The organism is Ferrovum sp. PN-J185 (genome assembly GCF_001581925.1).
Lineage (GTDB): Bacteria > Pseudomonadota > Gammaproteobacteria > Burkholderiales > Ferrovaceae > PN-J185.
Genome location: NZ_LQZA01000002.1, coordinates 230,687 through 280,534, shown reverse-complemented (window position 1 = coordinate 280,534; position 49,848 = coordinate 230,687). Strand labels below are relative to the sequence as shown.

The window sequence follows — 49,848 nt, the reverse complement described above, 5'->3', positions numbered from 1 at the left end:
TTGTCGCCTTTGTTGCCACCGGCGTTGTTATTGCCGCCACCATTCTGGTTATTGGCTTGCTGTTGGCCACCGTTGCCGTTGTCACCTTTGTTGCCCCCGGCGTTGTTATTGCCGCCACCATTCTGGTTATTGGCTTGCTGTTGGCCACCGTTGCCGTTGTCACCTTTGTTGCCACCGGCGTTGTTATTGCCGCCACCATTCTGGTTATTGGCTTGCTGTTCTTCTTTATCTTTCTTATCAGATTTTTTGGCTTTATCACTACTACCTGGAGCAGTTGATGAATCAGATCCTGATTGATCACTCGATGATGATGAACCACTACCCGTGTCATTACTTGCAACTTGGGTATTTCCTGAATCACCACCGCCATCAACTGATTGAGTATTACCTACCGTTACATTACCAGTAGTTGATCCCGTATTACCCATTCCAGGGATCGTACTTGGTGTTGGTATATTGGTTTGCGATGCAATATTTCCACCTGAGAAGTGGTTAGCTATACTGCTGTTTGCAGCGGTATTGTCTGTATACTTGATCCCTGATGTGGCTAAATTGCTTTGTGCATCAGCATTAAGGGTACCTGCTCCCTTTATATTTACTGTTAAAGTAGATCCGGTCCCTAAAGGTGCTATGCCTGAAGTTTTGGTATTCATGGTAATGTTGCCATTACCTGTAATCGTCAACTGTTGGTTCTGTCCAGTACCATTATTTCCTAACTGAATTTGTCCAGTTGTATAACTTTGTGAACCTTGGGTAGTGACATTGCCAGCAATAATTACTTGACCATTGTAGTTAGACTTACCGGATAATATTTGACCAATATCAGCAGTTGCCTGAGTATCTTGCCATCCTGTACCAACTGTTAGGCTCTGTAATGCTGCGTTATTACCCACATTACCCATAAAGGCAATCATTGGTATTACAACAGAACTGTTTGTGGTTGCTGCTACGTCAAGTACATGAGCACCAGCTGTTGTGTCATTTACTGTGCCGTTAAAGTACACCTGTGGGTCTACAGAGATAATCGTTCTAATAATACCGTTTGTGCCATTATCTCCAATCACCACAGAACCATTATAAGTTTGTGCATTTAATGTGGTGATATCAGCATTGATATTAATAGTCGCTGCACTAACCACTAATTGGTAAGGTGAGATAGCTACTACATTGCTGTAATTACTATATAAAGTGCTTAATGGAGAACCTACCTGGCCGTTAAAGGTTACTGAACCATTATTAGCCGTTACGGTAATGGAGCGTTCTTGGGTCTTACTGCTTGCACCAGAGGTGAGTGTACCGACTAAGCTGATATTACCGTTTTGACTGGTTATTACTATTGGCGTGATGGTGCCACCTGATACATCACCACCTAATAAACCAACGTTTTCATTAAAGTTAACGTTTTGTGAGGTAGTAATATTGTTTTGAATATAAGCTGTATTCGAACCATTAATGGTTAGACTTGTAAGAGGAGCAGCTGTACTACCTACCGTACCATTTAGGTTAACTGTAGAACTACCTGAATTGATTATTAGATTGTAAGCACCGGTAATTGATCCTGCTACACTTAAACCATTTACAGCACTAACAGTACTATCTCCAGTAAGTACTAGACCACCAACTGAGCCAGAAGAACTAGTATTACCGTTATATACTACACTAGAGTTATTTACTCCTGTCCCTGCTACGCTGATTATATTTCCTATCGTATACCCATTTACGTTTAAGCTAGAACCACTTGCTACTGATACAGAAGCATTTCCCAACGCACTGTTATTACCAACAACTAACGTTCCACCACTCACCGTTGTTCCACCACTATACGTATTGTCTCCCGACAAGGTTAAGTCTCCCGATCCTTGTTTTACTACAGCACCAATTCCTGATATGACTCCACTCATAACGAGGTTTTGCGCCACCCCAACAAGAGAAACTATAGGATAGCCACCATATGGATTTCCTGTGAACTGCGAAGTTGTTGTTGAATTCGTAGATGTCTGATTGAAACCTGTATTTGCTACATTCTGTCCACCTAAAATTAATGTATAACTTCCACCTGCAACAATATTTGCATTACCCGTTAACGTAACTGTATTAGTTGTACTGTTAAATGAGGAGTAGTTAAATGTTCCTACAGTGCTACCACCCGATGTCAAAGTAACGCTTACATACGGAGCCATTTGTGATGCTGGGTTAATATATGCTGCAGTATTATTAAGCTGTAACGTTAATTGAGTGACATCACCACTACTTCCAGCAGTAAATGTATATTGAGGATTAATATTACTTCTAAAGAGATTATTATAAAAAGTAACTGGATTACCTACAGTATTTAATAATGTAAATGTTCCTGAATTACTATTAATGTTAAATAATAACTCTCCACCATTAAGTACAACACCACTAATACCTGAATTTATACTTGCAACGCTATTAACCGTTAACACACCACCATTAACCGTCGTTCCACCACTATAGGTATTAATACCGCTTAGTACCACTGTACCTGTATAGGTACTTGAGCCATTTATCGTTAAGCCATTTGCACCTGTTATTACACCAGACAAAGTTAATGTGTCTGAACTCGGTGCATTGATCGTTGCCGCACCACTTAAGACTATTGGATTACTTAATGCAATAGTACTTGCTCCAGCTTGTAATGCTGTAGCGTTAGCTAAGGTTAAAGTTCCCGTACCCAACGCACTGTTATTACCAACAACTAACGTTCCACCACTCACCGTTGTTCCACCACTGTACGTGTTGGCTCCACTTAACGTTAATGTCCCAGTACCCGTAACTTTTAACGAGCCTGGGTTACCACTGGAATTTTCAATAACAGAGGAAATTGATTGCGGACCAGTAACATTAACAGTTAAAGTACCGTCATTGGCTATTGCGCCACCGGTAATACTATTATTAGTACCACTTAGATTGATTGTATTAGATCCATGAAATGTCCATGATCCGTAAGTGTCTCCTGCCCCTACAGCAGAGATAGTGGCATTACCTTGAAGATTAATTGTACTACTGCCGCCAGGCTCAGATAAAGTCTGCCCTATACCACCAGTGCCAATCTGCGTATTTTCAAGCGCACCACCAGATGATATTGTTACTGTAAGTCCTGTTCCATTTAACTGGTTATAACCACCTCCAGATATCGCTAATACACCATTGTTTTCAATAGTTATATTTTTTGTGCCATTCATTGCACTTGCGCTAGATCCATCAAGGTTAACTGTTCCATTACTTACAGTCAGCGAACCAGTAAAAGTGTTTCCACCAGACAGGGTCAGTTGTCCGCCCTGTACAGTCAAGCCAACCACACCACCACTGCCTATATTGTCTTTAATCACTCCAGCAAAGGTAGTCGTTCCTCCCGCTACACTTAATGTTGATGTGGTACTGGCTTTAGAGTTATATATCTCATCACTCGCTCCACCTGTTAATGAGGCAAACGTCTGATTATTCCCATACAAGTCTAAATTGGCTGTGCCGCTCATCACTAAGGCACTCGCACTAGCAATCGATCCACCTGAACCCAACTGCAACGTTCCTGAGCTAATACTTGTGGTGCCTGTATAAGTATTAGCATTCGTTAATGCTACCGTTCCTAACCCTGATACGGTAACACCATAATTCGTTCCGGAGATCACTCCAGATAAAGTTAAGACATCACCAGCATTCGTTGCAGAGAGCGTACTATTACTCGTTAAGGTGATATTCCCTGCATAACTACTGGTCGTATCTCTAACCGTACCACCAGATAGTGTCATTGGATTCGCTCCAACAGCCACATTCTGTAAATCAAGTATTGCTCCACTATTAACCTGAACAGTGCCCGTCGTCGCTCCTAAACCACTATTGTTAGTAATGGTAAGAATACCTCCATCAACCGTCGTGCCACCACTATACGTGTTGGCTCCGTTTAAGGTGAGGTTACCAGCACTCAATGTCAGCGTGCCGCTTCCACCTATGTTGTTTGATACCACTAATCCGCTACTAGGTAAATCAAAGACTAGAGAACTATTATTGGTTACCGCTCCACTTCCTAAGGAACCAGCGTTTATTCCATCACCAATCTGTAACGTACCGTATTGAACAGCTGTGGTTGTAGATGTGTTGTTACTGTTATTAATTACTACTGTACCTGTATAGGTACTTGTTCCATTTATCGTTAAACCATATGCACCTGTTATGCCACCTGATACGGTTAAGGTATCTGAACTCGGCGCATTAATCGTCGCAGCACCTGTTAAAGCTATCGGATTACTTAAACCAATTGTTGTCGCTCCAGCTTGTAATGTTGTGCCATTAGATAAGGTTAATGTTCCTGTACCCAAGGCATTATTATTACCAACAATTAATGTTCCTGCATTAACCGTGGTGCCACCGCTATACTGGTTGCTGGAATTATTTAATGTCAGATAACTACTACTCTGCTTAGTGATTGATCCTGATCCAGTAATTAGATTATTAACAACCGAACTGCCATTAGTTACAAACAGAAGATTACCATTATCAACAATCTCCCCCGTACCTACCGTTCCTGTTATTCCGCCCGAAATACCAATCTGTAGCGTCCCAGAGTTAATAGTGGTAATACCTGTATAAGTATTTGTACCAGTTAAAATGAGTGTTCCCGGTGAGCCTGCCACTGCACCTGTAAAACTCAAATTGGTTGGTCCACTAATGGATCCTGATATTTGGTTAGCAGAATTTGATGACGTGATATTGATAGCAATTAAGTTTGTACTAATTCCACCAATAGTTGTTTTTCCACTACCACTATTAATAGTTAATGAACTTCCAGATAGCGTTCCAGTTACCGTACCAAACCCAAAGGCAGCAATCCCTGAACCACCATTTCCACCTGAGGTAGCTTGACCACCAATACCACCGCCACCGCCACCGCCTGAGTTAGCTGTTGCTGAATTACCGTTCACATTGCCAGCACTTTGACCACCACCACTGCCAGCACCACCACCGCCACCAAGACCACCCGCGCAAGTGACAGCATTAAATGTACACATCCAATGGCCGCCGCCGCCACCACCACCATAGACTGTTGATGTACCTAAAAGTGTTGAGGGTATACCGGAACCACCGTTACCACCATTGTATTGAGGGCTTGCTTGACCCACACTAAGTGCACCACCACCACCACCACCACCCGTTTCATTTTGCGCAGACCCTCCAGCATTACCATAATAGGTTAACTGTGTACCTTGAAGTGGAGTAACAGCAATATTAGGAGTACTCGTCGCTGTATTTACTGTGCTACATACAAGTGTGCAAGGAATACTGATATTAGAAGGCATATATACATAAGCTGAGTTATATCCTGTACCACCATAATGGGCTGAACTATAACCATTACCTCCACCACCAGAACCGCCTCCAAGACCGGTTGAATAAGTGCCGTAACTACTACCAGTTCCCCCTCCACCGCCACCTACAGCAATTTCACTGACTATTCCGCCAACAATAGAAGTATTGTTACCATTAGCACCTTGACTGTTTGGTGAACTACTACCCAATCCACCCGCACCAACAGTTATAGAATAAGAAACACCACCTACTAAATTAAGGGTACCAACACCAACACCGCCGCCGCCACCGCCACCGCCGCCTTCATTACCATAGTTGGCACCCCCACCTCCACCACCTGCAACTAATAGAGTATTATAGTAGTTTGTAGTATTACCATTGGGTGTGAATATATAGCTATTACCGCTATATGAAAAACTACCAATATTTCCTATACTTTGAGGTGTTGAGGTTAAAGTTAGTGTCGTGTAGCTTTGCCCGGCATTGGTCGAGTATTCAAATACACCCGAACCTAAAAAGGCGATCAAATCGTTATTGGTTGGCTCTATTAAATTGGCGCTGACATTACCAATTATCAAAACATTGCCGTTATTTGTAGAAGTAAGATTAATATTTGTTGCGGTCAAAACGAGATTACCACCAAACGACTGATTACCTGAAGTTGTAACTGACCCACCTAAATTGACATTACCAGTACTAATAGCTGTTGCGTTTGTATAATTAATTGAAATTGAAGAAAGCGGGACTATTGCACCAATACTCCCGGTAAAGGTTACTGTTCCTGTCCCGTTACTAATGGTTAACGCTTGACTATTTGCTGTTGTTCCATCTACGTTTGAATTAAAAATTATATTATTGTTATTGGTGGTTAAGCTTGTATCCCCGGCTAACGTTACATTACCGTTATAGCTCGTCGTCCCACCATATGCTGTGAGAGTTAAAGCACCTCCAATATTTATTGCCGCACTAATTGTTATATTGTTATAGGCAGAAAGCGTCAGGTTTCCACTCCCAGTAGAAGTAATTGACGCACTAACTGTAATGTTTCCACTCCCAGAACTAGTGGTATTTGAACAAGTGGCGTTTGTACAAGTGTAACCTGACGATGTAGTTTGAATGGTTACGTCGGTATTATTATTTAATGCAGTTTCTATACTTGCGGCTGTTGTTGCATCAATAGTGATATCTGTTGGATCCAACAACCACATCCCTCCTCGACCTGCGTTGATGGAGGCGAGTAGGTTAAGGGTGTGACCTGAGGTTTCGATGTAGCCACCATTAGTTATGTTGGTGGGATCCGTTTGTTGAGCGTTAAGAGTGGTAGTGCTATCTAATGTGGTAATGGCTGAGAAGGGAATCAGTTTATTGATTGCATCGTTACCAATCTTGATGGTCCCACCTTGGGTTAAACCTTGGGCATTAATAATGGTGTTGTTGGTTAAGCTCGTGGAGTTAGCACCTGAGATTAAGATTGTTCCACCGGGTCCTGCTTGACCGTTAGTTTGGATGATACTATTTTGTAGGGTGATGTCACCGGTGTTGGAGGAGAGACTAATCAGGCCACCGGTTTGGCCGTCTGCGTTGAGGTTACTGTTACTCAAATTAATGGAGGGGCTGTTACCCAACTTGATGGTACCACCTAATCCATTTCCACCATTGGTTTGAATATATCCTTGAGAGCTGATGGTGCCAATGTTATTTGTACCCAGGGTAATACTGCCACCATTGAGACTACCATTAGCTGTTAATTGAGAAGCTGACTCTAGGTTCAAGTTACCACTGGTGGTGGTAATCGTAATACTCCCTGCTGAACCTTGGGTGTTGTTGGCAGTGATCACACCAAACAAATCGAAGGTACCGGCAAGGATATTAATGAGAGGGTTGTTACCCATCCCATTTATTGATCCGTAGCTAACAAAGCTTTGGCTTGATGTCACGCTAACTTGGTTAGCGTTGATTTGGCTACCGGCATTTAATAATACTTGAGCAGCTTGGATGTTTACATCTAATAGGGTACCGGTAATGGTACCGTTATTAATAACAGCGCCATCAGCAACTAAGTTAAGGGTAGATTGTGATCCTGAGGTTTTTTGAATGACCACACCTGAATTAATAATAAGGTCTCCTGCACCAGTGCTACAGGTTCCTACACTAGAGCATCCTGCGGAATTCACTGATAAAGTCACACTACCTGTGTTTAATGCTTGAGAGATGACAGAAGCTGCTGTGCTATCAATGGTTAAGTTATAGGGATCTAGTACCCAGTTACCATTCGTACCCTGCGCGTTTTGTGCTGAGACATTAATGTTCGCTTGACTACCGATGGTGAGTGATCCGTGTGAGCTGGTTTCTACCACGCCACCGTTACCACCATTGACTCCACCCTGACTCTTGATTGAACCATTCACTGTGGTGTGGGTTTGTGACATGACGTACACAGAACCACCGTTACCTTGGTTGGTTGAGGAAGTATTAACAGTTGATCCAGCGTTTAAGGCGATGTTGTTACCAGTGATACTTACCTGACCACCATTGCTATTACCTTGGGCTAAGGTTTGTGATTGGTTATTGAGGTTAACGTTATCGCCATCAATAACAATGCGTCCACCCACTTGGTTTAGAGCAAGATTACTAACACTCACCTTACCGCCTTGGTTAATCACCTCTCCCACTAATTCATTCGCAGCACGGGCGGATAAGATAATTAATCCACCTGGAGCAATCACTGCATTGTGGTTCTCCACTAACGCATTAATATGACTGGGGGTAGCGGTAATCGATGCTAAGTGATTACCTGAATTAAAGTTAAGAGTAATAGTATTGCCTGCAGCCAGAACCACTGTTCCCATCTGAGCAATAATGATGCCGTTGTTTCTGACAGCGGGGGCTAATAAGGCCACATAACGACCAAGGCCTGCAGTGATGTTTCCTTCATTCACCACAGAGCCTGTTGTTCCATTCTCACTGTAGGTGGCTTTACCCTTCATGTAATCGCTATCACTAATATTATTAGTGGTTGCCACTAAGGCCCCAACGTTTACACTGGCTGAAGGACTAAAGTACACACCCTGAGGATTAACTAATACCACTTCACCATTGGATTTGATCTGACCAAAGATCTGACTGACATTAGGGTCACTGATTCTATTTAAGGTAGAAGACTGACTATTGGGTTGATTATAAGTCACCGTGGCATTCTGACCCACGTTATAACTGTTCCAATCAATCACAGCACGTTGACTGCTCTGATTAATGGTCATTGAAGCACTATTGGCTCCCACACTCTGACTAATCACAGCATTCCCTGCAGACACCACTCCACCCCCAGGCAAAGCCGTCACAGCAGGGGCTGCGTGGGCGCCTAAACTAAACAAGCTCGCTATTGTTACCAGCAGCTTAAATTGTAAGGGTGGTTTGATCAAAAAAACTCCAAATACTTTTTTAATAAATCTTATTTTTATTGTTTTGTGAATTATTGCAAAAACAACAGGGAGTTTTCTTACAAATCCTTACGAGAACCAAGAAAAATAGCAAATAATTAAGATTTTTTGATTATTTAAACTTACCAATAACTTAAATAACAAATAAAAATATATAAAAAACAAAAGGTTAGATATTATATTGGATATATATTTAAAATATTTTTTAATTTTTAAATATAATTAAAATTATGGTGAATTCAAACATGAAGTGCAATTTTTAGAACCGGTAGGTTAAATGGGCAGTATGCGGTAGCATTTATACCCCTTTAACCGCCAAGTCGAAATTGTACAGATGACATACACCCACCTTACCCAAGAAGAACGATACCAGATTTATGCCCTTAAAAGGGCAGGAATTACTCAAAAAGTGATTGTCCGAATACTGATGCGTAGTGAATCTACCATTAGTAGAGAAATAAGCAGAAATAGTGGCCTGAGAGGATACCGTCCCAAACAGGCTCATCACAAGTCTCAAAGAAGACGGGTAGCAAATGCCAGAACAATCACCACTGAAGACTGGCAATGGGCCCAATCTAAGCTCTTGGAGCAATGGAGTCCTGAACAAATTAGTGCTTTTGTGGATATTAGCCATGAGACTATTTATCAGCGCGTTTATCAAGATAAAGAGCAACATGGGATACTGTGGAAGTGTCTACGTTGCCAAAAGAAGTACAAGAAGCGTTATGGTTTGTTAGAACGCCGTGGAACCATACCCAATCGACTCTCTATTGAAGAGCGGCCTATTGTAGTCAATGATCGAAGTCGTATTGGCGACTGGGAAGGAGATACGATCATAGGTAAAAATCATAAACAAGCATTGGTGAGTATAGTGGAACGACAGTCTAAACTAACCCTAATTCATAAAGTAGTAAGAAAAACCGCTGATGCCGTTAGTGGCGCGATAGTTGAGTTATTAAACCCACATAAAAACAAGGTGTTAACTATTACCGTAGATAATGGCAGAGAATTTGCGGGGCATCAGGAAATCGCTCAACAATTAGAAGCCAACGTGTACTTTGCACACCCCTATGCATCATGGGAGCGCGGAACAAATGAGAATACCAATGGCTTAATGGCTCCACACCAAAAGAGGGGGCACCTTAATCGAATTAGTCTAAACTAAATCCTTGATTTTGCGATCAAAAAGGAGATTAAAGTGCCCAAGAACAATCTTATCCTAAATTTACCTGGTTTTTCCATAGTAAAAGTAAGTGGTTATCAACCTTTATTATTAGATGTGAAATATAACCGCTTAGCCCGCTGTAGCCACTGCCACAGTAAACAGGTACGTAAAAAGGCATCCTATATACGAACAGTTCATCATGAACTAATAGGCCATAGGCGCAGTATATTAAGGTTTAAAGCCTATAAGTTGTACTGCCATACCTGTTGTCGTTATGGTAACCAACAATTCCCAGGTATTAATAAATATCAACGTGCTACCTGGCGAGCTCAGGCAGCAGTATTTCATGACCATAGTCGTGGTGTATCTCAAAAAGACTTGGCTGAACGCTACAATAAAGGCAAAGCCACCATAGAACGTTGGTATCAACGTCACTACCAACAACAGCATGGAGAGCTCTTAACTAAGGTCTGTCCATTAGTGCTTGGTATTGATGAACACTTCTTTAGTAAGAAAGAGGGGTTTGCTACCACGCTTTGTGATCTACGAAAGCATAGGATCTTTGATGTGGTTCGTGGCCGTAGTGAGGGGGACTTAAAGGGCTATTTGCATCAGTTACCCGGCAAGGAGCAAGTTAAGGTCATCTGTATGGATTTAAGTAGTACCTATCGCTCTATTGTTAAAAAGTACTTCCCTAATGCATTAATTGTTAGCGACAGGTTTCATGTGATTCGTTTAATTCAACATCAGTGCATGATGACGTACAGAGAACTCTGTAGTGAGATAAAAAGCAATAGAGGGATCTTGGCGTTATTGAGAACAAGGCCGGACAACCTAAGTCAAGATAAAAAGGCCAAAAGAGATCTGTTCTTAGCTCAACATCCAGCTATTGCAGCTATTTATCAATTCCAACAACAACTTCATACGTTGTTAATGAAAAGGGCTTTAACGCAACAGGCGTGTCGTGAAGTGATTCCTGTATTCCTAAATATGCTAACTGAGTTAAAACAAAGTGCTTTTAAACCATTATCTGCCTTAGGTAAAACACTCAGTTCATGGAAAGAAGAGATTGCGAGAATGTGGCGTTTTAGTAAATCTAACGGTATTACAGAAGAGTTTCACCGTAAGATGAAACTGATTCAGAGAAGAGCTTATGGATTTAGAAACTTTGAGAATTACAGAGTGCGTGTTAAGGTGCTCTGTGGATGATTAAAACTGCCCCCTTAAATGGGAAAGAGCCTTAAAACTGCCCCCTTAAATGGGAAAGAGCCGGATTAGGTAGAGTGTCTGTTATGTAAGTTATTGATTTTATTGGTGCCGACAGTAAGAATCGAACTCACGACCTTCTGATTACAAATCAGCTGCTCTACCATCTGAGCTATGCCGGCCCTGTAAAACGCATATGATACCTGATTACTTGATGATTGTCAGGTTAGGCCTTGGTTTTTTATTGGGTGATGCTACTTCAACCTCTAATGTTGATGCTATTTCAGCCGAATTATCCAACTCAATATCCTCTGAGTCGTCAGGCTCGATATCAAAGAACATACCCTCACCCGTCTCTTTTGCATATAACCCAGAAACAGACGACCAAGGTACATTAACTTCTTGAGAAACACCACCAAAACGCGCATTAAATTGAATCGAGTCATTACTCATTTGCAAACCACGGGTCGCATTTTGACTGATATTTAACACAATCTGTCCCTCTTTAACAAACTGTATAGGTACCCGGGTTTGCTGATTAACGGTCACATGAATTAGAGGCGTGAATCCGTTATCACAACACCATTCCCATAGAGCTCGCGCAAGATAGGGTTTGGTTGATGTGGCCATACTTATTTCCTCATTGCTTTTTCTGCTGGCGTCATTGAATCAATAAACGCTTGTCTTGCAAACAATCTTTCTGCGTACTTAAGTAGTGGAGCAGCACTCTTTGGCAAAGTAATATCGTAATGCTCTAAACGCCATAAGAGTGGAGCAATAGTGACATCTAACATGGAAAATTCTTCACCAAGCATGAATTTTTGCTTAACGAATACTGGTGCAATTTGAGCTAAGCTATCACGAACTGAGGCTCTCGCCTTATCAATCAATTTAGCGTTACCACTTTCAATAATAGATACTTGATTAAAGAGTTCTTTCTCAAAACGGAATAAGAACAATCTAGCACGGGCACGCATCACAGGATCAGCTGGCATTAATTGCGGATGAGGGAAACGCTCGTCAATATATTCATTAATAATGTTGGATTCAAACAGAATTAAATCTCTTTCCACCAAAATAGGTACTTCATTATAAGGATTCATAATGCCAATATCTTCTGGCTTATTAAATAAATCAATATCAATGATCTGAAAATCCATACCTTTTTCGTATAAAACGATACGGCAGCGATGGCTAAAGGGGCACGTGGTGCCTGAATACAATGTCATCATAACTATTATCTCGTGTGCTAGGCGTTAAATTAATGAATGTCTTTCCAAAACTCTTTTTTCAGAGCATAGGAGAGGGCAAAGCCCAAAATTAAGAAGATTATGACACCATAACCCATATGAATTCTAGTCTCCCGATTGGGCTCGGCCATAAAAGACATATAGTTTACAAGATCATAAACGAATTGATCATACTCTGCAGCGGTTAATTTACCGGGTTTTTCTAATACTAGACTCTCTTTAGTTAAGTGTTGACGATCCGCATTAGGTGCCAATACTTGGGTACCCTGAAGCGCATAAAGAACATGGGGCATTGCCACATTAGGGAAAACCACATTATTCCAACCTGATGGGCGCGAATCATCTTGGTAAAATCCTTTTAAATAAGAATATAACCAATCAGCGCCTCTGACTCTTGCCTCAACGGATAAATCAGGGGGGGCTACGCCAAACCATTCTTTTGCATCTCTGGAACTAAAAGCCACTACCATACTGTCGCTGATTTTTGAGCCCGTTAAAATGAGATTTTTTTCAATCTGTTGCTTATTTAAACCAATTTTTTCTAATAAATCGTAACGAACAAACTTTGCACCATGACAGGTCACACAATAATTAATAAAGTGTTCAGCCCCTCTTTGTAAGGACGCATAGTCTGTTCCGTTAATACTAATATGTTGAAGCGGCACTTCTTCCTCAGCGTGAGCAACAACTGTAGTGACGCTTAACATCACTAGATAAATGAACGGCACTATTTTTTTTATCATCATCAGCCCCTCATTAAGTCAACCGTTCAGGCACAGGCTTTGTTTTATCCAAACGACTTATCCAAGGTAACAGGAAGAAAAAGCCAAAGTACACCACAGAACATACTCTAGATACTGGATTAACATACCAAATAGTGGGGTTTTGCGTGCCCATATAACCCAATATTAAAAAGGCAATAAAAAACAAATATAAAGCTGTTTTGTAGAGTTTCCCACGATAACGAATGGATTTCACTATGCCACGATCAAGCCAGGGCAAGAGCATAAAGATAGCAACTGATAATCCCATGGCTATTACGCCAAGTTGCTTTTGAGGAATAGCACGCAAAATGGCATAAAAAGGAGTGAAGTACCAAACCGGCTCAATATGTGGCGGAGTTTTTAATGGATCGGCTGGAATAAAGTTGTTGGCCTCCAAAAAGTGGCCACCAAATTCCGGTGAGAAAAAGACAATGGCAAAGAAAATAATAAAAAACGCCATCAATCCCATTAAATCTTTCACCGTGTAATAAGGGTGGAAAGGAATACCATCTAAGGGAATACCCGTATTCGGATCTTTTACTTTCTTGATTTCAATGCCGTCAGGATTATTGGAACCCACCGTATGTAATGCCACGATATGTAAAAACACGAGAACACATAACAATAAGGGGATGGCGATAACGTGAAAAGCAAAAAAACGATTGAGTGTGGCATCTGCAATCACATAATCTCCACGAATCCATAAGGCCAGAGGTGGGCTTAAGGCATCAATGAGAGAAACGATAACTTGCGCTCCCCAATAGGACATTTGTCCCCAAGGTAATAAATAACCAAAAAATGCTTCAGCCATAAGACAAAAATAAATGGCCATACCTAATAACCAAATTAGCTCTCTTGGCTTTTTATAGGAGCCATACAACATACCACGAGTCATATGTAAGTACACCACCACAAAGAACATCGATGCACCAGTGGAATGCATATAACGTATTAACCAACCATAATCCACATCACGCATGATGTATTCCACCGATGCAAAAGCTAATTTTGCATCTGGCTTATAGTTCATGGTCAGAAAAATCCCTGTGATGATTTGCATCACAAGAACAATGGTGGCTAGAGAACCGAAGTAATACCAAAAATTAAAGTTTTTAGGAGCGTAATACTCCGCTAAATGATCGCGCCAGACTGAAGTCATTGGAAAACGATCGTCAATCCAGTGCTGTAACCGTGATAATGTGGCTCTCATAATCAAGCCTCTCCCTTGTCATCACCTATCATAATTTTTTTATTGGGCAAATACTTATATGGCGGAATTCTCATATTAAGGGGCGCTGGAACAGATTTAAACACCCTTGCCGACATGTCATATTTCGAACCATGACAGGGGCAAAAGAAACCACCAGGCCAATCATTCCCCATCCCGTCCGCTGCTCCTACTTTCATTTTACTGACAGGAGAACAGCCCAAATGAGTGCAAATACCTACCACCACTAAAATCTCAGGATGGGTATTAATAGAGCGATTAATATTTTTACAATACTCTGGTTGTTCAGAGCTATTGGAATCAGGGTCCGCTAGAAAATGAGCATTTTTATTTAATTGCTCCATCATCTGCGGCGTACGATACACTATCCAAATAGGTTGACCGCGCCACGCTTGAGTAATCATCATGCCAGGCTCAAGAGAAGAAATATCAACTTCCACAGGAGCACCCGCTGATTTGGCTTTAGCACTTGGCAACATACTGCTAACAAAGGGAGTAGCTATAGCTGTAACACCAGCAGCGCCCATGGCTACTGTTGCACTGACCAGAAACTGACGTCGGCCAGAATTGGTATTATTATGATTCATGACAAATTACCTATTTCGGCTAATATAATACCGATGACTGTTTTTATTTTAACAGATCAAGATATAAACCTTAAGCATCTTTTGTGAAAATTTGAGAAAATATTCAACAACTTAAGAATCAATCTAAACTAATATTGTTATTCAAAAATTTATGAAAAAACTTTGGCTGGTTTTTGCGCAATCCGTTACCGTCTGTCTCGGTATTATTTTTGTTGTGAGTTTATTTCGTAATGATTTGATTACACACACTTCTATCTTAACAACAGTTGATACGGCCTCTCGCACCAAAGGTACTCCTCCTTATTCCTTTCGTGTTGCCGCCAAAAAAGCCATGCCCTCTGTGGTCAATATTTTTACCACCAAAGAAGTCAGTAACCCCCACAGTTCAGTTTTTCCCAATAACCCGGAATTAAAAAAATTCTTTAATGACAACTTTCCTCCTCAACCAGAGAAACAATTAAGCCTTGGTTCAGGGGTCATTGTCTTAAATAAAGGCTATATCCTAACCAATGATCATGTTATTGATGGCGCACAAGAAATCCAAGTGGTTCTCTCAGATGGGCGTGTTGCTAAAGCTGAAGTCGTGGGGACTGACCCTGAAACGGATCTGGCCGTATTAAAAGTTAATCTACCTAATCTCTCTGCCATTACTTTTGGTGCCTCAGATCAAGTGAGTGTAGGTGACATTGCCATTGCCATTGGTAACCCTTTCGGGGTGGGTGAGACTGTCACAATGGGAATTATTAGTGCACTAGGGCGTAACCGCTTAGGTCTTAACACTTTTGAGAATTTCATTCAAACCGATGCAGCGATTAATCCCGGTAATTCTGGTGGCGCATTGGTTGATGCCAATGGCAACTTAATTGGCATTAATACTGCCATCTACTCAAAATCAGGGGGCTCCCAAGGCATAGGTTTTAGCATTCCTGTGAGTACTGCAAAAAATGTCATGGAAGCTATTATTGATCACGGTGAAGTGGTTCGGGGTTGGATTGGGGTTGAAGCGCAAGACTTAACGCCTGAACTGGCTGAAACATTTCACCTACCCAATACTGAAGGGGCGCTGTTAGCAGGAATTTTAAAGAATGGACCAGCTGATAGAGCAGGGGCCAAACCAGGAGACATCTTAATTGAAGTGAATAATCACCCCATCAGTGACTCAAAAGACATGTTGAACCAAGTGGCTATGCTAAAACCCAAAGCCGCAACCACCATAAAAGTAATTAGAAATGGTAAACCACTCACTCTCAACCTAGTGGTTGATAAACGACCCAAAGGGCATATTAAGAATCTAGAGGAACAGGATGGTCCTTAGACAAAGGGGTCATCCTACTCGCAGCAATGATCCCCACTTCATAAAGTAGCCACAAGGGTAGAGCTAACAGAGTCTGCGAAATGGCATCAGGTGGGGTAAACACAGCGCCAATAATAAAGGCCCCCACAATCACATAACGTCTTGCACCACGCAATTGAGTAACAGACAATACGCCAAATTTAACCAATAACACAACAGCCACTGGTGTCTCAAAGGCCAAACCAAAGGCAATGAACATATTAATCACAAAGCTTAGGTATTTATCTATATCCGTCATGATTTCCACACCCTGAGGGGCGGTGTTGGCTATAAAACCAAACACAAAAGGAAAAACACCGAAATAGGCAAACAACATGCCACAATAAAAAAGGAGCGTACTACTAAATATGAGAGGAAGCGCTAATTTCTTCTCGTGTGAATAGAGTCCAGGCGCGATAAACCCCCATATTTGACTTAATACGTAGGGTAGGGCGATTAAAAAAGCTACAAGTCCTGCCACCTTCATCGGTACAAAAAATGGCGTTGTCACTTCAGTGGCAATCATATGGCCACCCGCCGGCATCTTTTTCAGTAATGGCAGTGCAAGCCAAGTATAAAGACGGTTTGCTACCGGCAATAGACATAAAAAAACCACGAATACAGAGGCCACTGCACGTATGAGCCTAGTACGTAATTCAATTAAATGCGAGATAAACTCTTGAACGCCGCTATTTTCTTCTATCACGATGCCTCCGTGGGTGGCGTTTCATCAAGTGAGAGCGCAAACTGTGCGCTTTTAATGGGTTGACTTCTAGTGGGTGGTTTTGCCCTAACACTGTAAGGATCTCCGGCCACCCCCACTATGGCGACGGTAGCAATACCAGTAAAAGAGTGCTCACTAATTGATTCTACGATAGGCGTATCCGTTACAGAATGAATGGTGTTCTCCTGTTGCGCTACTGGAGAATTCAGAAAATCTGCTGTCTGTTGCTGTGATTGATTGAGAATGCCCTGCGCTTCTTGATGCGCTTCTTTGATTCTATCTTGCACTTCTTTTAATTGGGCTTTTTGTAATTCATTGTCAATTTCATCTTTCACTGTGGCGGCATAGCGTCTAAAGCGTCCAAATAAAATACCTGCCCCACGCGCTACACGTGGGAGCCTCTCCGGACCAATGGCAATCAGTGCCACCAGAGCCACCAGTGCAATTTCAGAAAAACTATAATTGAACATGAACTAGATGAATACCCAACAATGGCCTTTAAGAATGCTCTTTGGTTTTATTGGCCACATCCTGTTGAACGCTATTGGCTGCTTTTTCTTCAAGTGGCTTTTTCTCTTCAGAGGCTGCAGTCTCATTACCTGCCATCCCCTCTTTAAAGCTCTTTACAGCACCACCTAGATCAGAACCAATATTACGTAATTTTTTTGTACCAAATACCAACACTACTATCAATAAAATAAGTAGTAAGTGTTGAATTGTAAATAAGTCACCCATGAAACCCTCCGCTATGAATAATCGTTATTGTTGTATTTTAAACGTATAAACAGTCCACTACAAACTGCCGCCCCCCATTACATGGACGTGTAAGTGAAACACCTCTTGACCACCTGCTTTACCTGTATTAACTACTGTTTTATATCCATCAGGTAATCCCTCTTGTTTGGCTAATTGTGAGGTCATTAACATCATCTTACCCAATAATGCCTGATCTTCAACCTGACAGTCCATCAAAGAAGAGATATGTTTTTTAGGAATAATCATGAAGTGTACCTTCATGTGAGGGCGAATATCGTAGAAAGCAAAGATATCGTTGTCTTCGTAGACTTTTTTAGATGGAATTTGTCCTGCAATAATTTTACAAAAAACACACTCTGACATGGTTACTCCCCTTTACGTGATGCTTTTTCATCAATCCCAGAAATGCCTTCTCGTCTGGCTAATTCTGCTAATACATCATCCATCGATAAATCAAAATAAGCGAGTAATACCATCAAATGAAAACATAAATCAGCACTTTCTTTGATGACTTCTAGTTTAACTCCATCTTTGGCAGCCAAAATTGTTTCAAGAGACTCTTCACCCACTTTTCTAGTGATGGTATTGATACCCTTATGATATAAAGAAGAGACATAAGAAGAATCAGGAGAGGAGCCTTTACGGGCGTTCAGGGTTTCCGTTAATCTCTTTAATACATCTTGATATCCACTCACGCTATTATCCTTTTTTGTATATGTCTGAGGGATTCTTTAACACAGCATCCACTTCTTGCCACTCATTGTTGTGCCATTTTTTATAAAAGCAATGTGCTCGCCCTGTGTGGCAGGCTACTCCACCAATTTGCTCTACCATAAGTAACAATGTATCACCGTCACAATCCAAACGAATCTCTTTTATTTTCTGGAAATGTCCGGACTCCTCTCCCTTATGCCATAACTTGTTACGTGAACGCGACCAATATACCGCTTCACCTTTTTTTATTGTTAACGCAAGTGACTCTTGATTCATCCAAGCTAACATTAATACTTGATGAGTGGTCGCATCTTGAGCAATAACAGGGATTAACCCTTGTTCATTCCATTGAATTTCAGCTAACCAATCACTCATAGCCTCACCTCAACACCATGGTCTCTTAAATACGCTTTGGCTTCTCTGACTGTGTATTCGCCATAATGAAAAATACTCGCAGCGAGCACCGCATCAGCCCCACCTAACTCTATCCCATCAAGCAAGTGCTGTAGCGTTCCCACCCCACCACTGGCGATAATAGGAATGCCTACTGATTCACTTATTTTTTTGGTTAACTCCAAATCAAAACCAGATTTTGTGCCATCGCGATCCATACTGGTAATCAGTAATTCTCCAGCACCCAGTTTATAACATCTTTCGGCCCATTCTATTGCATCAAGCCCTGTTTCTTTTCGGCCACCATGGGTGAATACACCAAACCCAGAGGGGGTATTCGCGCGTTTTGCATCAATCGCTACAACAATGCATTGTGAACCAAAACGCTGTGCGGCATCCGCAATTAACTGCGGATTCATAATGGCGGCTGTATTAATACTGACTTTGTCAGCCCCTACATTAAGTAAGGTTCTCACATCCTCCACTTGCCGTACTCCACCCCCAACTGTTAGCGGAATAAATACTTGGGAAGAAACGTGTTCAATAATAGGAAGAATTAAGCCCCTCTCATCAGAGCTTGCTGTGATATCCAGAAAAGTCACTTCATCAGCGCCCTGTTCATCGTAGCGCTTGGCTATCTCGACGGGGTCTCCCGCATCTTTTAAACCAACAAAATTAACGCCCTTAACAACTCGTCCTGCATTGACATCAAGACATGGAATAATTCGTTTGGCTAGTGTCATAAACAACTACACACTGGTCTTGGGCGGATGAGACAAGGACATAGCAAGCGTATTGGCTTCTTTAAAATCCAATTTTCCTTCATAGATAGCCCGTCCCGTAATCGCTCCCATAATGCCTTCTTCTTCTACGGCACATAAAGCTCTTACGTCATCCAAATTGGATATTCCACCACTAGCGATCACTGGGATGACCAATTGTTGAGCCAGTGCCACAGTAGCTGGAATATTGACACCAGTTAGCATCCCATCACGGCCAATATCGGTATAGATAATCGCTTCAACACCATAATCTTGAAAGCGTTTAGCCAAGTCATTCACTTCGTGACCGGTTAATTTAGACCATCCATCCACCGCTACTTTTCCTTCCTTGGCATCAAGACCGACGATAACGTGTCCTGGAAAGGCATCACAGGCTTCATGCAAAAAACCTGGGTTTTTTACTGCCGCTGTACCAATAATGACCTCTGTCACACCACTATCTAAATAGAGTTCAATCACATCAAGATCGCGTATCCCCCCACCCACTTGGATCGGGATATCCCCATTAATTTCATCAACAATTTCTCGGATAGCACGCTCATTTTGGGGTTTGCCGGCAAATGCGCCATTTAAGTCAACCAAATGGATACGTTGCGCCCCATTGTCTAGCCAAAAGCGAGCCATGGCAGCGGGCTCTTCAGAGAACACAGTGGCCTCTTCCATTAAACCTTGTTTGAGACGAACACAATGTCCGTCTTTAAGATCAATAGCAGGTATCAAAATCATAATTATTTACGGTTTCCATTGAACAAAATTATCTAGTAAAGCCAACCCTACAGCAGCACTCTTTTCAGGATGAAACTGAACAGCAAAAATATTATCTTGGCCCACAGCGCAAGTGAAAGCAGTGGGGTAATCAGCAGTACCCATGACCACCGCCTCTTTTTCTCTCACATAATAGCTGTGCACAAAATAAAATCTACTTTGATCCGGGATGGATTTCCATAGTGGATGATAGGTAGATTGTTTCACTTGATTCCATCCCATATGAGGGATTTTTAAGCGCTTACCATCTTCATCAAATAAGTGATCCTCCTTAAAGCGAACCACCCCTCCTTTAAATAAGCCTAGTGCAGACGTATTGCCTTCCTCAGAGTGCTCAAACAACATTTGTAAGCCTAAGCATATGCCTAGAAATGGCTTATTCTTAGCGCATTCCATTAATACGTCAGTTAAGCCCAAACGGTGTAATTCACTCATACAGTCAGGCATAGCACCCTGTCCTGGGAAAACAATACGCTCAGCAGAACGAATCAGTTCCGGGTTAGAGGACACTTTAATTGACTGTAATGGTGCAATTTGTTGAAGCGCTTTTTCTACGGAACGAAGGTTTCCCATGCCGTAGTCAACAATGACAATTTCACTCACAATTCACTCACACTCTTAATTAAAGAGCCCCTTTAGTAGATGGAATCACGCCAGCTATTCTTGGGTCATGTTCTGTGGCCATACGCAAGGCGCGTCCAAAGGCTTTGAACACAGTCTCGGCTTGATGGTGGGCATTGCGTCCCTTCAAATTATCAATATGAAGCGTCACGTGGGCATGGTTAACAAATCCCTGGAAAAACTCAAAGAATAGGTCAACATCAAATTCGCCAATTCGGGCGCGGGTAAAAGGTACATCAAAAAAGAGTCCTGGTCGTCCAGACAAATCCACCACTACACGTGATAGCGCTTCGTCTAAGGGGACCATGGCATGGCCATAGCGCTTTAAACCTTGCTTATTTCCTATGGCCTGGGCAAACGCCTGACCAAGAGTAATGCCAATATCTTCTACGCTGTGGTGTGCATCAATATGTAGATCACCATCACAGCGTATTGATAAATCAATCAAACCATGGCGCGCTACTTGATCTAGCATATGATCAAGAAATGCAATACCTGTGTTCAGTGAGGAGCTACCCTGACCATCAAGGTTCATCTCTACGCTGACTTTTGTTTCTAATGTATTTCGTGTTACTTCTGCGGTTCTCATGATTTAATTTAATGATGACTTTAGTGCATTTAAAAAAAGCGTATTCTCTTCAAAAGAGCCAACGGTTACGCGCAAACAGTCTGTTAAACTTGGATGCGCGTTGGTTAAGTTCTTGATTAATATACCACGTTCAAGAATTCGGTTAAACACGTCCTGCGCGTTGTTTATTTTTAGCAATAAAAAGTTCGCTTCACTGTGAAACAATTGTACTTGTTTTAACTGTGCGATTTCATTATATAAACGAGTACGCTCTTGTCTTATTTGACTTGTCTGCGCCTTAAATACATCATAATGCTTAAGTAAAACAAGCGTTGCCTGTTGGTCTAATACTGAAATATTGTAGGGTAAACGTACTTTGTTTATTTCATCAACGATATGTTTAGGTCCTGCTAAGAACCCCAATCTCACTCCTGCTAAACCTAATTTGGACAAAGTACGCATCACTACTAAATTAGGAAATTGCATTAAACGAGACAGCATTGAGTGGTCAGTGAAGGGAAAGTAAGCCTCATCAATTACCACCAACTTGTCACTGGCTTTGATTACTGCCAACAATGTCTCTTCATCAAAACAGTTACCTGTGGGGTTATTGGGGTAGGCTAGGAAAATCACTTCAGGTTGGTGTTCTTCTATGGCTGATAATATAGCCTCTTTATCTAATGAAAAATCAGCATTCAGCGGTACACCAACATAGTTCATACCAACAAAAGTTGCGATCATTCTAAACATAACAAAAGAGGGATCTACCCCAAGTAATACACCATTAGGCTTAGCTACGGCCAAGGCGATCATCTGAATAATTTCATCTGATCCATTACCCAATAAAATAGACGCATCCTGGTGAAGAGAAAAAACACGCTGTATTTCCTCTTTAATTAAAGAAGCGTTAGGATCTGGATAACGATTAAGTGCCACGGATCGGAAACTTGTTACCAATGTTTCTTGTAATTCTGGCGTAAGAGAATAGGGGTTTTCCATGGCATCAAGTTTAATTAACCCCTCTGCCGAAGGAACGTGATAAGCGCTTAAAGCGCGGATTTCAGGACGAATACAATCCATTATTTTTCCAAACGAAATTCTGCCGATCGAGCATGCGCTGTTAATCCCTCACCATGAGCCAATTGTGAAGCAATCTGCCCTAGTGATTGCGCTCCTTGACGGGACACATGAATAATACTTGAGCGTTTTTGAAAATCATACACGCCAAGAGGAGAGGCAAATCGTGCTGTACGTCCAGTGGGCAAAACATGATTGGGGCCTGCACAGTAATCTCCCAAGGACTCAGAACTATACTGCCCCATAAAGATAGCGCCTGCGTGCTTAATCTTATCTAATAATTCTTCAGGTTGCGCAACGGACAACTCTAAATGCTCTGGTGCAATATAGTTTGAGATAGTACACGCTTCATCTAAGTTTTTTACTAATATCATGGCCCCGCGAGAACTCAATGACGCTTTAATAGTATCCCGTCTGGGCATAGTCTCTATCAAACGAGACAATGCCAACTCCACTTGTTTGAGGTAACTCTCATCAGGGCATAATAAAATAGCTTGAGCAATTTCATCATGCTCGGCTTGCGAGAATAAGTCCATTGCCACCCATTCTGGATCAGTTGATCCATCGGCAATAACCAATATCTCAGATGGTCCTGCCACCATATCAATACCAACCACACCGAACACCCGTCTTTTTGCTGCAGCCACATAGGCGTTACCTGGACCCACAATTTTATCTACTGCAGGAATCTGTTTTGTACCATAGGCTAATGCCGCTACAGCCTGTGCGCCACCGACTGTAAACACGCGATTGACTCCTGCTACATAAGCTGCGGCTAGGACAAAAGGATTGTTTACCCCATCGGGAGTAGGGACCACCATAATAATTTCTTCCACTCCCGCCACTTTGGCTGGAATGGCGTTCATTAATACAGAAGAAGGATATGCTGCTTTCCCACCGGGAACATAAATTCCAACACGATCTAAGGGAGTGATTTTTTGACCCAATACGGTGCCATCAGGCTCGGTATAAGTCCAACCCTCTCCTTTTTGTTTTTCATGAAAGCGTCTAATACGTTCAGCTGCGGTGGTTAAGGCCAGTTTTTGTTGTTCTGACAAGGAGGCAAAAGCGTCTTTACAGGCATCAAGAGACAACTCTAAATCACTAGCTTGATTGATTTGTCGACGATCAAACTGCTCAGTATATTTAATCAGAGCCGTATCGCCATGCAACTTAACTTGTTCAACAATCTCTGCTACACGTTGATCAAGAGTCACATCTTGCGCCACCTCAAAAGCTGTTAACGCATTCAGTTGTTCAAAAAAATTCTGATCTTGAGAATTCAATTTACGCATCATGATAAAGAACCTGCAAAGTTGTTCATTATGGGTTCGATAGAGTCACGTTTTAACTTCCAAGATGCCACATTAATAATTAGTCTGGCACTAATTGGAACAATCTCTTCTACCGCTTCTAAATTATTAGCTTTTAGTGTATTTCCGCTACTTACCAAATCGACAATTGCATCAGCCAAACCCGTTAAAGGAGCAAGCTCCATTGATCCATATAGCTTAATCAAATCCACATGTACACCTTTATTGGCAAAGTGCTGCTGAGCTGACAACATATATTTAGTAGCAACCTTTAGTCGCGCGCCACGCTTAATTGTTCCTTGGTAATCAAATCCTTTAGGCACGGCAACCATTAAACGACAACGTGCAATATTCAAATCAAGTGGTTGATATAAGCCATCTCCACCATGTTCAATTAACACATCTTTGCCTGCTATACCTATGTCAGCAGCACCATACTGTACATAAGTTGGGACGTCTGAAGCACGAACTATCACTAAGCGAACTCGTGGATTATTAGTCGGTAAAATAAGTTCTCTTGAATGTTCAGGATCAACCAAAGGAATAATACCCGCTGCCTTCAATAAGGGTTTAGTGTCTTCAAAAATTCTACCCTTTGATAAAGCAATGGTTATACCATCAAAAACACTCATTAGTGACCCTCCATTACTCGACGCTGAATATTAGCGCCTAAATTTGATAACTTTTCTTCTATACACTCATAACCACGATCCAAATGATAAATTCTGTCTATCACCGTTTCACCGTGAGCAATCAATCCTGCAATCACAAGACTTGCTGAGGCTCTTAAATCCGTGGCCATCACTGTGGCTCCATCTAATTTAGGGACACCTCGAATAATGGCAGAATTACCCTCAACTTCTATGTTTGCTCCTAAACGACGTAACTCTTGGACATGCATAAATCGATTTTCAAAAATAGTCTCTGTCACCACCGTAGTGCCATGAGCTACGGCGTTCATCGCCATAAACTGGGCTTGCATATCCGTTGGAAAAGCAGGGTAGGGAGCAGTACGTAGGCTCACCCCGTGATTCACCCCTTTCATACGTATTCTAATTGAATCCTCTGTCACATCAATCAATGCGTTGGCTTCCGCTAATTTATCTAACACCGCATCAAGGCTATGTGCTCTTGTACCTTGTAACAATACATCACCACCTGTTGCTGCGGCAGCCACTAAAAAAGTACCCGTTTCAATACGATCAGGCATGATGCTGTACGCAGTGCCACCTAATTGAGTAACTCCCTCAATAGTAATGACATCACTACCATGCCCTTTAATCTTGGCGCCCATATTAATCAAGCATTGTGCCAAATCCACCACTTCAGGTTCACGCGCTGCATTTTCAAGAACAGTAGTTCCTTCAGCTAACACTGCTGCCATCATTAAATTTTCAGTGCCAGTGACCGTCACTGTATCCATAAAAATTCTAGCGCCCTTAAGCTTTTTTGCATGAGCAACAATATACCCTTGCTCGATTTCAATCTCAGCGCCCATGGCTTGCAGGCCCTTAATATGTAAATCTACAGGTCGTTCGCCAATTGCACAGCCACCTGGCAACGACACTTTTGCTTCACCAAAGCGTGTTAACAAAGGTCCCAAAACCAAGACTGATGCACGCATAGTTTTAACCAGATCGTAGGATGCAAAAGGAGCAATACTCTGTGAGCTTGAAAGTTGGATTTGTTTCTGATCTTGTTCAATCACAACCCCCATACTGGCGAGTAACTTAAGAAGCGTGTTCACATCTTTTAAATTAGGTACATTGGTAAACGTCATCACTTGGGAGGTTAACAATGTAGTACACAGTAAGGGTAATGCTGCATTTTTAGCACCAGATATACTAACCTTACCTTGCAGGGGAACGCCTCCTGAAATCACTAATTGGTCCACAACAGTCCTTTTTATTTACGTCCAGCAAGCCACTGTTCTGGCGTCAAAGTTTTCATTGATAGCGCATGAATTTCCGCACGCATTCTGTCACCTAATGCTTGATAAACCAACTGATGCTGGGCAATTTTGGTTTTTCCTGCAAACTCAGGACTAACAATAATTGCTTCAAAGTGGTGACCATCACCCGCAACTTCAACAAATTGGCAATTTAGTCCTTTTTCAATATAACCTTTTATATCTTGAGGTGTAACCATATTAACTCCTATTTATCCCCTTAAACGCCAGCCGCTTTTTAGTATAGACAGCGTTACCAATAATAAAATCACACAAACACTTCCCACAATAAAAAGTGAAAACCATGGGGATACGTCTGAATGGCTGAAAAAACCATAACGAAAACCATCTATCATATATAAAAATGGGTTAAAACGAGAAATCACGTCCCATGGGGAAGATAAACTGGATATGGAATAAAAGGCGCCAGATAAAAAAGTAAGTGGCAAAATTATAAAATTTTGCCAGGCAGCCATTTGGTCAAACTTCTCAGCAGCAATGCCTGCAATAATCCCTAAAGTAGACGCGATTATGGTTGATAAACAGCCAAATAAAAGTATCCAACCTGGATTATCAAAAGGTAACTTAAAGAAGAATAGTGCAGTTAACACAACCACTGTACCCACAATCATACCGCGCACCATGGCAGCCACTACATAGGCCCAATAAAACTCTAATTCTGATAAAGGGGTAAGTAGTACAAAAACCAAATTACCAGTCACCTTTGATTGAATTAAGCTTGATGAACTGTTAGCAAAGGAATTTTGTAGCATAGCCATCATCATTAAGCCAGGGATTAAAAATACACCATAGCTTACCCCTGGGTAAACATCATCATGAGTTGATAACACATGGGCAAAAACAACAAGATAAAGTAAAGTAGATACTAAGGGCGCTAAAATGGTTTGAAAGGATACCTTCCAAAATCTCATTATTTCTTTGATTAATAATGTTCTGAAACCGATCATGATGTACTCTCAACACCCTCATGCATAATTGACACAAATACCTCCTCAAGACTACCGTTAGCACTATCTTTAAGTAGGTTTGCTGTTGTATCTAACTTAATCAAATTCCCTTTTTTCAAAATAGCAATTCTGTTACACAATGTCTCCGCTTCCTCTAAATAATGAGTTGTCAAAAGAATGGTATGCCCATCTTGATTGAGTCTTTTAATAAAGCGCCACAATGTTTGACGTAACTCCACATCAACCCCTGCTGTAGGCTCATCCAATACAATAACAGGTGGACGATGAACAAGCGCCTGTGCGATTAATACCCGTCTTTTCATTCCGCCAGACAAAGTGCGCATATTGCTTTCCGCTTTATCGCTAAGCTGTAGATGGCTTAAGATTTCATCAATCCAATCGTCATTGTTCTGAATACCAAAATACCCAGATTGAATGCGTAATGTTTCACGTACGGAAAAAAATGGATCAAACACTAATTCTTGTGGGACTACCCCCAGGTTACGTCTTGCCTCTTTGTAATCATGAACAACATCATGTCCCATTACACGAAGATATCCTGCAGAGGGCCGTGACAAACCTGACAACAAATTAATTAAAGTAGTTTTACCTGCTCCATTAGGACCTAATAAAGCAAAAAATTCCCCTTGATCAATAGTTAAGTTGACTGAATTTAGGGCTAATAAATGATCAAAGCGCTTTTCAGCGCCTCGAATTTCAATGGCAGGAATCATATGACTCTAATAAATAGTTATTTAAACAAAAAAGCCACCCCATACAATTCTGCAAGAATATTGAGATTCTCCGGGACATGCACAAAAGACAATTCTTTATTTGCAGCCTCTGCATCTCGACGCCATTGCAAAATCATAGCTAGTGCCGATGAATCTATCTCGGTGGTTTCTGAAAAATCCACCAACAGATGATGATTTTTTACTAATACTGATCCCTCACTGACTAAGTTATTAACAGTGTTAATTACAATAGCCCCTTTGGGTTTTAACAATTGATAATCAACTTGGCTCATTTTTTCTCAGCCAATCGACTCTTATCTTCTAATGCTTTAATGAGGCCGTTAATACCGCCACGATTGATTTGCTCATTAAACTCACCTCGATAATTTGTTACCAAGCTCACACCATCCACTCTAATATCATATACTTTCCAGCCATCAGCTTGTTTTTCCATAGCATAATCAATAGGAATGGTATCTCCACCTGATGGAATAATGGCGGTGTGTACAATCACATCAGAATCGTCACCTGTATTCTCAGAGCCCTTAACTTGAACAACCTGATCTTTATATTGACTTAGAGAAGATGCATACGTTCTTACCAGTAAACTTCTGAAATTATCGACCAACTCTTTCTTTTGGTTATCATCAGCAAGACGCCAATTTTTACCCATAGCAAGTCGAGTCATACGCACAAAATCAAAATGCGGAAGTACTTTATCGTTGATTAAAGCATAGGCTTTTTGACGATCACCATTATGAATAGCCTTATCTGCCTTTAATGTATTAATAACCTCATTAGCAGTATTTCTGATAGTATCAACTGCACTAGGAAAGTCGTTTTGAGCTTTGACTCCAATAGTTACTAACATTAATGCAACCATAACAAGTCTTGTAAACGTCAATTTCACTTTGTTGCCCCTTTTGCTGAAGATGTATCTTGCGCTTTGTTATACAAAAACTGTCCAATCAGTTTTTCTAAAACAACCGCACCTTGTACCAATTTAATTTGGTCACCTGCTTTTAAATATTTTTCATCCCCACCTGCATCAAGACTAACGTACTGCTCACCTAAAATCCCTGAAGTGAGGATAGACGCTGACGTATCCACTGGAAACTTAAATTGGCTATCTATGGCAAGCTTCACTTCTGCATTATATTGTTTGCTATCAAAACGGATCGCTTTAACACGCCCCACTAGCACTCCTGCACTTCTAACAGGCGCTCTTTCTTTAAGCTGGCCAATATTATCAAAATGAGCTGTGACAATATAAGCATCTTGATTACTACTCAAATTTAAGTTGCCTACTTTGAAAGCCAACATCAAAAATGAGAAAAATCCCAACAATACAAAAATGCCAACCCATAAATTGAGCGTACTTCGTTCCATTTAATTCCATCCTTTCAACATAAATGCAGTGAGAACCAAATCCAACGCCAAAACTGCTAAAGAAGAACTAACTACTGTTCTTGTTGTAGCCCCAGATACCCCTTCTGCCGTAGGTGGAGCCTCGTACCCTTCAAATGTTGCAATAGCAGAGATCGCTACACCAAAAACAATACTTTTTATAATTCCATTAACAATATCATGTTCAAAATCCACGGCAGATTGCATTTGAGACCAAAACGATCCACTGTCAACACCAATTAAAACAACTGCGATCAAATAACCACCAATAATCCCCATGGCGCTAAACAATAAAGCCAATAATGGTAATGAGATAACGCCACCCCAAAAGCGCGGTGCTACCACACGTGATATAGGATTTACCGCCATCATTTCCATGGCAGAGAGCTGTTCTGTGGCTTTCATCAACCCAATTTCTGCGGTTATAGCAGAACCCGCTCTACTGGCGAATAATAAGGCTGATACCACAGGCCCCAATTCGCGCACTAAAGACAGGGCAACCAATACGCCGACACTGTCTTCTGAGCCATAGCGCTGCAGGGTTTCATGGCCTTGTAAGCCTAACACCATACCCACAAACAAGCCTGATACTAAAATAATAATTAATGATTGGACGCCAGCGTAATACACCTCACGTATAGTGAGAGAAAAACGCTTAAAACTCACCGAGGAATTGACTATAGTTGAGAATAAAAATAATGCTACAGCACCCATCCTCTCTACAATCTTCAGAGTTCTGTCACCAATTATTTTGATTCCTGACACCAAGTTAGCCATGGGTAATATCACTCACCGTTAAGTTCCATATCTTTTTTTAATGACTGCGCTGGGTAATGAAACGGCATAGGACCATCCATTTCACCCCAAATAAACTGATGCACAAAAGGAAGAGAAGACCCTCTTATTTCATCAGGGGTACCTTGCGCCACAATAACCCCATCCGATACAAAATAAATATAATCTACGATTTTCAGCGACTCTTGTACGTCATGAGTTACTAATACAGAGGTAGTTCCTAAAGTATCATTCAATTTTCTAATTAATTGCCCTATCACCCCTAAAGAGATAGGATCAAGACCCGTAAAGGGCTCATCGTAGAGCATTAATTGAGGATCCAATGAAATAGCTCTTGCAAGAGCAACTCGCCTTGCCATACCCCCAGACAGCTCAGAGGGCATCATATGTTGCATTCCTCTTAAACCCACAGCATTTAACTTTAATAACGTTAAATCCTGAATCATCGATTCTGACAAATTAGTATGTTCACGCATTTGGAATGCTACATTGTCAAAAACCGATAAATCGGTAAACAATGCACCAAACTGGAACAACATACCCAATTTACGACGAAAACGATATAACTCACTTTGTGTTAGATCGTTTAATTTTTCACCGGCGACATTAACTTCGCCCTCAGTAGCGCGTAATTGGCCTCCCATCAAGCGCAGCAAAGTTGTTTTACCACAACCACTTAACCCCATGATTGCCACAAGGCTTCCCTTCGGCACAGTCAAGTTTATCCCTTTTAGGACTAAACGTGAGTTATACCCAAAGTTAAGGTTGGTTATTTCTACAAGGTTTGCCACAATAATTTTAGGCTATTTAAGCATTAAATATATTATTTTAAACCAGTTAATACGTTTACGTACAAATTCATTTGTTGCCTTGTAATAAGTAGTTTTCAGCATGAGCCAGTTTTTCGCTCACTCCAAGCAAAACAACCACATCTTGGGCCTCTATTTGGGTTTCCGCCTGTGGATGTAAATTTCGTTCTCCATGGCGTCTTATCGTGGTTATTTCTACCCCCTCACACCCAGCCATTAGTTCTTTTAATTTCTTTCCTCTAGCATATGCATCCTCAACAATTAATACTGAAATTAATCGAGGCTGATTACTTTCTTCCAAATCAATACTTTCGTCACTCACTCCTCTGAAAAACCCACGCATTAGATGATATCTTTCAGCACGCACTTGTCGGATACGCTTAAGTACTTTTGATAATGGCACACCCAATTCAAGCATAGCGTGTGATGCCAACATTAACGATCCCTCTAAAATTTCAGGCACTACTTCCGCCGCTCCAGCATTTTTCAACATATCCAGATCAGCATCGTCATAAGTTCTTACTATGACGGGAATACCAGGCTCCAATTCTCGCACATGATTGATTATGGCAAGAGAGACCGCCGTATCGGCAAAAGTTACGATGACCGCTGAAGCGCGATGAATACCGGCAGCAATTAACACTTCTCGGCGACTGGCCTCCCCATAGACTACTGATTCTCCCGCTATAGCCGCTGAACGAACACGCTGTGTATCCTTATCAAGTGCAATAACTGACAGGGATTCTTGCTCTAAAAAACGAGTAAGATTTTGGCCGCTACGTCCATACCCACAGACAATTATATGCCCCTTAGTACCATAGGTTTTTGCAGCCAATTGGTGTAATGCGACAGCACGCATTGACCATTCACTCTCGCAGCAATACAACACAATGCGATCGCTCATTTGAATTAGTAAAGGAGATACCATCATAGAAATCAACATGGCAGCCAACGTAATTTGTAGAATAGAGTGAGGAACAAAGTCCAAACTTTCTGATTGAGCTAATAACACAAACCCAAATTCCCCTGCTGGGGCAATAGCTAACGCAATACGTAATGCTACAGAATCGATATTTCCTAACAAGCGACTAGATACATAAGCTGTGGCAAGCTTTGCTAACATAATCACGATTAATGCCAAAAGAACCCAATAAGAGTTATGTATAACAATGTGTATATTTAATAGGGCACCAATGGTAATAAAAAACAATCCTAATAAAATATCTCTAAAAGGCTTAATGTAGTCCTCAACTTGATAGCGGTAATCAGTTTCCGAAATTAAGATACCTGATACGAAGGCACCTAAAGCTAGGGACAACCCTGCTTGTTCGGTGATATAAGACATACCCAGTGTTACTAACAATACATTGAGTAAAAATACCTCTGATGATTTTTGTTTCGCGACCCAATAAAACAACTTATCTAGAATTTTTTTACCTAACCCCAGCAATAATATCAATACAACAATTGCCTTGAAGAGCGCCAACCCAAGGGTTTTCAATAAATATTCATGAGGCGTTGCAAGGGATGAAATTAAAATTAAAAATGGCACTACAGCGAGATCTTGGAATAAGAGAACCCCCATAATTCTCTGCCCGTGGATTGATTTCATTTCTAAGCGCTCTGCCAACAAGCGCGCCATGATAGCGGTAGAAGATAACGACAAGGCGCCTGATAAGATAAGATTACCTTGCCAGGATAAAGATAAAAAATGACCGCCTATAAAAAAAAGAGTAAAGGACATCATTAACTGAGCGCCGCCCAAACCAAATACAGTTTTTTTCATAGCAGCCAATTGCCCTAAGCTAAACTCAAGTCCCACCGTAAACATCAGAAAAACAACACCAAAATCAGCTAATTGAGCAGTAGTTTGCTCTTGCGGCACTAAACCAGAGGCATTAGGTCCTATAATGATGCCTGCTAATAAGTATCCGAGCATAGGAGGTAATCCTAGGCGCTTGCATAACGAAACGGCCAGGATTGCAGAAATTAAAAGAATTAATGTTAGATTGAGCGGATCCATATAAGGCTCAAGTATAATTCCAATTTATGACTAATCATTCTATGAATTTACATACATTTACAGATCAAGAAATACTTGAACAAGCACAATCGGTTTTACTCATGGAAGCCGAAGCCATTCAAGCGCTTGGATCACGTCTAAACAAAGATTTTGTTGCCGCTCACCATCTTCTTATTAATTGCCAAGGTCGTGTAGTGATTAGCGGCATGGGTAAGTCTGGTCATATCGGTAAAAAAATTGCTTCTTCCCTTGCCAGTACCGGAACTCCCTCTTTTTTTATGCATCCTGCTGAAGCCAGTCACGGTGATCTTGGAATGATCTTACCAAATGATGTGCTTGTTGCTCTATCAAATTCTGGAGAAAGTGAAGAATTACTTACTATTGTTCCCTTGTTAAAACGACGCGGTACAAAAGTATTGAGTATTACAGGTAATAGCGCATCACGATTGGCACAGATTGCTGATGTACATATTAATGCTGGTGTTGAACGTGAGGCCTGTCCGCATAATCTCGCTCCTACTACAAGTACCACAGCCGTGTTAGCGTTAGGTGATGCGTTAACTGTTACCTTATTACGCGCCAAGGGTTTCTCCGCAAATGACTTTGCTAGAACTCACCCTGGTGGATCGCTTGGGAAACGTTTACTACTTTCTGTAAATGAAATTATGCATACTGGACAAGAGTTACCTGTTAACAAGCTAACTGACAGTCTGATTACAGCCCTTAAAACCATGTCCGAAAAAGCATTAGGCTTGACTGCCATAGTTGATGAGCACAATACGTTACTCGGTATTTTTACTGATGGAGATTTAAGAAGAACACTTGAGAAGTCTGCGTTAACATTACACGAATTGACTATGGGAGATGTGATGACGATCAATCCCATTTCTGTCTATTCAGGTGCTCTTGCGGTTGATGCAGCAGAATTGATGCAAAGTAAAAAAATATTTGGAATTTGCGTTTTAAATGACCAAAAACAATTAATAGGCGCTTTTAATATGCACGATCTTCTTCGCGCAGGGATTGTATAACATGACCACTGCTCTAAAAACATTGTCACAAAGAACCAGGTCAATCAAATTAATAGGCTTTGATGTTGATGGCATCATGACTAATGGTCAACTGTATTTTAGTAGCCGTGGTGAAGAAATGAAGTCTTTTCATGTACGCGACGGCTTAGGCATTAAGCTACTACAGCGAGTAGGTATTGAAACTTGTATTATTACCGGCAGACACTCTGAAATTGTTAATACTAGAGCGCGCGAATTAAATATTAGTCATGTATTTCAAGGTGTTGATGATAAGCTTGGTTGTTTTGAGAAACTCATTAAACAATTAAGATTATCTTGGGAAGAATGTGCTTACATGGGAGACGACCTACAAGATTTACCGATTCTCAAAAGATGCGCTGTTTCACTAACTGTTGCCGAAGCCCCCACTCTAATTCGTAATCAGGTTGACTGGATTGCCTCTGTAGGAGGCGGAGAGGGAGCAGTACGTCAGGCAGCAGAGTTTCTACTCAGCTCTAGAGGACAATGGCAAGAGGCCGTTGCACCATGGCTCGAATAATCCCTAATATTGAATCTCTTGGACCACTTCTTGTCGTTTTACTAATGGCATTAGTAACCGGCTGGTTATGGCGTGTAGTGGAACACAGCGGCTCCACGGGTGGTAATTTAAAAGAGCATAAACCTGACATTATTATGAGTAAGTTTTTTGCTCAACAATTAGATGAAAAAGGACGAGTACACTATACGCTGTATGCTAATCACATGATTCATTATCCAGATGACAGTAGCTCTTACTTTAACCAGGTACTCTTCACCACTTTTGAACCTAAAGAGCCACCAGTCACTGTACAATCTAGAGATGCAGTTCGCTTTGACAGCCTAGATAAAATTATTTTTACCGGTGACGTGGTTGTGACACGACAAAAAACTCTAGATCAACCGGTAACTGTACTGAGAACACAATCACTTACAGTATATTTAAAAAATGGTATTGGAGAGACAGATCAGCCAGTAGTAATCAATTACGGAACCAATATACTGACTGCTGCCAATATGAAAGTTAACACTAAAACAAAGATTGCTGAGTTTGGACATGCAAAAGCTATTTACTACCCAAAAAAATCTCATTAAGGTTTTTTTTCTATTGTGTATGTTTGTCACCCAATGGGCTTATGCTGAGAAAGCCGATAAAGATAAACCTATCAATATAGAATCAGACAAGATGACTGCAGATGATCTTAAAAAAATCTCCTACTTTGATGGTCATGTTGTTATGACTCAAGGCACCATTCGTTTAACAGGTGAACATGTTATTGTCACGGAAGACAAAACAACCGGTTTTAAACATGCCACCGCATTTGGTGACCCTGTTACTTTTCGTCAGAAAAAAGAAGCCTCGGATCAATGGGTGGATGGTGTGGCCCAACATGTTGAATACGACGAAAAAATTGGTCGAGTGGAATTATTTGATAAGGCCATCGTTAGACAAGATAAAGACGAGATTAAAGGTAACTATTTGTCTTATGATCTTAATTCAGAATTTCTTCAGGCTGAAGGAAAGAGTAAAAATAATGGCCCCACACCAAAAGGAAGGGTACATATGATTTTCAAACCAGAAGACAATAAAGCATCTGCTCCAGCGTCTACAGCAACACCAACTAACACTCAAACCAAACCAACTATACCTACTCCAAAACTTAAAATTGACAGTGATACAACCCCATGAGCGAATTAAGAGTTGAACATTTAGTTAAAAAATATAAGTCACGCACAGTAGTGAAAGACTTATCTCTGAATGTGGAAAAAGGTGAAGTTGTCGGTTTACTTGGACCCAATGGTGCGGGAAAAACCACTTGTTTTTATATGATTGTTGGATTAGTACCACTTGATGGCGGGGAGATTTATCTAGACAACACTCGCCTAAGTCTTCTGCCTATTCACAAACGCTCTCAACTTGGCGTATCTTACCTACCGCAGGAAGCCTCTATTTTTCGACGTATGACAGTCGCAGACAATATTCTGTCAGTTTTACAGTTAAGAGGTCTTAAAGCCGATGAATGCGCAGAAGAGTTAGATAGCCTCCTAGCAGAACTACATATTTCTCATCTACGCAATAATCCTGCAATTAGCCTCTCTGGGGGCGAGCGACGACGAGTTGAAATTGCTAGGGCACTGGCCACTAACCCCCGTTTTATTTTATTAGATGAACCCTTTGCAGGTGTTGATCCTATTGCAGTTATGGATATTCAACAAATCATTCGATTTCTAAAAGACAGAGGAATTGGCGTTTTAATTACTGATCATAATGTACGAGAAACATTAGGTATTTGTGACCGCGCATATATTATTAATCAGGGTACCGTTTTAGCATCAGGACGGCCTGACGAGATTATTCATAATGACAATGTCCGTAAAGTCTATCTAGGTGAGCATTTCAAGCTATAAACAATGAAACAAAACTTACAGCTTAAGCTTTCTCAACAGTTAGCGCTCACTCCGCAACTTCAGCAAGCAATTAGACTATTACAATTATCAACCGTTGAACTTAACCAAGAAATCGAAGAGGCTGTTAGAGACAATCCTTTATTAGAACTTCAGGATACAAATGACTCTCCTACAACACAGGATAGTCATTCAAATGAAGAGTCATCCTCTCATAGTGATGAATTGAACGAAACCAGTCTAGATAACAATTTAGACTCTGCCTGGGATACTCATTATTCTAAATCGTCATCATCGAACGAACGAGATGACGATTTTTTTAGTATTGAAGATAAACCGAGCTTAATTGACCATTTAAAAGAACAGTTAAGATTAATACCCTTATCAGAAAAAGATGGGCAGATCATTAGTCAACTTATCGCGAATATTAATGACTCAGGTTATTTAGATATTTCTTTAGAAGAAATACAAGCTCAATTTCCTCATGAAGCTGAAATAGAAATTGAAGAAATTAAAGTATGCGTAAAATTATTACAAACTCTTGATCCAGTGGGTATTGGTGCAGCCAATCTGTCAGAGTGCTTACTTCTTCAGCTCCACCAACTTTATACAACTCATCCAGTGTATGGTTTAGCTGTGAGCATATGCCAAAACTATTTGGCATTATTAGGAAATCGTGATTACCTAAAACTGAAAAAAGCACTTAAAATAAATGACGTTCAATTAAAACAAGCAATCCAATTAATTACTCAACTCAACCCAAAGCCTGCGGAACATTTTTTTCAACAAGATACAAGGTACATAATACCTGATGTTATTGTTAAGAAATATAACAAAAAATGGGTTGTTCAGCTTAATCCACAAGTGTTGCCACGTCTAAAAATCAACCAACTCTATGCCAATTTATTACAAAATAATGAGGGCCATTCATCGCTAACCACTCAACTTCAAGAAGCGCGATGGTTAATAAAAAACATACAGCAACGATTTGATACGATTTTAAAAGTATCTCAAGCTATAGTGGACGAACAGCAAGACTTTTTTGAGTTTGGTGAAGTATCTATGAAACCTATGATTCTAAAAGAAATCGCCGATTTAGTTGGTTTACATGAATCAACCATATCACGGGTTACAACACAAAAATTTATGTTTAGTCCTAAAGGCATATTTGAATTAAAATATTTCTTCAGTAGTCATGTTTCAACAGACCAAGGAGGGACAGCCTCATCCACTTCAATTAGAGCCCTAATCAAGCAATTAATTAATGAGGAAAATCCAAAAAAACCTTTATCAGACAACCAAATTTCAGATATTCTGAATGAGAGAGGGATAGTTGTTGCCAGGCGAACAGTAGCTAAATATAGGGAGTCCATGCAAATATATCCTGCTAGTCAACGTAAAATTATTTAAATATTAGGAGGTTATAATGAAAGTTAATGTTACAGGACAACATGTAGAAATTACTCCTGCAATGCGCGATCATATTTCTGAGAAAATGCAACGCATTAAAAATCATTTTGATCAACCTATTGATATTAACGTGATTCTTAAAATAGAAAAATTACAACATCATGTAGAAGCTAACGTACGTGTTAATGGCAGAGATATTTTTGCGCAAACATCTGGCTCTGATATGTATGTTGCCATTGACGACCTTGCTCATTTATTAGATCGCCAAATCATCAAACAGAAAGAAAAAAATCAAAATAACCGCGGTGCTGAAAGTATCAGACACCATAATGGCGAATAATTATTTGTTAATACATTAACATGGAAGCAATCACAAAACTATTAAAGCAAAGCCATGTATTAATAGACATGGAAGTGACCAGTAAAAAACGGTTATTTGAACAAATTGGCATTCTTTTTGAAAACAATAATCAACTGTCACGTAGCCTAGTGTATGACGCATTATTTAATCGTGAAAAACTAGGATCCACTGGATTAGGTCATGGCTTTGCACTTCCACATGGTCGTTTTAAAGGTCTTAAGCATCCACTTTGTGCTTTTATTAGACTAAACAGCGCAATACCTTTCGAATCCCCTGATAGTGAAAATGTGAAAATGGCATTTGTACTATTAGTTCCTGATCACGCTAATGAACATCATTTGAAACTACTCAGTGAAATTGCAGAAATGTTCAGTGACGATGAATTAAGACAGACGATTTTATCTGCTACGTCAGCAGAAGTGGTTTACGAAACAATCATTAATTGGGTTCCTTATGCCAGACGTCAGCGTTCAACGACTATTTGACGATAATCAAGAAAAAAACAACTTAATATGGCTTACCGATAATATCGGTAAAGACAAGATCATACCCGTAGGGAGTCTCACAGATAAAGATGTGGGAACTATCGCTCATCTTAATTTAACTCACCCTCATCGCTTTCAAGTATTGGGACAAATGGAGTTAACTTATTTAAAAAGCCTTGCAAAAACACAACTCAGTGATGCATTAACTAGAATTTTCTCAGACAATCTGGCAGCGTTATTTATTACTGAGAACGCTGATATGTTTGAGCCATTAAGAGAGATGGCCATTAAAAAAGAAGTTGCAATTCTTGGTTGCTCTTTATCAAGCGCTGATCTGATTAATAATCTTAATTATTATCTTAGTCAAGAATTAGCAGAAGAAACTACAATACACGGTGTCTTCATGGTCATTCTAGAAGTGGGCGTCTTAATTACTGGAGACTCCGCTGTTGGTAAAAGTGAATTAGCACTGGAACTTATTTCTCGAGGACACGGTTTTGTTGCCGATGATGCTGTAGATTTATATAAAATTGGACCAGAAACCATCCAAGGGAAATGTCCTCCTATGCTTAAAGATTTCTTGGAAGTGCGAGGGCTTGGATTAATTAACATTCGCTCAATTTTTGGTGAAACAGCAGTTCGCCCAAGAAAAAACCTAAAACTTATTGTGCACCTTGAACGCCCACCGGGTGGTGATTTGAGTGCCTTTGAACGCTTACCAAGCCACACACCAACTCAATCTATTCTTGGTATTGATATTCCAAAAGTTGTCTTGCCCGTCGCGGTTGGAAGAAACCTTGCTGTTTTAGTTGAAGCTGCTACCCGCAACTTTATCTTGATGCAACGTGGTATTAATAGTACTCAACAGTTTTTAGACAGGCAAAAAGAATTTATGGGTATTGACCATTTTGATTCAAGCGATAAAAAAGATTAATTAATATGACTACACATATCATTTTAATTAGTGGATTATCTGGCTCTGGTAAAACAGTAGCGTTAAAGGCGCTTGAAGATTCTGGTTTCTTTTCAATGGATAATCTTCCCGTTCCCTTCGCTTTTGAAATTATTGCAAAACTGATTAAGCGTGGGGAAAATAAAATCGCTGTTACACTGGACGCACGAAGTGGTGAGGATATTTCTGAACTCCCATTAATTTTAAATAAATTAAAAGAAAATAAATGGCATTCACATTTTATTTTTTTAGATGCCAGTGACAATGATTTAATTCGACGTTTTTCCGAAACTCGTCGACCGCATCCTTTGTCTGCAGGAACTCTCTCTATTATTGAATGCATCAGTTCTGAAAGAAAACTTTTATCAGATATTTCTGATATTGGTTACAAAATTGATACTACGCAAATCACACCTAATGCCTTACGAGCTAGAATTAAAAGCTATTTAAATATTGATGCTAACCAGTTAACTCTATTTTTTGAATCATTTGGCTTTAAACACGGTATTCCACTGGATGCTGACTTTGTCTTTGATGTTCGCTGTATACCTAATCCTTTCTATGACCCTAAATTACGCCCACTCACGGGTCAGGATAGCGCAGTTATTGATTTTTTAGACAATGATGTTTTAGCACAACAGATGTTGAAAGATATTAGTAGCTTTATTCACAATTGGACAACGGCTTTTATACAGGACAATAGATCCACACTAACTATCGCTATTGGTTGTACTGGTGGACAACACCGCTCAGTTTACTTGGCTGAAAAACTTAAACAGCATTTCAAAGACCTCTTTTCAGTACAAGTTATTCATCGCGAACTCTCCTAGAGTAAGTAGGTTAGTATCTTGTTCATAGCAACAGGAATTGCCTTTTGTTGAATTTGATCAACAGTCAACCAAAGACCTTCTGATGTTAACTGGTTACTAAATTGTTGTTCAACTTGCCAATGTTCTACGCTGAGCTCTAATGTTCGATGAGTCAACTGATGCTTAAGCTTAGGATAAGTGGTTTTAAGCTGTGCTTGTATATGCTGCTGAGTTAACCATTGTTGTGTATCTACGGGCTCTTCCACCATAGGAAAAGCCCATAAATTTTTCCATATATTTTTATTACGCTTAATCAAATAATAGTGTTTTTCATGTTCTATTATTAATACAGTTAGTTTAACAACTTGTACCACTACTTTCTTTTTTCTTTCTGGGTAGCGATCAATGGTATTACTGTGTTTTGCGCGGCATTCACTCACTAGCGGACATACTCTACATAGCGGCGCTGTGCGTGTACAAATGGTTGCCCCTAAATCCATTAAACCTTGAGTATAGGCAACGATATTGTCATCAGGTAACAAAGACTCAGCCAACTCCCAGAGTTTACGCTCAATTTCTTTGCTATAAATATTGCCCTCAATGGCAAAGTAACGGGTCAATACTCGTTTTACGTTCCCATCCAAAATAGGTAGCCTTTGATTAAAGGCAAATACACCAATAGCCCCTGCAGTGGATTTTCCAATTCCAGGTAACTGTTCACGTAACTCCTGCTCAATTGGAAACGTTGAGTTATAACGGCTAGTAATTTGTTGGGCTGCATGATGTAAGTTTCTCGCTCGAGAGTAATAACCTAACCCCGCCCATAGCTCTAATACTTGATCTTGATGTGCTTCAGCCAAAGAAGTAATTGTGGGGAAACGATTTAAAAATCTTACAAAATAGGGAATAACTGTAGTGACTTGAGTTTGCTGCAGCATAATTTCAGATAACCACACTTTGTAAGGGTCTCTGGTTTGTTGCCAAGGTAGATGATGTCTACCAAACTCTTTTTGCCATTGGATAACAGCTTGAGAAAATACAATCATGGTTACCTTAAGAAGGCCAATCTATTTTGATTTTGAGCGGGTGAAGGGAATCGAACCCTCGTCTTAAGCTTGGGAAGCTTCTGCTCTACCATTGAGCTACACCCGCGAACATTATTAACGACACTATTTTATAATAGAATAAGAATTATCGTTGTCTATCATGCTAACATTAACTGATTATGAATATTATTGTTAACGGCCAACTTCTTTCAATTCATCCTAATACCGCATTAAGCGCAGTGATTGATAACTTAAATCTTAAGAATCAACGCTTTGCTGTGGAAGTTAATGGTGAAATCATAACCCGCTCCTTACATAATCAATACATTATGCAAGAAAATGACAAAATTGAAATTGTAGTGGCCGTAGGCGGTGGATAACCTATGAATACAGATGAATTTAAAATTGCAGGAAAAACTTATCAGTCTCGTCTACTGGTTGGTACAGGCAAGTACCGTGACTTTCACGAAACCCAACAAGCTATAGAAGAGAGTGGGGCTGAAATCATTACGGTTGCTATACGCCGTACAAATATTGGACAAAATCCTAACGAATCTAATTTATTAGATTTCATTTCACCTACCAAATATACCCTGCTCCCTAATACTGCCGGCTGTTATAACGCTGACGATGCAGTAAGAACGCTGCGTCTCGCAAGAGAGTTACTAGATGGTCATAATTTAGTTAAATTAGAAGTATTAGGCGACAGTAAAACGCTTTATCCCAATATGCCAGAAACACTAGTAGCAGCAAAAACCTTAGTAAAAGACGGTTTTGATGTCATGGTGTACTGTAGCGACGACCCTATTCAGGCTCGTCAATTAGAGGATATAGGCTGTGTGGCCGTTATGCCTCTCGCCTCTCTCATTGGCTCTGGCATGGGAATTCTCAATCCTTGGAATCTCAGTATCATTATTGATCAATTACAAGTACCTGTTATTGTTGATGCAGGAGTTGGCACTGCCTCTGATGCAGCTATTGCCATGGAATTAGGTTGTGGTGGTGTATTAATGAATACCGCTATCGCTCAGGCCAGAAACTCTGTACTCATGGCCTCAGCCATGAAAAAAGCAATTCAGGCTGGAAGAGAGGCTTATCTTGCAGGTCGCATGCCTAAAAAAACCTATCAAGCAGAGCCAAGCTCTCCCACAACAGGTTTAATTGCTTAATGAATACAATGACAATTGGACAACATATTCGCAGCTACGTATTAAGGCAGGGAAGGCTATCAACGGGGCAGCAACGAGCAATTGATGAATTGTTTCCACAATGGGGAATTCAATTTACTCAAGACAAAGGTCTATTATCCTTGCACGAAGTTTTTAACAGAGAAGCACCCACCATACTGGAAATTGGTTTTGGTATGGGTGAACCTACCATTAATATTGCTAAAACTTTTCCTGAAAAAAACTTTATCGCAGTGGATGTTCATGGACCGGGAATTGGCAATATATTAAAGTTAATTGATCAAGAAAACCTGACCAATGTCCGTATAATACGTCATGATGCTGTGGAGGTATTGCAATTTCTGATACCACCGCAAAGCCTTGCTGGAGTACATATCTTTTTCCCAGACCCATGGCCAAAAGCAAGACACCACAAAAGAAGACTCATTCAATCTTCCTTTATCAATAACTTAGTTAACTATATCCAAAACGGTGGATATATTCACTTAGCTACTGATTGGCAAGACTATGCCGATCAAATGCTGGAAGTACTCTCGCAATGCACACAACTAAAAAATACCACATCTGGTTTTGCAGTAAGACCGGACTATCGTCCCTTAACCAAATTTGAAAATAGGGGACTCAAATTAGGTCATGGTGTTTGGGATTTGTTATTTATCAAAGAAAGTAAGTAATTCCTTCTTTAGCCAGTAACTCTCTCTTAAATTCAATACCTAAACCAAAACCACCTAATTTACCCGATGAACCTACCACTCGGTGACATGGCACAATAAACGGCAACGGATTGGCCCCGCAAGCCGTTCCTACAGCGCGTACTGCTCTTGTGTGACGTATCTCTTGAGCAATAACTTGATAGGTTTTAACAGACCCTACAGGTATGGTCAGAATAGCGTGCCATACCTTCTGTTGAAATACCGTGCCTTCAAGTCGATATGCATTATGAATAACGTATGTTGGGTTATGGATTAAATGAATCACCTCATCTGCAATCGTCTTTAAGATGTTAGATTGTTCCATGAGAGGATAATGACTTAATAAAAACAGATGTAACTCTTCTAGACTCGACTTTACATCAATTCTAAGCAAAGTCGTACCTTCACATACTACCCCCATATATCCCCAAGGAGATAAACGAGTAATATAAAAATAAATAGAGTTAGTCATTAAGAAATAAGCTGATTAAATCGTTTAAAAAATGACGACCTAGTTCTGTGGGACTTAAATAATTCTCGCTAATAGTAACAAATCGTTTCTTTTCAGCTAAAGATAAAGTGGATTGAATTGACTCAATTGATAATCCCGTTCTTTCTTCAAAAAGTGACAAAGAAAACCCTGCATTTAGTCTTAAGGCGTTCATCATGAATTCAAATGGAATACTATTAAAATCCACAACATGTCTTTCTTCAATATCTTCTTGTTTACCAATCAAGTTTAAATAATTGTTAGGATGTTTTATTTTTGCTGTTCGCATGATTTTGTCTGGCAAAGAAATTTTGCCATGTGCGCCAGGACCAATACCCACATAATCACCAAACATCCAATAGTTTAAATTATGTTGTGAGCGCTTACCCTGTTGAGCATAAGCTGATACTTCGTAGTGATCAAAGTGATACTCCTTCAATAAAGAATAAATATCGTTTTCAAGAGTAACAATCTGATCCTGCTCTGGTAGTAATGGGGGAAATTTATAAAAGTAGGTGTTAGGTTCAATAGTTAACTGATAAAAAGAGATATGATCAGGATTAAAGCTTAATAATTCAGTCAAATCGTCCAATGCCTCCTGATGGGTTTGATTGGGTAAGCCATACATCAAATCACAATTTAAATTATCAAAAACAGTTCTTGCTTGGGATATAGCAAATAAAGCTTGCTCTCGATCATGAACTCGTCCGATTACTTTTAAGAGACGATTATTTAATGATTGAATACCAAGAGAAAGACGATTAATACCAGCTTCTTTAAAACCACGAAACTTATCAGTCTCAAAAGTGCCTGGATTTGCTTCAAGAGTAATTTCAGCTCCGGGAATAAGAGATACTAAACTACGAATACCGCTGATTAATCGATCGAACGACTCAGGTGATAATAAACTTGGTGTTCCCCCACCAATAAATATTGATCGAACTGACCTCCCCCAAATGTACGGTAACTGATACTGAAAATCTGTTAATAATGCATCTATAAATTGAGATTCATTAATTTTCGACTTTAACTCATGAGAGTTAAAGTCGCAGTAAGGGCATTTTTTTATACACCAAGGAACGTGTACATAAAGCGATAAGGGGGGTAGTACTGTTAAAGCCATATTAATCGTTGAAATACGAGTCTTTTTGTAATGCTTGAATTATGCCCTGAAGCGCTTTGGCACGATGACTAAATTGATTTTTTTCAGCTTGGGTAAGTTGTGCGGCTGTTTTCTTTAATTCAGGTATATAAAATAAAGGATCATAACCAAAACCATTGCTTCCCGATTGATTACGAGCTATTTGGCCGTACCATTTACCTATACTAATAATGGGGTCGGGATCAGATTCATGACGAACTAACACAATACAGCATATAAAGTGGGCTGAACGATGTGACACATTATGAAGAAGATCTAATAATTTTTGATTATTTTTTTCATCTGATTTGTCCAATCCGGCAAAGCGCGCGGACATAATTCCTGGCGCACCCATTAAGTGATCAACACACAAACCCGAATCATCCGCAAGAGCGGGGCTAGCTGTTAAACGAGATACATATCTTGCTTTATGTAAAGCGTTTTCAATAAAAGTGGTAAAGGGTTCCTCTGGTTCAGGTAACAACAAATCTCCCGCTCCCACCACATTCAGTGGCAGAGGATCTAAAAGAGTACGAATTTCTTGAAGCTTTCCTTGATTATGACTGGCAATAATAATTTTTTTTGTCATATTAGCCTGCTAAAACCTGCTTTTGTAGCTCAATTAACTGACGACAACCTAATTCTGCTAATCCCAGCAAACTCTGCAAGCTATCTCGTGAAAAAGGTTCACCCTCAGCAGTACCTTGTAACTCGATAAATCGTCCATCTTCTGTCATTACAACATTCATATCCGTATCGCAGGCCGAATCCTCTTCATAATCAAGGTCCAACACAGGCAACCCTTGGTAGACACCAACCGAAATCGCAGCAACTGGCTGAATAATTGGGTTGCTGGTAAGTACTCCTTGCGCCATTAACTTGTGTACTGCATCGTATAGAGCCACATAAGCACCTGTAATGCTCGCGGTCCTTGTGCCGCCATCAGCTTGAATTACATCACAATCCAAATGAATCGTGCGCTCCCCTAATGAGCCTAAATTCACCACCGCACGCAGCGAACGTCCAATTAAACGCTGAATTTCCTGCGTTCTACCAGACTGTTTTCCAGAGACTGACTCTCTTTGCATTCTGGTGTGCGTTGAACGAGGGAGCATCCCGTATTCTGCAGTAAGCCAACCCTGATTTTTCCCCTTTAAAAAAGAAGGCACTTTCTCTTCAATGCTCGCCGTACATAGCACCTTGGTAAAACCAAACTCCGTCATGACTGCTCCTTCAGCGTAACGTGTGGCTTGACGGGTAAATTTAATTTCTCTTAATTGTTGAGCTTGTCGTTGACTTGGTCTCATAATTGTTCCTAAGTGAGTTATCATAGACACATTCATTATTATGCAAAAAAATATGGCTATATCCTTACATAGTATGACTGGTTTTGCATCGGAAATCAGAGAATTACCCTATGGTACTCTGTCCATCGATATTAAATCCGTTAATCATCGTTTTTTAGATATACAAGTGAGATTACCAGATACTTTAAGAAGTCTGGAATCGTCATTTAGAGAACAGATTAGTAAATCCTTACAAAGAGGTAAAATAGATTGTCGTATAGACTTGAGATCAAGGGATCAATCTACCAATCTATCTTTACTCAATACAACCGCACTTGAAGAATTACGTCGTGCCAGTGCTGTGGTTCAAGAAGTATTTGTAGACGCTACACCATTATCTGTAGCTGACGTGCTGAAGTGGCCAGGGGTTTTTCAAGTGGACAGTTTAACTGCTGAAAAAGTAGAGAGTGATGCGCTTTCCTTGTTAACTCAGTTATTAGCCGATCTTAATGAGTCAAGAAAAAGAGAAGGCGCTAAACTTGCCTCTTACCTCATTGAGCGTATTCATATTATTCAGTCCATAGTTAATGATCTCATTCCAGAAGTACCCAATTTTGTGAAACAATTTGAAGAAAGATTAAAATTACGCTTTCAAGAAGCATTGGGCACTGAACATGAGGAGCGAATTTATCAAGAGATAGCTCTGATGGCAGCTAAAGTAGATATTGAAGAAGAAATCAGTAGACTCAATCTTCATTTAGACGAAACACTACGACTCATCAAAGCTGGAGGGGTTACTGGGAAAAAACTTGATTTTCTGATGCAAGAGCTCAATCGTGAAGCCAACACATTAGGCTCTAAAGCCATTGTAAACAAGTTATCAAGTGGTGCTCTGGAAATGAAAATTCTTATCGAACAAATGCGCGAACAAATACAGAATATAGAATGACAGGTCAAATTTTTATTGTTTCAGCACCTTCTGGGGCTGGTAAATCAAGTTTAGTGAATGCATTAATCAAGGAAGAGGACAGTGTATGTCTGTCTATCTCCCACACCACACGTCTACCAAGACCTGGAGAAATAGATGGCAAAGAATACTTCTTTGTCACACGTGACAACTTTAACCAACTTATTCAACAAAATGTGTTCCTAGAATATGCAGAGGTATATGGCAACTTTTATGGCACTTCAGCACACACTATTCGTGATCAGTTGGCACAGAACAAAGACGTTATGCTTGAGATAGATTGGCAAGGTGCGCGCCAAGTAAAAAAAATATTTCCTAATGCAGTTAGTATTTTTGTTCTTCCACCCTCACTTGAAACACTAAAGCATCGTTTAATTGGGCGAGGAAAAGATAGTGAAGAAGTGATAAATCAACGACTTGAAGCTGCAAAAGATGACATAAGCCATGAATCAGAATTTGATTATGCTATTATTAATGAAGATTTTAATACAGCTTTAGAAGATTTAAAGGCGATTGTACGCAGTCAAAAATGCCGTAGAGATCGTCAATATCCTAATTATATGAATTTATTTGTATTGCGCTAAGAGGTTTAATTATGGCAAGAATTACTATTGAAGACGCTCTAGAGAGAATACCTAACCGTTTTGAATTAACGCTGGCAGCCACCTACAGAGCAAGACAAGTTGCTTCTGGATCAACACCTAATGTTGATCCAAACAAAGACAAGCCAACTGTAATTGCATTACGTGAAATTGCTGCTGGAAAAATAGGTCTAGATATTTTAAATAAACCTAACAGTAATAATTAATGAAGTGCCCACAACTGCTCAAGCTGAAATATTAACTGAGGTTACTTCTACACCTCTAATCAACCTCGCAGCCAACTATCTTCGACCTGAAGATCTTGAGCAGTTACAACTTGCCTTTAATTTAGCGGATAAAGCCCATACCGGCCAAATCAGAAAGAGTGGCGAGCCTTATATCACGCACCCCCTCTCGGTAGCGAGCATATTAGCTGAATGGCATTTAGATGTTCAGGCTCTTATTGCCGCTCTCTTACACGATACTGTAGAAGATACAGCAACCACCGCCAGAGAAATTTCAGACAAGTTTGGTAAATCTGTCGCCGACTTGGTTGATGGTGTCAGTAAATTAGACCGTATAGAGTCGCAAACAGAACAACAAGCCCAAGCAGAGAATTTTAGAAAAATGTTGCTTGCTATGGCGCGTGATGTCCGCGTCATTCTTATTAAGCTTGCCGACAGATTGCATAACATGCGCACTCTAGGTGCCATGAAGGAAACCAAACAGCGCCGCATCGCTCGTGAAACATTAGATATCTATGGCCCTATTGCCAACCGTTTAGGACTTCATGCTGTCTATCAAGAGATGCAAGATCTTTGCTTCTTTTATCTATTTCCCAATCGTTACCAAGTATTATCAAAAGCGGTTAAAGCTGCCAGAGGGAATCGCAGAGAAGTGGTCAGCAAGATACTGACTTCTATCACTCAACGGCTTGAGCAGTTTGGTATTGATGCTGTGGTAACAGGTAGAGAAAAAAATATTTATAGTATCTACAAAAAAATGATAGGTAAATCCTTGTCATTTTCTGAGGTACTGGATATTTACGGTTTTAGAATACTGGTTAAGGACATTCAGTCCTGTTATCTCACATTAGGGGCGTTACATACTCTTTTTAAACCTATTCCAGGTAAGTTCAAAGATTATATTGCTATCCCTAAAGCCAATGGTTACCAATCTCTTCATACTACTTTATTTGGTCCATATGGTACTCCCATAGAGTTACAAATTCGTACTTCAGATATGCATAAAATTGCTGAATCTGGAGTCGCGTCACATTGGTTATACAAATCCACTGAAACTCCTTTAACTGATGTACAACAAAAAACCCACCAATGGCTTCAGTCACTGTTAGAAATGCAAACTGAAAGCGGTGATGCCGTTGAATTTTTAGAACATCTTAAAGTTGATCTCTTTCCAGATCAGGTATATGTGTTCACTCCCAAAGGAAATATTAAATCCTTACCTAAGGGAGCAACACCTGTTGATTTTGCCTATGACGTCCATACCGACATTGGTAACCGTTGTGTTGCTGCAAAAATCAATAATGAACTAGCACCATTGCGAACAACACTAGCTAATGGCGATAGAGTAGAAATTATTACCGCAGATAATGCAGCCCCCAATCCAGCTTGGCTTAACTATGTTGTCAGTGCTAAAGCACGCTCAAAGATACGCCATTATCTACGTACCATGCTACTTGATGAATCCATTGAACTTGGCCGTCGCTTGCTGAATCAGGCTCTGCGTGCACTCAAAATCAATCCCAGTGATATTAGCGAAACACAATGGGAGGCATTTCTTAAGCGCGACCGCTGCAAAACACAAAATGATGTATTAACTGAAATTGGTCTTGGCAAACGACTTAATATTGTTGTGGCCAAAGGATTGCTCTCTAATACCGATAAAGATAACAATGAACGCCCAGGGTCTATTACTATTCGAGGAAGCGAAGGGATTGCCGTACAGTTTGCCCACTGCTGCAGGCCTATCCCGGGAGATCCCATTACAGGTATTATTAAAAAAGGACAAGGATTACTCATTCATACCCAAGATTGCCGAGCCATCAAACAATATCGTAGTGATCCCGACAAGTGGGTAGATGTAGAATGGGAAAACAATACTGGAAAGCTTTTTGATGTAGAGATTAAATTAATGGCTGTGAACCGTCGCGGAGTATTAGCGACTGTAGCTGCTGCCATTGCGGAAGCACAGTCAAATATTGATAGCGTATCAATTAATAAACCGGATGGAACCTATTCAGAAATCAATTTTACTGTCCAAGTGACTGA

Annotated in this window: 53 protein-coding genes, 2 tRNA genes and 1 pseudogene (1 of these 56 running past the window's edge); 20 read left to right on the top strand and 36 right to left on the bottom strand. The window is 40.4% G+C overall.

The features are described 5' to 3' along the window. Window positions 1-8,750, bottom strand: an 8,750-nt coding sequence (locus FV185_RS06040; RefSeq protein ID WP_067495025.1) for an autotransporter-associated beta strand repeat-containing protein, incomplete at its 3' end; no start/stop codon positions are given. A gap of 352 nt (window positions 8,751-9,102) precedes the next feature. On the opposite strand from FV185_RS06040, the gene FV185_RS06035 reads away from it, so the two are divergent. Then, window positions 9,103-9,933, top strand: coding sequence for an IS30 family transposase (locus FV185_RS06035; RefSeq protein WP_082787057.1), 831 nt, complete (start codon window positions 9,103-9,105; stop codon window positions 9,931-9,933). 33 nt (window positions 9,934-9,966) lie between these two features. Continuing rightward, window positions 9,967-11,142 (top strand): ISL3 family transposase, encoded by a 1,176-nt coding sequence (locus FV185_RS06030; protein ID WP_067495020.1) that lies wholly within the window; start codon window positions 9,967-9,969, stop codon window positions 11,140-11,142. A 103-nt stretch (window positions 11,143-11,245) separates the two neighbouring features. Here the strand turns inward: FV185_RS06030 and FV185_RS06025 are convergent. From FV185_RS06025 to petA, 6 genes are all read right to left on the bottom strand, one after another. Continuing rightward, window positions 11,246-11,321 (bottom strand) — tRNA-Thr (locus FV185_RS06025). A 25-nt stretch (window positions 11,322-11,346) separates the two neighbouring features. Continuing rightward, window positions 11,347-11,769 (bottom strand): ClpXP protease specificity-enhancing factor, encoded by a 423-nt coding sequence (locus FV185_RS06020; protein WP_067495017.1) that lies wholly within the window; start codon window positions 11,767-11,769, stop codon window positions 11,347-11,349. A 2-nt stretch (window positions 11,770-11,771) separates the two neighbouring features. Beyond that, window positions 11,772-12,371 carry a glutathione S-transferase N-terminal domain-containing protein gene (locus FV185_RS06015; RefSeq protein WP_082787056.1) on the bottom strand — a complete coding sequence of 200 codons (600 nt, stop codon included), beginning with the start codon at window positions 12,369-12,371 and terminating at the stop codon, window positions 11,772-11,774. Between the two features lie 29 nt (window positions 12,372-12,400). Next, window positions 12,401-13,135, bottom strand: coding sequence for a cytochrome c1 (locus tag FV185_RS06010; RefSeq protein ID WP_067495010.1), 735 nt, complete (start codon window positions 13,133-13,135; stop codon window positions 12,401-12,403). A 10-nt stretch (window positions 13,136-13,145) separates the two neighbouring features. Continuing rightward, complete coding sequence (locus tag FV185_RS06005) at window positions 13,146-14,363, bottom strand: cytochrome b (RefSeq protein WP_067495007.1); 1,218 nt, start codon at window positions 14,361-14,363, stop codon at window positions 13,146-13,148. A 2-nt stretch (window positions 14,364-14,365) separates the two neighbouring features. Then, entirely contained in the window at window positions 14,366-14,968 is a 603-nt protein-coding gene (gene petA, locus FV185_RS06000) for a ubiquinol-cytochrome c reductase iron-sulfur subunit (RefSeq protein ID WP_067495004.1), read from the bottom strand. A gap of 151 nt (window positions 14,969-15,119) precedes the next feature. Here petA and FV185_RS05995 point away from each other — a divergent pair, with 151 nt between their 5' ends. Continuing rightward, window positions 15,120-16,283, top strand: a complete 1,164-nt coding sequence (locus FV185_RS05995; RefSeq protein WP_067495003.1) for a Do family serine endopeptidase — start codon at window positions 15,120-15,122, stop codon at window positions 16,281-16,283. Here FV185_RS05995 and tatC read toward each other — a convergent pair. The 23 genes and pseudogenes from tatC to FV185_RS05880 all read right to left on the bottom strand — a co-directional run bounded on the left by tatC (window position 16,252) and on the right by FV185_RS05880 (window position 32,698). Continuing rightward, entirely contained in the window at window positions 16,252-17,007 is a 756-nt protein-coding gene (tatC, locus tag FV185_RS05990; protein ID WP_197457793.1) for a twin-arginine translocase subunit TatC, read from the bottom strand. The two genes, FV185_RS05995 and tatC, sit on opposite strands and share 32 nt — an antisense overlap. Continuing rightward, window positions 17,004-17,495 carry a Sec-independent protein translocase protein TatB gene (gene tatB, locus FV185_RS05985; RefSeq protein WP_067495000.1) on the bottom strand — a complete coding sequence of 164 codons (492 nt, stop codon included), beginning with the start codon at window positions 17,493-17,495 and terminating at the stop codon, window positions 17,004-17,006. The genes tatC and tatB overlap by 4 nt, the downstream gene beginning before the upstream one ends. Before the next feature lie 28 nt (window positions 17,496-17,523). Next, on the bottom strand, window positions 17,524-17,760 hold the full coding sequence (gene tatA, locus FV185_RS05980; protein ID WP_067494997.1) for a Sec-independent protein translocase subunit TatA: 237 nt from the start codon (window positions 17,758-17,760) through the stop codon (window positions 17,524-17,526). A 57-nt stretch (window positions 17,761-17,817) separates the two neighbouring features. Then, the gene (locus FV185_RS05975; protein ID WP_067494994.1) at window positions 17,818-18,144 is read right to left on the bottom strand and encodes a histidine triad nucleotide-binding protein; all 327 of its coding nucleotides are present in this window, start codon (window positions 18,142-18,144) and stop codon (window positions 17,818-17,820) included. Between the two features lie 2 nt (window positions 18,145-18,146). Further along, window positions 18,147-18,476 (bottom strand): phosphoribosyl-ATP diphosphatase, encoded by a 330-nt coding sequence (locus tag FV185_RS05970; protein ID WP_067494992.1) that lies wholly within the window; start codon window positions 18,474-18,476, stop codon window positions 18,147-18,149. A gap of 4 nt (window positions 18,477-18,480) precedes the next feature. Further along, the gene (gene hisI, locus FV185_RS05965; RefSeq protein WP_067494990.1) at window positions 18,481-18,870 is read right to left on the bottom strand and encodes a phosphoribosyl-AMP cyclohydrolase; all 390 of its coding nucleotides are present in this window, start codon (window positions 18,868-18,870) and stop codon (window positions 18,481-18,483) included. Beyond that, window positions 18,867-19,631 carry an imidazole glycerol phosphate synthase subunit HisF gene (hisF, locus tag FV185_RS05960; RefSeq protein WP_067494987.1) on the bottom strand — a complete coding sequence of 255 codons (765 nt, stop codon included), beginning with the start codon at window positions 19,629-19,631 and terminating at the stop codon, window positions 18,867-18,869. The genes hisI and hisF overlap by 4 nt, the downstream gene beginning before the upstream one ends. A 6-nt stretch (window positions 19,632-19,637) precedes the next feature. Continuing rightward, window positions 19,638-20,396: a 1-(5-phosphoribosyl)-5-[(5-phosphoribosylamino)methylideneamino]imidazole-4-carboxamide isomerase gene (hisA, locus tag FV185_RS05955; RefSeq protein ID WP_067494985.1), complete on the bottom strand. Its 759-nt coding sequence runs from the start codon at window positions 20,394-20,396 to the stop codon at window positions 19,638-19,640. A gap of 6 nt (window positions 20,397-20,402) precedes the next feature. After that, the gene (gene hisH, locus FV185_RS05950; RefSeq protein WP_067494982.1) at window positions 20,403-21,038 is read right to left on the bottom strand and encodes an imidazole glycerol phosphate synthase subunit HisH; all 636 of its coding nucleotides are present in this window, start codon (window positions 21,036-21,038) and stop codon (window positions 20,403-20,405) included. 19 nt (window positions 21,039-21,057) lie between these two features. Continuing rightward, a complete protein-coding gene (hisB, locus tag FV185_RS05945; RefSeq protein WP_067494978.1) occupies window positions 21,058-21,645 on the bottom strand; it encodes an imidazoleglycerol-phosphate dehydratase HisB in 588 nt (195 codons plus the stop codon). A gap of 3 nt (window positions 21,646-21,648) precedes the next feature. Then, complete coding sequence (hisC, locus tag FV185_RS05940; protein WP_067494975.1) at window positions 21,649-22,704, bottom strand: histidinol-phosphate transaminase; 1,056 nt, start codon at window positions 22,702-22,704, stop codon at window positions 21,649-21,651. Next, a complete protein-coding gene (gene hisD, locus FV185_RS05935) occupies window positions 22,704-23,996 on the bottom strand; it encodes a histidinol dehydrogenase (RefSeq protein WP_067495071.1) in 1,293 nt (430 codons plus the stop codon). Before hisD ends, hisC begins: the two co-directional genes overlap by 1 nt. Beyond that, window positions 23,996-24,646: an ATP phosphoribosyltransferase gene (gene hisG, locus FV185_RS05930; RefSeq protein WP_067494972.1), complete on the bottom strand. Its 651-nt coding sequence runs from the start codon at window positions 24,644-24,646 to the stop codon at window positions 23,996-23,998. Before hisG ends, hisD begins: the two co-directional genes overlap by 1 nt. Continuing rightward, window positions 24,646-25,908: a UDP-N-acetylglucosamine 1-carboxyvinyltransferase gene (gene murA / locus FV185_RS05925; RefSeq protein WP_067494969.1), complete on the bottom strand. Its 1,263-nt coding sequence runs from the start codon at window positions 25,906-25,908 to the stop codon at window positions 24,646-24,648. The genes hisG and murA overlap by 1 nt, the downstream gene beginning before the upstream one ends. An 11-nt stretch (window positions 25,909-25,919) precedes the next feature. Then, complete coding sequence (locus FV185_RS05920) at window positions 25,920-26,162, bottom strand: BolA family protein (RefSeq protein ID WP_067494966.1); 243 nt, start codon at window positions 26,160-26,162, stop codon at window positions 25,920-25,922. 12 nt (window positions 26,163-26,174) lie between these two features. Beyond that, window positions 26,175-26,930, bottom strand: coding sequence for an ABC transporter permease (locus FV185_RS05915; protein ID WP_067494962.1), 756 nt, complete (start codon window positions 26,928-26,930; stop codon window positions 26,175-26,177). A gap of 59 nt (window positions 26,931-26,989) precedes the next feature. Beyond that, a pseudogene (locus tag FV185_RS05910) lies at window positions 26,990-27,661 on the bottom strand (ABC transporter ATP-binding protein); the annotation flags it as partial. A 20-nt stretch (window positions 27,662-27,681) separates the two neighbouring features. Continuing rightward, on the bottom strand, window positions 27,682-27,957 hold the full coding sequence (locus FV185_RS05905; RefSeq protein WP_067494956.1) for an STAS domain-containing protein: 276 nt from the start codon (window positions 27,955-27,957) through the stop codon (window positions 27,682-27,684). After that, window positions 27,954-28,574: an MlaC/ttg2D family ABC transporter substrate-binding protein gene (locus tag FV185_RS05900; RefSeq protein WP_067494953.1), complete on the bottom strand. Its 621-nt coding sequence runs from the start codon at window positions 28,572-28,574 to the stop codon at window positions 27,954-27,956. Before FV185_RS05900 ends, FV185_RS05905 begins: the two co-directional genes overlap by 4 nt. Beyond that, complete coding sequence (gene mlaD / locus FV185_RS05895; RefSeq protein WP_067494951.1) at window positions 28,571-29,053, bottom strand: outer membrane lipid asymmetry maintenance protein MlaD; 483 nt, start codon at window positions 29,051-29,053, stop codon at window positions 28,571-28,573. Before mlaD ends, FV185_RS05900 begins: the two co-directional genes overlap by 4 nt. Continuing rightward, window positions 29,054-29,848, bottom strand: a complete 795-nt coding sequence (gene mlaE, locus FV185_RS05890) for a lipid asymmetry maintenance ABC transporter permease subunit MlaE (protein WP_067494948.1) — start codon at window positions 29,846-29,848, stop codon at window positions 29,054-29,056. It lies immediately after the preceding gene. Between the two features lie 8 nt (window positions 29,849-29,856). Then, window positions 29,857-30,663, bottom strand: coding sequence for an ABC transporter ATP-binding protein (locus FV185_RS05885; protein WP_156474190.1), 807 nt, complete (start codon window positions 30,661-30,663; stop codon window positions 29,857-29,859). A 61-nt stretch (window positions 30,664-30,724) separates the two neighbouring features. Next, on the bottom strand, window positions 30,725-32,698 hold the full coding sequence (locus FV185_RS05880; protein WP_067494941.1) for a monovalent cation:proton antiporter family protein: 1,974 nt from the start codon (window positions 32,696-32,698) through the stop codon (window positions 30,725-30,727). Window positions 32,699-32,739: 41 nt separating this feature from the next. Here FV185_RS05880 and FV185_RS05875 point away from each other — a divergent pair, with 41 nt between their 5' ends. From FV185_RS05875 to rapZ, 10 genes are read left to right on the top strand one after another with little or no spacing between them, the layout of a single operon-like run. Continuing rightward, entirely contained in the window at window positions 32,740-33,729 is a 990-nt protein-coding gene (locus FV185_RS05875) for a KpsF/GutQ family sugar-phosphate isomerase (protein WP_067495068.1), read from the top strand. 1 nt (window position 33,730) lies between these two features. Further along, window positions 33,731-34,267: a KdsC family phosphatase gene (locus tag FV185_RS05870; protein WP_197457791.1), complete on the top strand. Its 537-nt coding sequence runs from the start codon at window positions 33,731-33,733 to the stop codon at window positions 34,265-34,267. Beyond that, window positions 34,255-34,839, top strand: coding sequence for an LPS export ABC transporter periplasmic protein LptC (lptC, locus tag FV185_RS05865; protein WP_067494939.1), 585 nt, complete (start codon window positions 34,255-34,257; stop codon window positions 34,837-34,839). Before FV185_RS05870 ends, lptC begins: the two co-directional genes overlap by 13 nt. A 19-nt stretch (window positions 34,840-34,858) precedes the next feature. Beyond that, window positions 34,859-35,434: a lipopolysaccharide transport periplasmic protein LptA gene (gene lptA, locus FV185_RS05860; protein ID WP_197457790.1), complete on the top strand. Its 576-nt coding sequence runs from the start codon at window positions 34,859-34,861 to the stop codon at window positions 35,432-35,434. Continuing rightward, the gene (gene lptB, locus FV185_RS05855) at window positions 35,431-36,153 is read left to right on the top strand and encodes an LPS export ABC transporter ATP-binding protein (protein ID WP_067494933.1); all 723 of its coding nucleotides are present in this window, start codon (window positions 35,431-35,433) and stop codon (window positions 36,151-36,153) included. The genes lptA and lptB overlap by 4 nt, the downstream gene beginning before the upstream one ends. Window positions 36,154-36,156: 3 nt before the next feature. Then, window positions 36,157-37,560, top strand: coding sequence for an RNA polymerase factor sigma-54 (locus FV185_RS05850; protein WP_067494930.1), 1,404 nt, complete (start codon window positions 36,157-36,159; stop codon window positions 37,558-37,560). A 16-nt stretch (window positions 37,561-37,576) separates the two neighbouring features. After that, window positions 37,577-37,900 carry a ribosome hibernation-promoting factor, HPF/YfiA family gene (gene hpf, locus FV185_RS05845; protein WP_067494928.1) on the top strand — a complete coding sequence of 108 codons (324 nt, stop codon included), beginning with the start codon at window positions 37,577-37,579 and terminating at the stop codon, window positions 37,898-37,900. A 20-nt stretch (window positions 37,901-37,920) separates the two neighbouring features. Continuing rightward, complete coding sequence (locus FV185_RS05840) at window positions 37,921-38,406, top strand: PTS sugar transporter subunit IIA (protein WP_067494926.1); 486 nt, start codon at window positions 37,921-37,923, stop codon at window positions 38,404-38,406. After that, the gene (gene hprK / locus FV185_RS05835) at window positions 38,375-39,340 is read left to right on the top strand and encodes an HPr(Ser) kinase/phosphatase (RefSeq protein WP_067494924.1); all 966 of its coding nucleotides are present in this window, start codon (window positions 38,375-38,377) and stop codon (window positions 39,338-39,340) included. Before FV185_RS05840 ends, hprK begins: the two co-directional genes overlap by 32 nt. Before the next feature lie 5 nt (window positions 39,341-39,345). Next, window positions 39,346-40,188, top strand: coding sequence for an RNase adapter RapZ (rapZ, locus tag FV185_RS05830; RefSeq protein ID WP_067494922.1), 843 nt, complete (start codon window positions 39,346-39,348; stop codon window positions 40,186-40,188). On the opposite strand, the gene mutY is transcribed toward rapZ, so the two are convergent. Further along, a complete protein-coding gene (gene mutY, locus FV185_RS05825; protein WP_067494919.1) occupies window positions 40,185-41,213 on the bottom strand; it encodes an A/G-specific adenine glycosylase in 1,029 nt (342 codons plus the stop codon). The genes rapZ and mutY overlap by 4 nt on opposite strands. Window positions 41,214-41,248: 35 nt before the next feature. Next, a tRNA-Gly gene (locus FV185_RS05820) sits at window positions 41,249-41,319 on the bottom strand. Between the two features lie 73 nt (window positions 41,320-41,392). Between FV185_RS05820 and thiS the strand changes: the two genes are divergently transcribed. From thiS to trmB, 3 genes are read left to right on the top strand one after another with little or no spacing between them, the layout of a single operon-like run. Beyond that, a complete protein-coding gene (thiS, locus tag FV185_RS05815; protein ID WP_067494916.1) occupies window positions 41,393-41,593 on the top strand; it encodes a sulfur carrier protein ThiS in 201 nt (66 codons plus the stop codon). Between the two features lie 3 nt (window positions 41,594-41,596). Then, window positions 41,597-42,382: a thiazole synthase gene (locus FV185_RS05810; protein ID WP_067494913.1), complete on the top strand. Its 786-nt coding sequence runs from the start codon at window positions 41,597-41,599 to the stop codon at window positions 42,380-42,382. After that, entirely contained in the window at window positions 42,382-43,074 is a 693-nt protein-coding gene (trmB, locus tag FV185_RS05805; RefSeq protein WP_067494911.1) for a tRNA (guanosine(46)-N7)-methyltransferase TrmB, read from the top strand. The genes FV185_RS05810 and trmB overlap by 1 nt, the downstream gene beginning before the upstream one ends. Here trmB and FV185_RS05800 read toward each other — a convergent pair. From FV185_RS05800 to rph, 4 genes are read right to left on the bottom strand one after another with little or no spacing between them, the layout of a single operon-like run. Continuing rightward, window positions 43,058-43,564: a methylated-DNA--[protein]-cysteine S-methyltransferase gene (locus FV185_RS05800; protein WP_067494908.1), complete on the bottom strand. Its 507-nt coding sequence runs from the start codon at window positions 43,562-43,564 to the stop codon at window positions 43,058-43,060. The two genes, trmB and FV185_RS05800, sit on opposite strands and share 17 nt — an antisense overlap. After that, window positions 43,557-44,705, bottom strand: coding sequence for a radical SAM family heme chaperone HemW (gene hemW / locus FV185_RS05795; RefSeq protein ID WP_067494905.1), 1,149 nt, complete (start codon window positions 44,703-44,705; stop codon window positions 43,557-43,559). Before hemW ends, FV185_RS05800 begins: the two co-directional genes overlap by 8 nt. 1 nt (window position 44,706) lies before the next feature. Further along, complete coding sequence (gene rdgB, locus FV185_RS05790) at window positions 44,707-45,312, bottom strand: RdgB/HAM1 family non-canonical purine NTP pyrophosphatase (RefSeq protein WP_067494902.1); 606 nt, start codon at window positions 45,310-45,312, stop codon at window positions 44,707-44,709. Between the two features lies 1 nt (window position 45,313). Next, window positions 45,314-46,030 (bottom strand): ribonuclease PH, encoded by a 717-nt coding sequence (gene rph / locus FV185_RS05785; protein ID WP_156474189.1) that lies wholly within the window; start codon window positions 46,028-46,030, stop codon window positions 45,314-45,316. Window positions 46,031-46,082: 52 nt separating this feature from the next. Here rph and FV185_RS05780 point away from each other — a divergent pair, with 52 nt between their 5' ends. The 4 genes in view from FV185_RS05780 to FV185_RS05765 are tightly spaced (at most 11 nt apart) and all read left to right on the top strand, a layout consistent with a single transcriptional unit that may run on beyond the window. Continuing rightward, window positions 46,083-46,958, top strand: a complete 876-nt coding sequence (locus FV185_RS05780) for a YicC/YloC family endoribonuclease (protein ID WP_197457789.1) — start codon at window positions 46,083-46,085, stop codon at window positions 46,956-46,958. Further along, window positions 46,955-47,560, top strand: coding sequence for a guanylate kinase (gmk, locus tag FV185_RS05775; protein ID WP_067494895.1), 606 nt, complete (start codon window positions 46,955-46,957; stop codon window positions 47,558-47,560). Before FV185_RS05780 ends, gmk begins: the two co-directional genes overlap by 4 nt. 11 nt (window positions 47,561-47,571) lie before the next feature. After that, window positions 47,572-47,784, top strand: a complete 213-nt coding sequence (gene rpoZ / locus FV185_RS05770; RefSeq protein WP_067494892.1) for a DNA-directed RNA polymerase subunit omega — start codon at window positions 47,572-47,574, stop codon at window positions 47,782-47,784. A 4-nt stretch (window positions 47,785-47,788) separates the two neighbouring features. Then, window positions 47,789-49,848, top strand: partial view of a RelA/SpoT family protein gene (locus tag FV185_RS05765; protein WP_067494889.1) — the 5' portion only. Its footprint extends 79 nt past the window's final position; 2,060 of the gene's 2,139 nt are visible here — the first part of the coding sequence; the start codon lies at window positions 47,789-47,791; its stop codon lies beyond the right edge, outside the window.

Bases quoted from the DNA above. Each gene is read 5' to 3' on its own strand.
- FV185_RS06035 (WP_082787057.1), top strand. From the start codon at position 9,103: ATGACATACACCCACCTTACCCAAGAAGAACGATACCAGATTTATGCC.
- FV185_RS06020 (WP_067495017.1), bottom strand. From the start codon at position 11,769: ATGGCCACATCAACCAAACCCTATCTTGCGCGAGCTCTATGGGAATGG.
- FV185_RS06015 (WP_082787056.1), bottom strand. From the start codon at position 12,371: ATGATGACATTGTATTCAGGCACCACGTGCCCCTTTAGCCATCGCTGC.
- FV185_RS06010 (WP_067495010.1), bottom strand. From the start codon at position 13,135: ATGATGATAAAAAAAATAGTGCCGTTCATTTATCTAGTGATGTTAAGC.
- FV185_RS06005 (WP_067495007.1), bottom strand. From the start codon at position 14,363: ATGAGAGCCACATTATCACGGTTACAGCACTGGATTGACGATCGTTTT.
- petA (WP_067495004.1), bottom strand. From the start codon at position 14,968: ATGAATCATAATAATACCAATTCTGGCCGACGTCAGTTTCTGGTCAGT.
- FV185_RS05995 (WP_067495003.1), top strand. From the start codon at position 15,120: ATGAAAAAACTTTGGCTGGTTTTTGCGCAATCCGTTACCGTCTGTCTC.
- tatB (WP_067495000.1), bottom strand. From the start codon at position 17,495: ATGTTCAATTATAGTTTTTCTGAAATTGCACTGGTGGCTCTGGTGGCA.
- tatA (WP_067494997.1), bottom strand. From the start codon at position 17,760: ATGGGTGACTTATTTACAATTCAACACTTACTACTTATTTTATTGATA.
- FV185_RS05975 (WP_067494994.1), bottom strand. From the start codon at position 18,144: ATGTCAGAGTGTGTTTTTTGTAAAATTATTGCAGGACAAATTCCATCT.
- hisI (WP_067494990.1), bottom strand. From the start codon at position 18,870: ATGAGTGATTGGTTAGCTGAAATTCAATGGAATGAACAAGGGTTAATC.
- hisF (WP_067494987.1), bottom strand. From the start codon at position 19,631: ATGACACTAGCCAAACGAATTATTCCATGTCTTGATGTCAATGCAGGA.
- hisA (WP_067494985.1), bottom strand. From the start codon at position 20,396: ATGATTTTGATACCTGCTATTGATCTTAAAGACGGACATTGTGTTCGT.
- hisB (WP_067494978.1), bottom strand. From the start codon at position 21,645: ATGAGAACCGCAGAAGTAACACGAAATACATTAGAAACAAAAGTCAGC.
- hisC (WP_067494975.1), bottom strand. From the start codon at position 22,704: ATGGATTGTATTCGTCCTGAAATCCGCGCTTTAAGCGCTTATCACGTT.
- hisD (WP_067495071.1), bottom strand. From the start codon at position 23,996: ATGCGTAAATTGAATTCTCAAGATCAGAATTTTTTTGAACAACTGAAT.
- hisG (WP_067494972.1), bottom strand. From the start codon at position 24,646: ATGAGTGTTTTTGATGGTATAACCATTGCTTTATCAAAGGGTAGAATT.
- FV185_RS05920 (WP_067494966.1), bottom strand. From the start codon at position 26,162: ATGGTTACACCTCAAGATATAAAAGGTTATATTGAAAAAGGACTAAAT.
- FV185_RS05915 (WP_067494962.1), bottom strand. From the start codon at position 26,930: ATGATCGGTTTCAGAACATTATTAATCAAAGAAATAATGAGATTTTGG.
- FV185_RS05905 (WP_067494956.1), bottom strand. From the start codon at position 27,957: ATGAGCCAAGTTGATTATCAATTGTTAAAACCCAAAGGGGCTATTGTA.
- mlaD (WP_067494951.1), bottom strand. From the start codon at position 29,053: ATGGAACGAAGTACGCTCAATTTATGGGTTGGCATTTTTGTATTGTTG.
- mlaE (WP_067494948.1), bottom strand. From the start codon at position 29,848: ATGGCTAACTTGGTGTCAGGAATCAAAATAATTGGTGACAGAACTCTG.
- FV185_RS05880 (WP_067494941.1), bottom strand. From the start codon at position 32,698: ATGGATCCGCTCAATCTAACATTAATTCTTTTAATTTCTGCAATCCTG.
- FV185_RS05875 (WP_067495068.1), top strand. From the start codon at position 32,740: ATGAATTTACATACATTTACAGATCAAGAAATACTTGAACAAGCACAA.
- FV185_RS05870 (WP_197457791.1), top strand. From the start codon at position 33,731: ATGACCACTGCTCTAAAAACATTGTCACAAAGAACCAGGTCAATCAAA.
- lptC (WP_067494939.1), top strand. From the start codon at position 34,255: ATGGCTCGAATAATCCCTAATATTGAATCTCTTGGACCACTTCTTGTC.
- lptA (WP_197457790.1), top strand. From the start codon at position 34,859: ATGTTTGTCACCCAATGGGCTTATGCTGAGAAAGCCGATAAAGATAAA.
- lptB (WP_067494933.1), top strand. From the start codon at position 35,431: ATGAGCGAATTAAGAGTTGAACATTTAGTTAAAAAATATAAGTCACGC.
- FV185_RS05850 (WP_067494930.1), top strand. From the start codon at position 36,157: ATGAAACAAAACTTACAGCTTAAGCTTTCTCAACAGTTAGCGCTCACT.
- hpf (WP_067494928.1), top strand. From the start codon at position 37,577: ATGAAAGTTAATGTTACAGGACAACATGTAGAAATTACTCCTGCAATG.
- FV185_RS05840 (WP_067494926.1), top strand. From the start codon at position 37,921: ATGGAAGCAATCACAAAACTATTAAAGCAAAGCCATGTATTAATAGAC.
- hprK (WP_067494924.1), top strand. From the start codon at position 38,375: ATGCCAGACGTCAGCGTTCAACGACTATTTGACGATAATCAAGAAAAA.
- rapZ (WP_067494922.1), top strand. From the start codon at position 39,346: ATGACTACACATATCATTTTAATTAGTGGATTATCTGGCTCTGGTAAA.
- mutY (WP_067494919.1), bottom strand. From the start codon at position 41,213: ATGATTGTATTTTCTCAAGCTGTTATCCAATGGCAAAAAGAGTTTGGT.
- thiS (WP_067494916.1), top strand. From the start codon at position 41,393: ATGAATATTATTGTTAACGGCCAACTTCTTTCAATTCATCCTAATACC.
- FV185_RS05810 (WP_067494913.1), top strand. From the start codon at position 41,597: ATGAATACAGATGAATTTAAAATTGCAGGAAAAACTTATCAGTCTCGT.
- trmB (WP_067494911.1), top strand. From the start codon at position 42,382: ATGAATACAATGACAATTGGACAACATATTCGCAGCTACGTATTAAGG.
- FV185_RS05800 (WP_067494908.1), bottom strand. From the start codon at position 43,564: ATGACTAACTCTATTTATTTTTATATTACTCGTTTATCTCCTTGGGGA.
- hemW (WP_067494905.1), bottom strand. From the start codon at position 44,705: ATGGCTTTAACAGTACTACCCCCCTTATCGCTTTATGTACACGTTCCT.
- rdgB (WP_067494902.1), bottom strand. From the start codon at position 45,312: ATGACAAAAAAAATTATTATTGCCAGTCATAATCAAGGAAAGCTTCAA.
- rph (WP_156474189.1), bottom strand. From the start codon at position 46,030: ATGAGACCAAGTCAACGACAAGCTCAACAATTAAGAGAAATTAAATTT.
- FV185_RS05780 (WP_197457789.1), top strand. From the start codon at position 46,083: ATGGCTATATCCTTACATAGTATGACTGGTTTTGCATCGGAAATCAGA.
- gmk (WP_067494895.1), top strand. From the start codon at position 46,955: ATGACAGGTCAAATTTTTATTGTTTCAGCACCTTCTGGGGCTGGTAAA.
- rpoZ (WP_067494892.1), top strand. From the start codon at position 47,572: ATGGCAAGAATTACTATTGAAGACGCTCTAGAGAGAATACCTAACCGT.